General features: G+C 70.8%; 59 protein-coding genes and 1 tRNA gene (1 of these 60 cut by a window edge). 11 read left to right on the top strand and 49 right to left on the bottom strand.

Annotated features, from left to right (window positions below; genetic code table 11):
• The 9 genes from carB to KV097_RS08770 all read right to left on the bottom strand — a co-directional run.
• Window positions 1–1,899, bottom strand: the 5' portion of a protein-coding gene (gene carB, locus KV097_RS08730; RefSeq protein ID WP_220365657.1) for a carbamoyl-phosphate synthase large subunit. The gene continues 1,440 nt to the left of window position 1, outside the view; 1,899 of the gene's 3,339 nt are visible here — the first part of the coding sequence; it begins with the start codon at window positions 1,897–1,899; the stop codon falls past the left edge of the window.
• Entirely contained in the window at window positions 1,900–3,081 is a 1,182-nt protein-coding gene (carA, locus tag KV097_RS08735) for a glutamine-hydrolyzing carbamoyl-phosphate synthase small subunit (RefSeq protein WP_220365658.1), read from the bottom strand.
• On the bottom strand, window positions 3,078–4,379 hold the full coding sequence (locus KV097_RS08740) for a dihydroorotase (RefSeq protein ID WP_220365659.1): 1,302 nt from the start codon (window positions 4,377–4,379) through the stop codon (window positions 3,078–3,080). The genes carA and KV097_RS08740 overlap by 4 nt, the downstream gene beginning before the upstream one ends.
• Window positions 4,376–5,371, bottom strand: coding sequence for an aspartate carbamoyltransferase catalytic subunit (locus KV097_RS08745; RefSeq protein WP_220344639.1), 996 nt, complete (start codon window positions 5,369–5,371; stop codon window positions 4,376–4,378). Before KV097_RS08745 ends, KV097_RS08740 begins: the two co-directional genes overlap by 4 nt.
• Window positions 5,368–5,982, bottom strand: coding sequence for a bifunctional pyr operon transcriptional regulator/uracil phosphoribosyltransferase PyrR (pyrR, locus tag KV097_RS08750; RefSeq protein WP_301021942.1), 615 nt, complete (start codon window positions 5,980–5,982; stop codon window positions 5,368–5,370). The genes KV097_RS08745 and pyrR overlap by 4 nt, the downstream gene beginning before the upstream one ends.
• A gap of 106 nt (window positions 5,983–6,088) precedes the next feature.
• Window positions 6,089–7,087, bottom strand: a complete 999-nt coding sequence (locus tag KV097_RS08755; RefSeq protein WP_220344637.1) for a glycine betaine ABC transporter substrate-binding protein — start codon at window positions 7,085–7,087, stop codon at window positions 6,089–6,091.
• Entirely contained in the window at window positions 7,087–7,878 is a 792-nt protein-coding gene (locus KV097_RS08760) for an ABC transporter permease (protein WP_220365660.1), read from the bottom strand. Before KV097_RS08760 ends, KV097_RS08755 begins: the two co-directional genes overlap by 1 nt.
• Window positions 7,875–9,089 (bottom strand): betaine/proline/choline family ABC transporter ATP-binding protein, encoded by a 1,215-nt coding sequence (locus KV097_RS08765; RefSeq protein ID WP_301022805.1) that lies wholly within the window; start codon window positions 9,087–9,089, stop codon window positions 7,875–7,877. The genes KV097_RS08760 and KV097_RS08765 overlap by 4 nt, the downstream gene beginning before the upstream one ends.
• A complete protein-coding gene (locus tag KV097_RS08770) occupies window positions 9,082–9,729 on the bottom strand; it encodes an ABC transporter permease (RefSeq protein ID WP_301022806.1) in 648 nt (215 codons plus the stop codon). The genes KV097_RS08765 and KV097_RS08770 overlap by 8 nt, the downstream gene beginning before the upstream one ends.
• 195 nt (window positions 9,730–9,924) lie before the next feature.
• Here KV097_RS08770 and KV097_RS08775 point away from each other — a divergent pair, with 195 nt between their 5' ends.
• The gene (locus KV097_RS08775) at window positions 9,925–10,275 is read left to right on the top strand and encodes a helix-turn-helix transcriptional regulator (protein ID WP_220344634.1); all 351 of its coding nucleotides are present in this window, start codon (window positions 9,925–9,927) and stop codon (window positions 10,273–10,275) included.
• Window positions 10,272–10,919 (top strand): SRPBCC family protein, encoded by a 648-nt coding sequence (locus KV097_RS08780; protein ID WP_220365661.1) that lies wholly within the window; start codon window positions 10,272–10,274, stop codon window positions 10,917–10,919. Before KV097_RS08775 ends, KV097_RS08780 begins: the two co-directional genes overlap by 4 nt.
• A gap of 22 nt (window positions 10,920–10,941) precedes the next feature.
• Here KV097_RS08780 and nusB read toward each other — a convergent pair whose 3' ends face one another.
• From nusB to KV097_RS08815, 7 genes are all read right to left on the bottom strand, one after another.
• Window positions 10,942–11,355, bottom strand: a complete 414-nt coding sequence (nusB, locus tag KV097_RS08785) for a transcription antitermination factor NusB (protein WP_220344630.1) — start codon at window positions 11,353–11,355, stop codon at window positions 10,942–10,944.
• Complete coding sequence (gene efp / locus KV097_RS08790) at window positions 11,355–11,921, bottom strand: elongation factor P (protein ID WP_220344753.1); 567 nt, start codon at window positions 11,919–11,921, stop codon at window positions 11,355–11,357. The genes nusB and efp overlap by 1 nt, the downstream gene beginning before the upstream one ends.
• Window positions 11,918–12,994 carry a Xaa-Pro peptidase family protein gene (locus tag KV097_RS08795; RefSeq protein WP_220365662.1) on the bottom strand — a complete coding sequence of 359 codons (1,077 nt, stop codon included), beginning with the start codon at window positions 12,992–12,994 and terminating at the stop codon, window positions 11,918–11,920. The genes efp and KV097_RS08795 overlap by 4 nt, the downstream gene beginning before the upstream one ends.
• A gap of 26 nt (window positions 12,995–13,020) precedes the next feature.
• On the bottom strand, window positions 13,021–14,115 hold the full coding sequence (gene aroB, locus KV097_RS08800; protein WP_220365663.1) for a 3-dehydroquinate synthase: 1,095 nt from the start codon (window positions 14,113–14,115) through the stop codon (window positions 13,021–13,023).
• A 65-nt stretch (window positions 14,116–14,180) separates the two neighbouring features.
• Window positions 14,181–14,708 carry a shikimate kinase gene (locus KV097_RS08805; protein ID WP_220344625.1) on the bottom strand — a complete coding sequence of 176 codons (528 nt, stop codon included), beginning with the start codon at window positions 14,706–14,708 and terminating at the stop codon, window positions 14,181–14,183.
• Window positions 14,705–15,883 (bottom strand): chorismate synthase, encoded by a 1,179-nt coding sequence (aroC, locus tag KV097_RS08810; RefSeq protein ID WP_220344623.1) that lies wholly within the window; start codon window positions 15,881–15,883, stop codon window positions 14,705–14,707. Before aroC ends, KV097_RS08805 begins: the two co-directional genes overlap by 4 nt.
• Window positions 15,884–15,936: 53 nt before the next feature.
• Entirely contained in the window at window positions 15,937–16,650 is a 714-nt protein-coding gene (locus KV097_RS08815) for an A24 family peptidase (RefSeq protein ID WP_220344622.1), read from the bottom strand.
• A gap of 68 nt (window positions 16,651–16,718) precedes the next feature.
• Between KV097_RS08815 and KV097_RS08820 the strand changes: the two genes are divergently transcribed.
• Both KV097_RS08820 and KV097_RS08825 read left to right on the top strand, forming a co-directional pair.
• Window positions 16,719–17,333 carry a nucleotidyltransferase family protein gene (locus tag KV097_RS08820; protein ID WP_220365664.1) on the top strand — a complete coding sequence of 205 codons (615 nt, stop codon included), beginning with the start codon at window positions 16,719–16,721 and terminating at the stop codon, window positions 17,331–17,333.
• A gap of 34 nt (window positions 17,334–17,367) precedes the next feature.
• On the top strand, window positions 17,368–18,771 hold the full coding sequence (locus KV097_RS08825; protein ID WP_220365665.1) for an HNH endonuclease signature motif containing protein: 1,404 nt from the start codon (window positions 17,368–17,370) through the stop codon (window positions 18,769–18,771).
• Between the two features lie 69 nt (window positions 18,772–18,840).
• On the opposite strand, the gene KV097_RS08830 is transcribed toward KV097_RS08825, so the two are convergent.
• The 11 genes from KV097_RS08830 to KV097_RS08880 all read right to left on the bottom strand — a co-directional run bounded on the left by KV097_RS08830 (window position 18,841) and on the right by KV097_RS08880 (window position 32,086).
• Window positions 18,841–19,668: a shikimate dehydrogenase gene (locus KV097_RS08830; RefSeq protein WP_220365666.1), complete on the bottom strand. Its 828-nt coding sequence runs from the start codon at window positions 19,666–19,668 to the stop codon at window positions 18,841–18,843.
• The gene (gene mltG, locus KV097_RS08835) at window positions 19,668–20,804 is read right to left on the bottom strand and encodes an endolytic transglycosylase MltG (protein ID WP_220365667.1); all 1,137 of its coding nucleotides are present in this window, start codon (window positions 20,802–20,804) and stop codon (window positions 19,668–19,670) included. The genes KV097_RS08830 and mltG overlap by 1 nt, the downstream gene beginning before the upstream one ends.
• Window positions 20,801–21,364: a Holliday junction resolvase RuvX gene (gene ruvX, locus KV097_RS08840; RefSeq protein ID WP_308289381.1), complete on the bottom strand. Its 564-nt coding sequence runs from the start codon at window positions 21,362–21,364 to the stop codon at window positions 20,801–20,803. Before ruvX ends, mltG begins: the two co-directional genes overlap by 4 nt.
• Entirely contained in the window at window positions 21,261–23,927 is a 2,667-nt protein-coding gene (gene alaS, locus KV097_RS08845; RefSeq protein WP_220365668.1) for an alanine--tRNA ligase, read from the bottom strand. The genes ruvX and alaS overlap by 104 nt, the downstream gene beginning before the upstream one ends.
• 15 nt (window positions 23,928–23,942) lie before the next feature.
• Window positions 23,943–24,248, bottom strand: a complete 306-nt coding sequence (locus KV097_RS08850; protein WP_220365669.1) for a DUF6167 family protein — start codon at window positions 24,246–24,248, stop codon at window positions 23,943–23,945.
• A complete protein-coding gene (locus KV097_RS08855) occupies window positions 24,245–24,829 on the bottom strand; it encodes a hypothetical protein (RefSeq protein ID WP_220365670.1) in 585 nt (194 codons plus the stop codon). Before KV097_RS08855 ends, KV097_RS08850 begins: the two co-directional genes overlap by 4 nt.
• Before the next feature lie 49 nt (window positions 24,830–24,878).
• On the bottom strand, window positions 24,879–26,258 hold the full coding sequence (locus KV097_RS08860) for a replication-associated recombination protein A (RefSeq protein WP_220365671.1): 1,380 nt from the start codon (window positions 26,256–26,258) through the stop codon (window positions 24,879–24,881).
• Between the two features lie 46 nt (window positions 26,259–26,304).
• The gene (locus KV097_RS08865) at window positions 26,305–28,125 is read right to left on the bottom strand and encodes an ABC transporter substrate-binding protein (protein WP_220365672.1); all 1,821 of its coding nucleotides are present in this window, start codon (window positions 28,123–28,125) and stop codon (window positions 26,305–26,307) included.
• Between the two features lie 99 nt (window positions 28,126–28,224).
• Window positions 28,225–29,991: an aspartate--tRNA ligase gene (gene aspS, locus KV097_RS08870; RefSeq protein WP_220344611.1), complete on the bottom strand. Its 1,767-nt coding sequence runs from the start codon at window positions 29,989–29,991 to the stop codon at window positions 28,225–28,227.
• A complete protein-coding gene (hisS, locus tag KV097_RS08875) occupies window positions 29,988–31,361 on the bottom strand; it encodes a histidine--tRNA ligase (RefSeq protein WP_220365673.1) in 1,374 nt (457 codons plus the stop codon). The genes aspS and hisS overlap by 4 nt, the downstream gene beginning before the upstream one ends.
• Before the next feature lie 2 nt (window positions 31,362–31,363).
• Complete coding sequence (locus KV097_RS08880) at window positions 31,364–32,086, bottom strand: MBL fold metallo-hydrolase (RefSeq protein WP_220344606.1); 723 nt, start codon at window positions 32,084–32,086, stop codon at window positions 31,364–31,366.
• A 143-nt stretch (window positions 32,087–32,229) separates the two neighbouring features.
• Here KV097_RS08880 and KV097_RS08885 point away from each other — a divergent pair, with 143 nt between their 5' ends.
• Complete coding sequence (locus KV097_RS08885) at window positions 32,230–33,474, top strand: DUF349 domain-containing protein (RefSeq protein ID WP_220344604.1); 1,245 nt, start codon at window positions 32,230–32,232, stop codon at window positions 33,472–33,474.
• An 82-nt stretch (window positions 33,475–33,556) separates the two neighbouring features.
• On the opposite strand, the gene KV097_RS08890 is transcribed toward KV097_RS08885, so the two are convergent.
• The 18 genes from KV097_RS08890 to thrS form a co-directional block, all read right to left on the bottom strand.
• Complete coding sequence (locus tag KV097_RS08890) at window positions 33,557–35,869, bottom strand: bifunctional (p)ppGpp synthetase/guanosine-3',5'-bis(diphosphate) 3'-pyrophosphohydrolase (protein WP_374106985.1); 2,313 nt, start codon at window positions 35,867–35,869, stop codon at window positions 33,557–33,559.
• A gap of 214 nt (window positions 35,870–36,083) precedes the next feature.
• Window positions 36,084–36,623: an adenine phosphoribosyltransferase gene (locus KV097_RS08895; RefSeq protein ID WP_220347143.1), complete on the bottom strand. Its 540-nt coding sequence runs from the start codon at window positions 36,621–36,623 to the stop codon at window positions 36,084–36,086.
• Complete coding sequence (gene yajC / locus KV097_RS08900) at window positions 36,623–36,952, bottom strand: preprotein translocase subunit YajC (protein WP_220344597.1); 330 nt, start codon at window positions 36,950–36,952, stop codon at window positions 36,623–36,625. The genes KV097_RS08895 and yajC overlap by 1 nt, the downstream gene beginning before the upstream one ends.
• A gap of 65 nt (window positions 36,953–37,017) precedes the next feature.
• Window positions 37,018–38,094 carry a Holliday junction branch migration DNA helicase RuvB gene (ruvB, locus tag KV097_RS08905; protein WP_220344752.1) on the bottom strand — a complete coding sequence of 359 codons (1,077 nt, stop codon included), beginning with the start codon at window positions 38,092–38,094 and terminating at the stop codon, window positions 37,018–37,020.
• A gap of 14 nt (window positions 38,095–38,108) precedes the next feature.
• Window positions 38,109–38,738 (bottom strand): Holliday junction branch migration protein RuvA, encoded by a 630-nt coding sequence (gene ruvA, locus KV097_RS08910; protein WP_220365674.1) that lies wholly within the window; start codon window positions 38,736–38,738, stop codon window positions 38,109–38,111.
• Window positions 38,735–39,346 carry a crossover junction endodeoxyribonuclease RuvC gene (ruvC, locus tag KV097_RS08915; RefSeq protein ID WP_220366003.1) on the bottom strand — a complete coding sequence of 204 codons (612 nt, stop codon included), beginning with the start codon at window positions 39,344–39,346 and terminating at the stop codon, window positions 38,735–38,737. Before ruvC ends, ruvA begins: the two co-directional genes overlap by 4 nt.
• Before the next feature lie 198 nt (window positions 39,347–39,544).
• Complete coding sequence (locus KV097_RS08920) at window positions 39,545–39,718, bottom strand: CsbD family protein (RefSeq protein WP_220344593.1); 174 nt, start codon at window positions 39,716–39,718, stop codon at window positions 39,545–39,547.
• A gap of 92 nt (window positions 39,719–39,810) precedes the next feature.
• Complete coding sequence (locus tag KV097_RS08925) at window positions 39,811–40,182, bottom strand: hypothetical protein (RefSeq protein ID WP_220365675.1); 372 nt, start codon at window positions 40,180–40,182, stop codon at window positions 39,811–39,813.
• 109 nt (window positions 40,183–40,291) lie between these two features.
• Complete coding sequence (locus KV097_RS08930) at window positions 40,292–41,053, bottom strand: YebC/PmpR family DNA-binding transcriptional regulator (RefSeq protein ID WP_220344590.1); 762 nt, start codon at window positions 41,051–41,053, stop codon at window positions 40,292–40,294.
• Between the two features lie 62 nt (window positions 41,054–41,115).
• On the bottom strand, window positions 41,116–41,733 hold the full coding sequence (gene pdxT, locus KV097_RS08935; RefSeq protein WP_220365676.1) for a pyridoxal 5'-phosphate synthase glutaminase subunit PdxT: 618 nt from the start codon (window positions 41,731–41,733) through the stop codon (window positions 41,116–41,118).
• Window positions 41,730–42,320 carry a hypothetical protein gene (locus tag KV097_RS08940; protein WP_220344586.1) on the bottom strand — a complete coding sequence of 197 codons (591 nt, stop codon included), beginning with the start codon at window positions 42,318–42,320 and terminating at the stop codon, window positions 41,730–41,732. Before KV097_RS08940 ends, pdxT begins: the two co-directional genes overlap by 4 nt.
• Before the next feature lie 3 nt (window positions 42,321–42,323).
• Window positions 42,324–43,247, bottom strand: a complete 924-nt coding sequence (gene pdxS, locus KV097_RS08945; protein WP_220365677.1) for a pyridoxal 5'-phosphate synthase lyase subunit PdxS — start codon at window positions 43,245–43,247, stop codon at window positions 42,324–42,326.
• A 102-nt stretch (window positions 43,248–43,349) separates the two neighbouring features.
• Window positions 43,350–43,943 (bottom strand): hypothetical protein, encoded by a 594-nt coding sequence (locus tag KV097_RS08950; RefSeq protein WP_220344583.1) that lies wholly within the window; start codon window positions 43,941–43,943, stop codon window positions 43,350–43,352.
• Entirely contained in the window at window positions 43,940–45,049 is a 1,110-nt protein-coding gene (locus KV097_RS08955; RefSeq protein ID WP_220365678.1) for a glycosyltransferase family 4 protein, read from the bottom strand. The genes KV097_RS08950 and KV097_RS08955 overlap by 4 nt, the downstream gene beginning before the upstream one ends.
• Entirely contained in the window at window positions 45,046–45,969 is a 924-nt protein-coding gene (locus tag KV097_RS08960; RefSeq protein WP_220365679.1) for a phosphatidylinositol mannoside acyltransferase, read from the bottom strand. The genes KV097_RS08955 and KV097_RS08960 overlap by 4 nt, the downstream gene beginning before the upstream one ends.
• Window positions 45,966–46,574, bottom strand: coding sequence for a phosphatidylinositol phosphate synthase (pgsA, locus tag KV097_RS08965; protein WP_220344578.1), 609 nt, complete (start codon window positions 46,572–46,574; stop codon window positions 45,966–45,968). The genes KV097_RS08960 and pgsA overlap by 4 nt, the downstream gene beginning before the upstream one ends.
• Window positions 46,574–47,122, bottom strand: a complete 549-nt coding sequence (locus KV097_RS08970) for an HIT domain-containing protein (RefSeq protein WP_220344576.1) — start codon at window positions 47,120–47,122, stop codon at window positions 46,574–46,576. Before KV097_RS08970 ends, pgsA begins: the two co-directional genes overlap by 1 nt.
• Window positions 47,119–49,119: a threonine--tRNA ligase gene (thrS, locus tag KV097_RS08975; RefSeq protein WP_220365680.1), complete on the bottom strand. Its 2,001-nt coding sequence runs from the start codon at window positions 49,117–49,119 to the stop codon at window positions 47,119–47,121. The genes KV097_RS08970 and thrS overlap by 4 nt, the downstream gene beginning before the upstream one ends.
• A 160-nt stretch (window positions 49,120–49,279) precedes the next feature.
• On the opposite strand from thrS, the gene KV097_RS08980 reads away from it, so the two are divergent.
• The 5 genes from KV097_RS08980 (at window position 49,280) to KV097_RS09000 (ending at window position 52,256) form a co-directional block, all read left to right on the top strand.
• Window positions 49,280–49,756 (top strand): pyridoxamine 5'-phosphate oxidase family protein, encoded by a 477-nt coding sequence (locus KV097_RS08980; protein WP_220365681.1) that lies wholly within the window; start codon window positions 49,280–49,282, stop codon window positions 49,754–49,756.
• A gap of 62 nt (window positions 49,757–49,818) precedes the next feature.
• On the top strand, window positions 49,819–50,514 hold the full coding sequence (locus tag KV097_RS08985) for an energy-coupling factor ABC transporter permease (protein ID WP_220365682.1): 696 nt from the start codon (window positions 49,819–49,821) through the stop codon (window positions 50,512–50,514).
• Window positions 50,511–50,837 (top strand): PDGLE domain-containing protein, encoded by a 327-nt coding sequence (locus KV097_RS08990; protein ID WP_220365683.1) that lies wholly within the window; start codon window positions 50,511–50,513, stop codon window positions 50,835–50,837. Before KV097_RS08985 ends, KV097_RS08990 begins: the two co-directional genes overlap by 4 nt.
• Before the next feature lie 10 nt (window positions 50,838–50,847).
• Window positions 50,848–51,519 carry a cobalt ECF transporter T component CbiQ gene (gene cbiQ / locus KV097_RS08995; RefSeq protein ID WP_220365684.1) on the top strand — a complete coding sequence of 224 codons (672 nt, stop codon included), beginning with the start codon at window positions 50,848–50,850 and terminating at the stop codon, window positions 51,517–51,519.
• Window positions 51,516–52,256 (top strand): energy-coupling factor ABC transporter ATP-binding protein, encoded by a 741-nt coding sequence (locus KV097_RS09000; RefSeq protein ID WP_220365685.1) that lies wholly within the window; start codon window positions 51,516–51,518, stop codon window positions 52,254–52,256. Before cbiQ ends, KV097_RS09000 begins: the two co-directional genes overlap by 4 nt.
• 9 nt (window positions 52,257–52,265) lie before the next feature.
• On the opposite strand, the gene KV097_RS09005 is transcribed toward KV097_RS09000, so the two are convergent.
• A complete protein-coding gene (locus KV097_RS09005) occupies window positions 52,266–52,907 on the bottom strand; it encodes a helix-turn-helix domain-containing protein (RefSeq protein WP_220365686.1) in 642 nt (213 codons plus the stop codon).
• A 5-nt stretch (window positions 52,908–52,912) separates the two neighbouring features.
• Window positions 52,913–53,347 carry a VOC family protein gene (locus KV097_RS09010; protein ID WP_220365687.1) on the bottom strand — a complete coding sequence of 145 codons (435 nt, stop codon included), beginning with the start codon at window positions 53,345–53,347 and terminating at the stop codon, window positions 52,913–52,915.
• 103 nt (window positions 53,348–53,450) lie between these two features.
• On the opposite strand from KV097_RS09010, the gene KV097_RS09015 reads away from it, so the two are divergent.
• The gene (locus tag KV097_RS09015) at window positions 53,451–54,113 is read left to right on the top strand and encodes a maleylpyruvate isomerase N-terminal domain-containing protein (protein ID WP_220365688.1); all 663 of its coding nucleotides are present in this window, start codon (window positions 53,451–53,453) and stop codon (window positions 54,111–54,113) included.
• Window positions 54,114–54,124: 11 nt separating this feature from the next.
• Here the strand turns inward: KV097_RS09015 and KV097_RS09020 are convergent, their stop codons facing one another.
• Both KV097_RS09020 and KV097_RS09025 read right to left on the bottom strand, forming a co-directional pair.
• Window positions 54,125–54,790: an NAD(P)H-binding protein gene (locus KV097_RS09020; protein ID WP_255559399.1), complete on the bottom strand. Its 666-nt coding sequence runs from the start codon at window positions 54,788–54,790 to the stop codon at window positions 54,125–54,127.
• An 84-nt stretch (window positions 54,791–54,874) separates the two neighbouring features.
• Window positions 54,875–54,949: transfer RNA gene (locus KV097_RS09025), tRNA-Val, on the bottom strand.
• Window positions 54,950–54,957 lie beyond the last annotated feature (8 nt).

Raw genomic sequence — 54,957 nt, forward strand, 5'->3', positions numbered from 1 at the left:
GCGCTCGGCGTGGATGACCTCGAGCACGTCCTCGAGCGACAGCGGCTCGAAGTAGAGCCGGTCGGAGGTGTCGTAGTCGGTCGAGACGGTCTCCGGGTTGCAGTTGACCATCACGGTCTCGTAGCCGATCTCCGACAGCGCGAGCGCCGCATGGACGCACGAGTAGTCGAACTCGATCCCCTGCCCGATGCGGTTGGGGCCGGAGCCGAGGATCAGCACCGCCGGACGCTCGCGCGGCTCCACCTCGGTCTCCTCGTCGTACGACGAGTAGTGGTAGGGCGTCCGGGCGGCGAACTCGGCGGCGCAGGTGTCGACCGTCTTGTAGACGGGGCGGATCCCCAGCGCGTGCCGCACGCCCCGCACGACGTCGGCACTCATGCCGCGGATCTTGCCGATCTGGTCGTCCGAGAACCCGTGCCGCTTGGCCTTGCGCAGCAGACCGGGCGTGAGCTCGTCGGCGGCCGTCACCTCGGCGGCGACCTCGTTGATGAGCGCGAGCTGGTCGAGGAACCAGGGGTCGATCCTGGTCGCCTCGAAGAGCTCGTCGGGCGTCGCGCCGGCACGGATCGCGTCCATCACCTTCTTGAGCCGGCCGTCGTGAGGGACGGCGATCTCGGCGAGCAGCGCGTCCTTGTCCAGGTCGACCCACTCGCGGCGCCAGTCGAAGGCGGCGTTGGGCCGCTCCAGCGAGCGCAGGGCCTTCTGGAGCGCCTCGGTGAAGCTGCGGCCGATCGCCATCGCCTCACCGACCGACTTCATGTGGGTCGTCAGGCGCTCGTCGGCGGACGGGAACTTCTCGAACGCGAATCGCGGCACCTTGACGACCACGTAGTCGAGCGTCGGCTCGAAGCTCGCCGGCGTCTCCCGCGTGATGTCGTTGGGGATCTCGTCGAGCGTGTAGCCGATCGCGAGCTTGGCGGCGATCTTGGCGATGGGGAAGCCGGTCGCCTTCGACGCGAGGGCGCTCGAGCGGGAGACCCGCGGGTTCATCTCGATGACGACGATGCGTCCGTCTGCGGGGTTCACCGCGAACTGGATGTTGCACCCGCCGGTGTCGACGCCGACCTCGCGGATCACGCCGATCGCGATGTCGCGCAGCCGCTGGAACTCGCGGTCGGTCAGTGTCATCGCTGGCGCGACCGTGATCGAGTCGCCGGTGTGGACGCCCATCGGGTCGAGGTTCTCGATCGAGCACACGATGACGACGTTGTCGGCCCTGTCGCGCATCACCTCCAGCTCGTACTCCTTCCAGCCGAGGATCGACTCCTCCAGGAGGACCTCGGTGGTCGGGCTCGCGGCGAGGCCCGCACCGGCGATGCGGTGGAGATCCTCCTCGTCGTGGGCGATGCCCGAGCCGACACCACCCATCGTGTACGACGGCCGGACGACGACGGGATAGCCGAGGGTCGCGACGGCCTCCAGGCACTCGTCCATCGTGTGGCAGATGAGCGAGCGGGCGACCTCTGCGGCCCAGGCCTCCGGCAGTCCCTCGACGATCGCCTTGAACAACTCGCGGTTCTCGCCCTTCTCGATCGCCTCCACCGAGGCCCCGATCAGCTCGACGCCGTACTTCTCGAGCACACCGGCGGCGTCCAGCGCCATCGCGGTGTTGAGCGCGGTCTGGCCACCGAGGGTCGCGAGCAATGCGTCGGGCCGCTCCTGGGCGATCACCCGCTCGACGAACTCCGGGGTGATGGGCTCGACGTAGGTGGCGTCGGCGAACTCGGGGTCGGTCATGATCGTCGCCGGGTTGGAGTTGACCAGCACGACCCGCAGGCCCTCGCTGCGCAGCACCCGGCACGCCTGCGTGCCGGAGTAGTCGAACTCGCAGGCCTGCCCGATCACGATCGGGCCGGACCCGATGACCAGGACGGAGGAGATGTCGTCACGGCGGGGCATTCAGCGCACCGTCCCTTCTGTGCTGCGGGTCCGGCGCGCCGTCATCAGCTCGGTGAACCGGTCGAACAGGTGCTCGGCGTCGTGCGGGCCGGCGGCGGCCTCGGGGTGGTACTGGACGCTGAACGCGACCAGGTCGCCGTCGTCGTCGCGGACCTCGAGGCCTTCGACGACGTCGTCGTTGAGGCACACGTGGCTCACGGCGGCGTCGCCGAAGGGCGTCGCCACGGTGTCGCCCAGGTCGGTCGGCCACGCGACCGCGAACCCGTGGTTGTGCGCGGTGATCTCGACCCTGCCGGTGGTGCGGTCCATCACCGGCTGGTTGATGCCCCGGTGCCCGTAGGTGAGCTTGAACGTCTCCAGCCCGAGTGCTCGGCCCAGCATCTGGTTGCCGAAGCAGATCCCGAAGAACGGCGTGCGCTCGCGCAGCACGTCCTGGAGCAGCGACACGGCGTCGGTGGTCGCGGCGGGGTCGCCCGGCCCGTTTGAGAAGAAGACGCCGTCGGCTCCGGTGGCACGGACCTGCTCCAGCGTTGCGTCGGCCGGCAGGACGTGCACCTCGATCCCGCGCTCGGCCATCCGGTGCGGCGTCATCGCCTTGATGCCGAGGTCGACCGCGGCGACCGTCAGCCGCGTCTCGCCGACCGCAGGCACGACGTACGGCTCCGACGTCGTCACCTCGCCGGCGAGATCGGCGCCGGCCATCGACGGGGACTCCCGCACCACGGCGAGCAGCGCGTCGGCGTCCTCGGAGACCGAGCTGATCCCGACCCGCATGGCGCCCCGCTCGCGGAGGTGACGGGTCAAGGCTCGGGTGTCGACACCGCTGATGCCGACGATCCCCTGCTCGACGAGGTCGTCCTCGAGGGTCGCGGTGGCGCGCCAGCTGCTCGCGACCCGCGCGGGCTCGCGGACGACGTAGCCCGCGACCCAGATCCGGTCCGACTCGGCGTCCTCGGTGTTGACCCCGGTGTTGCCGATGTGCGGCGCCGTCATCACGACGACTTGGCGCCGGTAGGAGGGGTCGGTCAGCGTCTCCTGGTATCCGGTCATCCCGGTGGAGAACACCGCCTCTCCCACGGTCTGGCCGAGCGCACCGTACGACTCCCCGCGGAAGACGCGGCCGTCCTCGAGCACCAGGATCGCCGGCGTGCGGGTGGCACGGGTGGTGGCGGCGGCGTTCATGCGGCCACCTCCTCGACCACGGCGCCGTGGAGGACGGTGGGCCGCCCTCGGAGGAAGGTCGCGACCACGCGGCCCGGCAGCTCCATGCCTCGGTACGGCGTGTTGCGCGAGCGCGACACCGAGTCGGAGGGCTCGACGACGCGGGTGGCACGCGGGTCGTACAGCACGACGTTGGCCGGCTCCCCCGCGGCGATCGGACGACCGTGGGTGGCGACGCGACCGATCCGCGCGGGCGCGGCCGACATGCGCTCGGCGACGCCGGCCCAGTCGAGGAGCCCGGTGTCGACCATCGCGTGCTGGACGACCGACAGCGCGGTCTCGAGGCCGGTCATGCCGAACGCGGCCGCCGCCCACTCGCAGTCCTTGTCCTCGCTCGGGTGCGGCGCGTGGTCGGTGGCGACGATGTCGATCACACCCTCGGCCAGCGCCTCGCGCAGCGCCTCGACGTCGTCGGCCGTGCGCAGCGGCGGGTTGACCTTGTAGATCGGGTCGTACGTCGCCGCCAGCTGGTCGGTCAGCAGCAGGTGGTGCGGGGTCACCTCGGCGGTCACGTCGATCCCGCGGGACTTCGCCCAGCGGACGATCTCGACCGATCCGCGGGTCGAGAGGTGGCAGACGTGCAGACGGGAGCCGACGTGCTCGGCGAGCAGGACGTCACGCGCGATGATCGCCTCCTCGGCGACCGCGGGCCAGCCGGTGAGGCCGAGGACACCCGAGAGCTCGCCCTCGTTCATCTGCGCGCCCTCGGTGAGGCGCGGCTCCTGGGCGTGCTGCGCGATGACGCCGTCGAAGGCCTTGACGTACTCGAGCGCCCGGCGCATCAGCACCGCGTCCGAGACGCACTTGCCGTCGTCGGAGAAGACCCGGACGTGAGCGGCCGAGTCGGCCATCGCGCCGAGCTCGGCGAGCGTGGATCCGCCGAGCCCCACGGTGACCGCACCGACGGGCGCGACGTCGCAGAAGCCGTGCTCACGCCCGAGCCGCCAGACCTGCTCGACGACGCCGGCGGTGTCGGCGACGGGGTCGGTGTTGGCCATGGCGTGGACCAGGGTGAAGCCGCCGACCGCGGCGGCTCGCGTCCCGGTCTCGACGGTCTCGGCGTCCTCGCGGCCTGGCTCGCGCAGGTGGGTGTGGAGATCGACCAGGCCGGGGAGCGCGATCAGGCCGTCGGCGTCGAGGACCTCGGCGTCTCCCGTGTCGAGGTCGCGACCGATCTCGGAGATGACGCCGTCCACGATGCGCAGGTCGGTGACCTCGTCACCGAGGAGGTTCGCGTTGCGGATCACGTAGGCGGTCATGCCTGCCCTTCTGTCTGGTCGGAGAGGACGCCGCCGGCGTCGCCGGGGGTCGGCTCGGGGGTGCGGGCGCCGCTGAGCAGCAGGTAGAGCGCCGCCATGCGGACGGCGACCCCGTTGGTCACCTGCTCCACGATCACCGAGCGCGTGGAGTCGGCGACGTCGGCGCTGATCTCCATGCCGCGGTTCATCGGGCCGGGGTGCATGACGATCGCGTCGTCGGGCATCTTCGCCATCCGCTTGCTGTCGAGTCCGTAGCGCCGGCTGTACTCGCGGGCGCTCGGGAAGTACGCGGCGTTCATGCGCTCGTGCTGGACGCGCAGCATCATGACCGCGTCGGACTTGGCGAGGACCGGGTCGAGGTCGTACGAGGTCTCGACCGGCCACGACGCCACGCCGTACGGCATCAGTGTCGGCGGGGCGACGAGAGTGACCTCGGCGCCGAGCGTGCTGAGCAGGAGGGCGTTGGACCGCGCGACCCGGCTGTGCAGGACGTCACCGACGATCGCCACCCGCCGGCCCTCGAGGGTGCGGTCGCCGGCGGGCGCCAGGTGCCGGCGCATCGTGAACGCGTCGAGGAGCGCCTGCGTCGGGTGCTCGTGCGAGCCGTCTCCGGCGTTGAGGATGGCCGAGTCGATCCAGCCGGCGCGGGCCAGCCGCGCGGGCGCACCGGAGGCGCCGTGGCGGATCACGACCGCGTCCGCGCCCATCGCCTGCAGGGTCAGCGCCGTGTCCTTCAGGCTCTCACCCTTGGACACGCTCGATCCCTTGGCGGCGAAGTTGATCACGTCGGCGGAGAGCCTCTTGGCGGCGGCCTCGAAGGAGATCCGGGTGCGGGTCGAGTCCTCGAAGAAGAGGTTGACGACCGTCCGGCCGCGCAACGTCGGCAGCTTCTTGATGGGTCGCTCGGCGACGCTCAGCATCTCCTCGGCGGTGTCGAGGAGAAGGACGGCCTCGTCGCGGGAGAGGTCACCGGTGGAGAGGAGGTGCCTCATCGGGTGCCTGCCCCGGGTGCGACCTGGCGCGCGGAGACGATCCGGACCTCGTCGCGCTCATCGAGGCCGGACACGGCGACCTTGACCTGCTCGGCGAGGGAGGTGGGGAGGTTCTTGCCGACGAAGTCGGCGCGGATGGGGAGCTCTCGGTGGCCGCGGTCGACCAGGACCGCGAGCTGGACGGCCCGGGGCCGGCCAAGGTCGTTGAGGGCATCGAGGGCGGCGCGGATGGTGCGGCCGGAGAACAGGACGTCGTCGACCAGGACGACGACCCGGTCGTCGAGATCGACGGGGATGTCGGTCTTCTCCAGCGCGCGTGCGGGCTTCATCCGCAGGTCGTCGCGATACATCGTGATGTCGAGCGAGCCGTACGGCACGGGGTGCCCGTCGACCTCGCTCATCCGCTCGGCGACACGGCGGCCGAGCTCGACCCCACGCGTCGGGATGCCCAGGACGACCACGCGGGACGAGCCGCGGTTCTTCTCGATGATCTCGTGGGTGATCCGGGTCAGCGCCCGGGAGATGTCACCGGCGTCGAGGACCACGGTCGAGGTGCCGCCCGCAGGATCCGAGGATGCTGGGGACGTGGAATCAGGGGTGTGCGCAGACACCGGCTGACCTCCTTCTCCGCCTCACGGGACGGTGGTTAAAGGATGTCTTTCGGTTCTCAGCCTACACGTGCGAGGCGGCGCTCCCGGCACCGCGGGGCGGGGGTGGTCACCCCACCAGCCCTTGCTCCCGCAGCCAGTCGCGGGCGACGAGGGCGGGTTCTCCCCCGTCGACGTCCACCTTCGCGTTGAGCTCGAGCATCACCTCGTTGGTGAGCAGGGGGCGCACCTTGGCGAACACGTCGGCGATCTCCGGGTGCGCGTCGAGCAGGTCGGTGTTGACGACCGGTGCCAGGTTGTAGAGCGGGAAGAACCGCTTGTTGTCCTCGAGGACCGTGAGGTCGAGCGCCAGGATGCGACCGTCGGTGGTGAAGACCTCGCCGAAGTTGCACGCGCCGCGCGCCGTCGCGTCGTAGATGACACCGGTGTCCATCCGCAGCACGTTGCGGGCGGGGACGTCCTTGCCGTACTTCATGCCGTACGTCTCCAGCATCGGCTGGAAGCCGTCCTCGCGGCTGAAGAACTCGTCCTCCACGCAGAACGTCCGCTGCGCGACCGGCAGATCCTTGATCTGCGAGAGCTTCGTGATCCCCAGCCGCTTGGTCGCCGCAGGCCCCATCGCGAACGCGTACGTGTTGTTGACCGGGCTGTAGGGCAACCAGGTCAGGCCGTAGCGGAGGTCCGCGTCGTGGACGGCCTGCCACTGCGCCTGCTCGCCCTTGATCGGCTTGGCGTTGCCGAGGTAGCTGATCCAGCCGGTGCCGGTGTACTCGGGCGCGACGTCGACCGAGCCGTTGAGGAGCGCGTTGCGGACGCCCACGCTGCCGGCGATGTTGCTGCGGTTGGTGACGTCGGCGCCGGCGGTCTGCAGCAGCGTGGCGTACATGTTGCCGAGGATGAGCTGCTCGGTGAAGTCCTTGGAGCCCACCGTGATCTCCACGCCCTCGAGCGAGTCCATCCGCTCGACGGCCGCAGGCTCGGCCGGTGCGATGTAGCCGTTGGCGTTCTCGAGCCCGCATCCCGCGACGACCGCGGTCACGGTGGTCAGGGCGACGAGCGCGAGCGTACGGCGCAGCGAGCGGTGCCCGCGAGCGATGGTGGTGCGCATCAGAGTCCCTTCGGCGTCGCCGCCTGCTCGATCAGACGGGCGAGCCAGTCGATGAACAGCGCGAGCGCAGCGATGGCCAGGGCGCCGACGACGAGGACGTTGTCGAGCCCCAGCTTGATCCCCGTGTTGACGAGCGTCCCGAGACCGCCGGCGTTGACGAACCCGCCGAGCGCCGCAGTGCCGGTCATCAGGACGAGGGCGGTCCGGACCCCGGTCATGATCACCGGGACCGCCAGCGCCAGCTCGACCCGCATCAGCGTGTCGAATGCCGACATCCCCATCCCCCTGGCCGCCTCGACGAGACGGCGGTCGACGCCGTCGAGGCCGGTGACGACGTTGGCGAGGACGGGCAGGATCCCGTAGACGGCGAGCGCGCCGATGAACGGGAACCGCCCGGTGCCGAAGTAGAGCGCGGCGATGACGATGAGTCCGATCGCCGGCGCCGCCTGACCGAAGCCCGCGACCGCGATGATGGGCGTGGAGTAGCGCCGCATCGGACCCCGGGTCAGCAGGATCCCGAGCGGTATCGCCACCACGACCACGAGGGCGGCCGCGGCGAAGGCCAGCAGCATGTGCTCCCACGACAGGGTGAGGAGCCGGTCGACGCTGAGGGTACGGGCCTCCACCGACGAGAGGTCGGCGAACGAGACGTAGGCGAGCAGGGCGGCGAAGACGGCGACGCAGGCCAGCAGCTGTCCGACAGCGCGGCCCCGTCGCAGACGCGCAGGGCCGTCCGTCCCGCTCGCCGTGGTCGCGGCCGGGGCGGCGTCGACGGCGGTGGAGGTGGTCACCGGACCACCCGTCCGGCATCGCGGGACGCCGCGGGAATCCGCTGGATCGCGTCCATGACGGTCTCGATCCGCACGACGCCCTCGTAGCGGCCACGCCGGCCGATCACGACGACGACACCGTGCGAGGAGGTGAGCATCGTGTCGAGCGCGTCGTTGAGCGTCGAGGACAGGCTCACGGACTCGAGGTGCTCGTCGGGGGTCACCTGGGAGAGCGCGTCGGCACGCCGAAGGTCGCGCAACGACAGCCAGCGCAGCGGCCGTTCGGAGGAGTCCAGCACGATGACGTGCTCGCGGCCGAGCGCCACCGCGGCTGCGGCCGCCTCAGCCGGGTCGTCACCGACGTGGGCGACGGCCGCCTCGTGCAGCGGCACGTCACGCACCCGGGTCAGGGTCAGCTGCATCAGTGCCGCCCCGTGGCCGATGAACCCCTCCACGAACTCGTTGGCCGGCTCGGCGAGGATCGCCTCGGGCGTGTCGTACTGGGCGATCGTGGAGCCCATGTCGAGGATCGCGATCCGGTCACCGAGCTTGACCGCCTCCTCGAAGTCGTGCGTGACGAAGACGATCGTCTTGTGGAGCTCCTCCTGGAGCCGCAGGAGCTCGTCCTGGAGCCGCTGGCGCGTGATCGGGTCGACGGCGCCGAAGGGCTCGTCCATGAGCAGCACCGGCGGGTCGGCCGCGAGCGCGCGGGCGACGCCGACGCGCTGCTGCTGGCCACCGGAGAGCTCGCGCGGGTAGCGGTCGGCGTAGGTGTCGGCGTCGAGGTTGACGAGCTCGAGCATCTCGCGGACCCGCGCGTCGACGCGGTCCTTGTCCCAGTCGAGGAGCCTGGGGACGAGCGCGATGTTCTTGGCGACGGTGAGGTGCGGGAAGAGGCCCGCTCCCTGGATGACGTAGCCCACGTGGCGGCGAAGCTCGTCGGGGTTCTTGCGGGTCACGTCCTCGTCGCCGATGAGGATACGACCACTCGTCGGCTCGATCAGACGGTTGATCATCTTGAGGGTGGTCGTCTTGCCGCATCCGGACGGGCCGACGAGCATGACGATCTCGCCGGCGGGGATCTCCATCCGGATGTCGTCGACAGCCGCGCTGTCCTGACCGGGGTAGCGCTTGGTGACGCCGTCGAGGAAGATCCGCTGCCCGCGCGCCTCGGTCAGCACGGTGTCGTCGGCCGGGCGGTCGGCAGGCGGGTTCACGTCGGTCTCAGACACGGATACCCCTCGAGGTGGTCAGGCGTCCCAGGACGTTCAGGACGAGGTCGAGCAGGATCGCGAGGCCGACGATGGCCAGCGTCCCTGCCCAGGCGGAGTTGGTCGCGTTGGCGCCGCCGATGCGCGACAACCCGGAGAAGATGAAGGTGCCGAGCCCGGGACCGGAGACGTAGGCGGCGATGGCGGCGATCCCCATCAGCATCTGCGCCGAGATGCGGATGCCGGTGACGATCACCGGCCACGCGAGCGGGATCTCGAGCCGCACGAGGGTAGCCGTCCGGCTCATGCCCATGCCGCGCGCAGACTCGACGAGGGTGGAGTCGACGCCGGCAAGACCGACGATGGCGTTGCGCAGGATGGGGAGTGCTCCGTAGAACGCCAACGCACCGACCGACACGGTGACCCCGTTGGGGATGAAGGCGATGAGAAGGCCGAACAGCGCGAAAGACGGGAAGGTCAGGCCGACCGAGCTCGCCGACAGCGCGACGTTGGTCACGCGCGACGAACGGTAGGAGAGGCACGCGATCACGACGGCCAGCACCGTGGCGATCGCCAGCGACTGCACGACGAGGCTCACGTGCTGGTAGCCCTGGAAGGACAAGAGCGACCAGCGGTCCTGCACGAACTCCCACAGCGTCACCCTGCGCTCCTCAAGCCGTCACCCGTCCATTCCGTCTCACCCGTCGACGTCGCCGAGCGCTCCGGTGACACCGGGGGCGACGCCTACGCATGCCCGAGACGCTGCTGTCGAGTGGCTCGCAGCTCCCGTCACGTCGTCAGCAGCGCCGATGATTAAGCCTTGACTTATATTAGTGACTGCGAAAGTATGCGGCATATGGGGGCTTTCGACATCCTCGGCGAACCGGTCCGACGGCGCATCTTGGAGATCCTCGCCGACGGGGAGAAGGCAGCCGGCGAGGTCGCCGTGATCGTGGGCGAGGAATTCTCGATCAGCCAGCCCGCCGTCTCGCAGCATCTTCGTGTGCTGCGAGAGAGCGGGTTCGCCACCGTACGCACCGAGGGCACCCGCCGCCTCTACGCCCTCGATCCCACGCCTCTCACCGAGGTCGAGGAGTGGACCGCCGGACTCCGGCGGTTCTGGGACCAGCGGCTCGACGCCCTGGGCACCGAGCTGGCCCGAGGCGCCCGCAAACGCCGTACCACCGACGCGAGGAGAACACCATGAAGGACCTCATCGACGAGATCGACGCCGCACACCGTGCCGTACGCGATGGGAAGCTTCCCGCCGGGGACGCCCACGTCGTCGCCCTGTCACGGACCTACCCCGCGCCCGTCGAGGAGGTGTGGGACGCCCTGACCGACGCCGAGCGGATCCCCCGCTGGTTCCTGCCGATCAGCGGGGACCTCCGACTCGGCGGGACCTATCAGCTCGAAGGCAACGCAGGCGGCGAGATCCGCGTCTGCGAGCCGCCCGAGCGCCTGCTGGTCACCTGGGTCATGGGCGAGCCGGCCGGACCCGAGGACGCGTCGATCGTCGAGGTCCGGCTCGAGCCGGCCGGAGACGGCAGCACCCACCTCCGTCTCGACCACACCGCCGTCGTCCCGCCTGAGATGTGGGACCAGTTCGGGCCGGGAGCCGTGGGGGTCGGCTGGGACCTCACCCTTCTCGGGATGTGGGCGCACCTCACCGGGCTCGCGCTCGGATCACCGGAGCAGCTCGACAAGGATCCGACGATCAGAACCTGCATGACCAAGAGCAGCCAGGCTTGGGGCGCGGCACTCGCCGAGACGGGCGCGTCGCCTGACGACGTGGCGGCCAAGGTCACGGCGACGACCGCGTTCTACGTGCCTCCGCTCGACGGCGCGTGACGCGACGCAGCAGGTGGTGCGGTCAGACCGACAGCGTCGGCTTGACCTCCACGATCCGGCTCAGCAGACCCTGCACGAAGCTCGGAGAGTCGTCGGTCGACAGCTCGGCGGCGAGGTTGGTCGCCTCCGACACCGCCACGGCATCGGGGACCTCGTCGCGATAGAGCACCTCGTACACCCCGATGCGCAGCAGGTTGCGGTCGACGGCCGGCATCCGGTCGAGCGTCCACCCCTGCGCGTACTCCTCGAGGAGGGCGTCGATCCGGTCGCGGTGCTCGCGCACACCCTCGACCAGCTCGATCGTGTACGGGTTGACCGGCGGGTCGCCCGCGGCGACGCGACCGTCGAGGGTCGCGCCGACGCCGCGGCTCTGCAGCTCGCTCTCGAACAGGACGTCGAGAGCGCGCTTGCGGGCCTTCGTGCGAGAACCCGCCATCAGGAGCTGACGCGGCCCTGGTAGGAACCGTCGCGGGTGTCCACCTTGACCTTCTCGCCGGTCGTGATGAAGAGCGGCACCTGGATCTCGCGACCGGTCTCCAGCTTGGCCGGCTTGGTGCCGCCGGACGAGCGGTCGCCCTGCAGGCCAGGCTCGGTGTACTCGATGGTGAGCTCGACGGACGCCGGCAGCTCGATGTAGAGCGGGTTGCCGTCGTTCATCGCGACCACGGCCTCCTGATTGTCCAGGAGGAAGCCCGAGGCGTCACCGACGGTGGCCTCGGGCAGCTCGTACTGGTCGAACGTCGAGGTGTCCATGAAGACGTACGAGGTGCCGTCGTGGTACAGGAACTGCATCGTGCGCTTGTCGACGTTGGCCACGTCGACCTTGACGTCGGCGTTGAAGGTGCGGTCCACGATCTTGCCCGAGAGCACGCTCTTGAGCTTGGTGCGGACCACGGCGCCGCCCTTGCCGGGCTTGTGGTGCTGGAACCACACGACGGACCAGAGCTGCCCGTCGAGGTTCAGCACCATGCCGTTCTTCAAGTCGTTCGTCGTTGCCATCAGGCGAGCTCCAGGAGGTCTTTGGTCGCGACCGTGAGCAGCTCTGCTGGTCCGTCGGTCACGACGAGGGTGTCTTCGATCCGCACGCCGCCGCGACCAGGCACATAGATGCCGGGCTCCACGGTCAGGGCAGTGCGACGTTCAAGTCTAGCGGGGGCCGGTCGGCTCAGGAACGGGTCCTCGTGGATCTGCAGTCCCACACCATGACCCAGTCCCGTCGTGAACGCCTCCAGCCACCCCGCGTCCTCGAGGCTGCGGCGGACGACCGCGTCCACGTCGTGCGTCTGGGCACCGGCAGTGACGGCGTCGACACCCGCCTGCTGGGCCGTACGGACCACCTCGTACACCTCGGTCTGCCAGGCGTCGGCCCGGCCGACGACGACCGTACGGGTGCAGTCAGCGTGGTAGCCGTCGACGCGGGCGCCGAAGTCGATCTTGAGGAGCTCGTCGCGACCCACGGGCCGGTCGGTCGGGTCGTGGTGCGGGATCGCGGCGTTCTCCCCGGCGGCGACGATGGTCTCGAACCCGATCGCCTCCGCGCCCATGGCGTACATCGTCCACTCCAGGTCACGGGCGATCTCCCGCTCGGTACGCCCGAGCAGCGGTCCCGCGAGCAGCTCGTCGAGTGCCTGGACCGAGATGTCGCAGGCCCTCCGCAGCGCGTCCAGCTCGTCCTCGTCCTTCACGACGCGCAGCACCTCGACCGCCCGGTCGAGCGAGACCAGCTCGACGCCGGCGAGGACCTCGCGGGCGTGGACGTGGTCGTCGACGGTGAGCACGTGGGTCTCGATGCCCACGCGCGCCGCGCCACGGGCGCCGCCGGCGAGCACACCGAGAAGGTCTCGACCGATCGTCACCGCGACGTCCGGCGCCTCCTCCGCGGCCTGGTCGCGATAACGACCGTCGGTGGCGAGCTCGGCCGACCCGTCCTCCGCGACGCGTACGGCACCGTTGGACCCCGTGAATCCGGTCAGGTAGCGGACGTTCACCAGGTCGGTGACCAGCGCGGCGGCGAGACCGCGCCCGCGCAGCTGCGCGGCAAGGCGTTCGCGGCGGGCGACGTGCGGGGCGGGCATGGCGCCAGCCTACGGGTCGGGGACTCCTAGCCCGAGATCTCCGCGTACGCCGCCGTGAGCAGGCCCTCGTCGGGACCGGGGAAGATCACCGGCTGGGCGAGACCGTCCAGCACCACGAACCGCAGCTGTGACCCGCGCGACTTCTTGTCGAGCCGCATCCCGGCCGCGAGCTCGTCCCACACACCGGGTCGGTAGCCGGTCGGCAGTCCCAGCGAGCCCAGCACGGACCGGTGCCGATGGGCGAGGTCGGCGTCGATGCGTCCGTCGAGCCGGGCCAGCTCGGCGGCGTACACCATGCCGATCGAGATCGCGGCCCCGTGACGGAACGCGTACGACTCGTACCGCTCGATCGCGTGCCCCAGCGTGTGCCCGTAGTTGAGGGCCTCGCGGCCGATCGTCCCGTCTGCCCCCGTCTCGGTCAGGTCGGTCGCGACGACCGACGCCTTGACCCGGATGCCTCGCTCGACGACGTCACGCAGCACCTCGCTGCGGACGTCGAGGACAGCGGCGGGGTCGGCCTCGATGCGGTCGAGGATCTCCGGGTCGGCGATGAACCCGCACTTGACGACCTCGGCAAGGCCGGAGCGCACCTCGTTGACCGGGAGCGTGCTCAGCAGCGAGAGGTCGCACAGCACCCCGACCGGCTCGTGGAAGGCGCCGACGAGGTTCTTGCCCTCGGCGGTGTCGATGGCGGTCTTGCCGCCCACCGCCGCGTCGACCATGCCCAGCACGGTCGTCGGGATCAGCACGTGGCGTACGCCCCGCAGCCACGTCGCGGCGACGAACCCGGCGAGGTCGGTGGCCGCTCCGCCGCCGACCCCGATCACCACGTCGGACCGGGTGAATCCCCCCTTGCCGAGCACCGACCAGCAGAACGCCGCCACGTCGGACGTCTTCGCGGCCTCGCCGTCCGGGATCTCGATGGCGTGCGCCTCGCGTCCCCCGGCGGCGAGCGTCGCGCGGATCGCCTCACCCAAGGCGCGCAGAGAGGCCGGATAGAGCACGGCGGCGCGGACGGCGTCCTCGGGGATCAGCCCTGGGAGCTCACCGCTCAGTCCGGTCCCGAGAAGGACCTCGTACGGGGCGTCGGTGTCGACATTGATCCGGGTGGTCTCTGCCACGACGAAACTCCTCGATGAGCGGCCGGTGGTGCGCGAGCGGCGGACGGACGGGGTCTGGTGCTCGGTCACCCGAGCAGAGTCAGGATCTCCTCGGCGATGTCGGACGGCGTACGGCCGTCGGTGGCGACCACGTGCGTCGCCACCGCCTCGTACGTCGGGCGCCGGGCGTCGAGCAGAGCCTTCATCTGCGAGCGTACGTTGCCGAGCAGAAGTGGCCTCGTGCCCGTGAGGCCGACGCGCGCCGCAGCCTCGGCGAGCCCGACGTCGAGGAAGACCACCGTGTGGCCCGAGAGCGCCGCCCGCGTCTCCTCGCGCATGACCGCACCTCCGCCGAGGGCGACGACCCCGCGGTGCTCAGCGAGCGCCGCGGCGACCGCCTCGACCTCGAGCCGCCGGAAGTGCTCCTCGCCGTGCGTGACGAACAGGTCGCCGATGCTGACGCCCGCGGCCTCCTCGATGTCACGGTCGGTGTCGCGCACGTCGACCCCGAGCGCGTCGGCGAGCAGCGCCGCCACGGTCGACTTGCCGGCGCCGGGCGGACCGACCAGGACGACGAGCGGCCGCTGCGGGGTCCCGGGCGTCGACGCGCTCACGCGGGCGTCATCGCGTCGAGGTAGGACGCGACGTTGCGGGCGGTCTCGGTGACGGAGTCGCCACCGAACTTCTCGAGCAGGACGTCGGCCAGCGTGAGCGCGACCATGGCCTCGGCGACGATGCCCGCAGCGGGCACCGCGGCCACGTCGGAACGCTGGTGGTGAGCCTGCGCGGGCTCGCCGGTCGCCACGTCGATCGTCCGGAGGGCGCGGGGCACGGTCGCGATCGGCTTCATGGCGGCGCGCACCCGGAGCACCTCGCCCGTCGACATGCCGCCCTCCGTCCCACCCGAGCGACCCGACGCACGGCGGATGCCGTCCTCGGTGCCGACGATCTCGTCGTGGGCCAGCGACCCACGGGTACGGGCGAGCTCGAAGCCGTCACCGACCTCCACACCCTTGATCGCCTGGATGCCCATCAGTGCGGAGGCCAGACGTGCGTCGAGGCGGCGGTCCCAGTGGACGTGGCTGCCGAGACCCGGCGGGAGGCCGTGCACGACCACCTCGACGATGCCGCCGAGGGTGTCGCCATCCTTGCGTGCGGCGTCGACCTCCGCGACCATCGCGGCCGAGGTGGCCGGGTCGAGCGTGCGCACCGGGTCGGCGTCGAGTCGCTCGACGTCGTCGATCGTCGGGAGGAGGCCCGCGGGCGCCTTGACCGAGCCGAACTCGACGACGTGGCTGAGCACCGTCGCCCCGCACACCTGGCGCAGGAACGCGGTCGCGACTGCTCCCAGGGCGACGCGCGCGGCTGTCTCGCGAGCGCTCGCCCGTTCGAGGATCGGACGGGCCTCGTCGAAGCCGTACTTCTGCATGCCGACGAGATCGGCGTGACCGGGTCGCGGGCGGGTCAGCGGGGCGTTGCGGGCGACGCCTGCGAGCTCCTCGGGGTCGACCGGGTCGGCCGACATCACCTGCTCCCACTTCGGCCACTCGCTGTTGCCGATCCGCAGGGCGATCGGGCTGCCGAGCGTGAGCCCGTGGCGGATGCCGCCGACGATCTCGAGCTCGTCGGCCTCGAAGTTCATCCGCGCACCGCGGCCGTAGCCGAGCCGACGTCGCGCGAGCGCGTCCGAGATCGTGGCGCTCGTCACCGAGACGCCCGCAGGCATCCCCTCGACGACGGCAACCAGTGCAGGACCGTGCGACTCCCCGGCCGTCAACCAACGCAGCATGGGGCAAGTCTGTCATGCATGCGCGCCGCGCCCGCCGCGGTCTCGCGCCGGGCTCAGCCCCATGTCCCGAGGAGTGCGCCTCCCCACATCGCGCCGGACCACGCGCCGAGCACCATGAACGGACCGAAGGGGAAGGCCAAGCGGTCGACCAGACCCGCGACGGCGAGCGCGACTCCCCCGACGGCGCCGAGCACGAACCCCGCATAGGCACCGACGATCAGCTCGGCCCACCCGAGCGTCGCCAGCGCGATCGCGATCAGGCCCGACAGCCGGACGTCGCCGTAGCCGATGCCGCGCGGGGCGACGAACCAGAGCAGGGCGTACACGCCGGACACCGCGGCCCAACCCACCGCCACGCGGACGAGCACGTCGGCGCTCCCCTCGGCGAGCGCGACGACCCCTGCGAGGAGCAGCGCGACAGGGTAGGCGGGGAGGACGAGGCGTTTGGGCAGGAGGTGCGTGTGCCAGTCGATGGACGAGAGCACGACCCCGAGGACGATGAAGCCGATCCAGAGCGGTAGCGCGGGATCGAGACCCAGACGCCAGCCGAGCGCCGAGGCGAGCACCGCGCAGACGGCGGCGAGCGCCGCGGGAAGGTGCGGCCGCGCCGCCAGCTCGGCGTACGGGATCTTGCGCCGGGCGGAGGGCACGGTGACGGCCGCGTCGGTTGCCGGCTCCGGCAGGCGGGCGATCGACCACGGCGCGACCAGGCCACCGACCGCCGCGGCGACGGCGGCGATCATGGCGGCGACCAGAGGCTCGGGCACGGGGGAACGATAGCCCGGTTGAGGACATGCTCAGCCGCGTTGTCCCCAGGCGCTGCGACGATGCCCCAGTGACCCCGGACCTCCGATCCCAGCTTCCGCTCGACGAGCAGGTCGCCGCACTCCGCGACGCTCTCTCGCAGAACCCCACCCTCGTCACCGTGCTCGAACGCACCGCGGCGCTCGACCTCCCCGGCTGGTACGTCACGGCGGGCGCTGTCTTCCAGACGGTGTGGAACGTCGTGTGCGATCGCCCGGCCGACGCGGGGATCCGCGACTACGACGTCTTCTACCACGACGCGAGCGACCTCTCCTGGGAGGCGGAGGATGTCGTCGTGCGTCGGGCGGCGGAGGTCTTCGACGACCTCGGCGTGGAGGTGGAGGTCCGCAACGAGGCGAGGGTGCACCTCTGGTACGAGGCTCGGTTCGGCGTCGCCTGTCCCCCGTTCCGGTCCTCGGAGGACGCCATCGACCACTTCGCCGCCACCACGTGCTGCGTCGGCCTCCGCCTCGGAGCCGACGGCGGCTGGCAGGTCTACGCGCCGCACGGTCTGGGCGACGTCTTCGGGATGGTCGTGCGACCCAACCCGGTGCTCGCGCCGCGGCACGTCTACGACGAGAAGACCGCCCGCTGGGCACGCGAGTGGCCGCGGCTGCGCGTCCTCCCCTGGCCCGAGCACGCGTGACCGGGTGTCAGTGACACCCGATAGCGTCGTACACATGTTCGATCACGCCCTTCCCGAGACGGCCGCCGCCGACCTCGCGGCCACGCTCGTCGCGGGGGTCCACGCGGTGGTGGCGGCGGTGCGCTCGCGAGCCACGCAGCACGGCGCCGACGCGATCGAGCTGGGCGCTGCCGAGGTCGACCTCGTCACGGCGTGCGAGGAGGTGGTGCGGATCGCCCAGGGCACCCAGCTCGAGGCCGTCCAGATGCTCGACGAGCGCCGGCGGCGGGTGATGGACGACCGGGTCGACGAGACGGTTCTCACGCGGTCGTTGTTCGCCGAGATCGCACTGGCTCGCCGCGTCTCGACTCCGTCCGGCGAGACCACGTACGCGCTGGCCCGAGCGCTCGCAGTCCACCCTCAGACCCACGACCTGCTCCGCGACGGCACGATCTCGCAGGGTGTCGCGGCAGCGGTCTGCCGTGAGACGACGTTCGCGTCGCTCGACGACCGGCGCCTCATCGACGCCCAGCTGGCGCCGGTGCTCCCCGAGCTCTCACCGCGACGCGCCGCCCAGGAGGCGCGCCGTCTCGTCCTCGCCTCCGACCCGCACGCCGCCTACGAGCGCGTGGTCCGTGCTCGCGCCGAGCGTGCCGTGTCGCTGCGACCGGAGCTCGATGCCATGGCCACGATGACGGTGTACGCGCCCGCGGAGCAGCTCGTGAGCGCCTTCGAGCGCCTCGACCGTGACGCGTCTGCCCGCCGCGCGGACGGCGATCCTCGCACCATCCGACAGATCACAGCCGACCTCGCGGTCGAGGCGCTGACCGGGGTCGGCGTGAAGCAGGACGGTTGGGCGCACCTCGGCGTCGAGGTCGGGGTGGTCATGACGGCCGACACGCTGTTCACGTCCGCTGACGCCCCGGCGACGCTCACCGGCTACGGTCCGGTCCCGGCCGAGCTGGCGCGCCGCCTCGCGTCGTCCGAGCATGCCTGGGTCCGTCGGTTCTTCACCGCTCCGGACGGCGAGACGCTCACCGGCTCCGACCCGCGGGCGCGCCGGTTCACCGCGGCGGTGCGGCGACTCGTGCAGGTGATCGACGGTCAGTGCCGCAGACCGTGGTGCGACTGTCGGATCCGCGACATCGACCATGTGGTGCCCTACGCGCGCGGCGGGTCCACGTCCGCCAGCAACGCCCAAGGTGCGTGCCGGTCCGACAACCTCGTCAAGGAGCTCCCCGGCTGGGCGGTCACAGGCAGAGCGTCGCCTGACAGGACCCTGCCCTCGGAGGTGCGGTGGCGGACACCGACCGGCCATCTCCACACGTCGCGGCGGCGCGGCGCCGCGCGTGTCCCACCGCCGGCCTCCCGAGGGGGCGAAGGCGAGCCTGAGTCAGCGATGGAGTCAGCGACAAGGTCGGCGATGGAGTCACGGTTCGCCGCCCTGCTGAGCGCGTGACCGCGACTCTCCGCGTGACCGCAACGAACCACGCGCCCGCGTGACCGCGACGACCCGCGGTGCGGGTCTCTAGCGGCACGCCGACAACGCCGCGAGCGCGGCGTCGCGGAGCAGCACGGCCGACACCTCGTGACCGGTCATGAGCCGGACCTGTTCGGCGCCCTGGTGCGCGAGCAGGTCGAGTCCCGAGACGATGGGGACCGCCTCGGCGTGAGCGGCTCGGGCGAGCGGGGTCGGCCACGGGTCGTAGACGACGTCGAGGACGGCGTCGCACCGCATCGCGAGCATCTGCGCGAACGGCGCGACCGCGTCGGCCGGGACGGTCGAGACCACGACCTCGGCCGAGCGAGCGAGGTCCGCCCCCATGCCGACGACCTCCACCGCGATCGCGTCCTCGCCGCCGGCCGCGCTCGTGATCCGCTCCGCGAGAAGCGCCCCGCGGTCCAGCGAACGGACGGCGAGGGTGACGCGGCGCAGGCCGAGACGCCGCAACGAGGCCACCATCGACTCCGCTGTCGCTCCGGCGCCGATGACGAGCGCGTCCTCGACCTCGTGGACGCCTCGCTCCCGGAGCGCTGCCGTACCCCCTGACACGTCGGTGTTGAACCCGTGCCTGCCTTCGACGTCGATGATGACGGTGTTGACGCCGCCGACCTCGCGGCCCGTCTCGTGAACGGTGTCGAGGTACGGGATGACCGCTCGCTTCAGCGGCATCGTCAGCGACAGCCCACGCCACGCCTCGTCGAGCCCCGAGAGGAACGGGCCGATGCCGTCCTCATCGACCTCCAACGCGTCATAGCTCCAGTCGGACAGTCCCAGCTCGGCGTACGCAGCCCGGTGCATGACCGGTGACAGCGAGTGCGAGATGGGGCTCCCGAGCACGGCACAGCGGGGCATCAGCACTTCTCGGACGTCGTGCAGAACTCCCGCAGCTCGGCGATGTTGCGGTTGTGCTCCTCGAGCGACGGCGCGAACTTCGTCTCGCCGGTGTCGAGGTCGACCGCGACGAAATAGAGCCAGTCGCCGTCAGCCGGGTTCAGGGTGGCCTCCAGCGCCGCCTCACCCGGGTTGCCGATCGGTCCCGGCGGCAGACCGACGACCTTGTACGTGTTGTACGGGGAGTCGGAGTCGCGGTCGGTGCTGTCGGTCCACACCGAGCCGTCCTTGCCGGAGACGAAGTGGACCGTGGAATCCATCTGCAGCGCCATGCCGACGTCCAGGCGGTTGTAGATCACCCGCGCGACCTTCGGCGCATCCTTCGCGCGACCCGACTCCGCCTCGACGATGCTCGCGATGGTGAGTGCCTCGTGCGGCGTGATCCCCAGCGCCGCGGCGCGACCCTCGAGGTCGAGGTCGCTCTCCATCTCGACCGCCTTCTTGACCATCTGCTGGAGCAGCGAGAGCGGCGTCGCGTCGGGCGCGACGGTGTAGGTGGCCGGGAAGAGGTAACCCTGAGGATCACCGTCGGCCGCCGCAGGGAGACCGAGCTTCGGATCCCCCAGGGCGGCCATGACGTCCTTCTTGGAGAACTCTGTCCGCTTGACGATCTGGGCGACGACCTGGTCGACCCGAGCGCCCTCCGGCACCGAGATGGACGCGTCGACGCGACTGTCCGGACTGATCAGCGTCGTGACCGCCGAGCGTGCCGCCATCTCCTTCTTGAGCTGGTAGAAGCCGGGCTGCACCTGGTTCATCTCCGGCGCACCCGAGGCTGCCTCGAGGAACGCATCGACACTCGCGACGACGCCCTTCGCCTTCAGCTCCCGCCCGATGGCCGCCACGGTGTCGCCCTTGCGGACCTCGATGACGACGCTCCCGGTGCCGTCACCGGAGTAGTCCTCGGGTCCACCGAGGAAGTCGCCGGCAGCACCCACGAGCTTGGAGACGCCGAGATAGCCGCCGACGCAGACGGCGGCGACGATGAGCAGGAGGAAGAAGCAGCCGGGTCCGCGGCGTTGCTTCTTCTGCGCGCGGGCGGCCCGGTGGCCGGCGGGGCGGCGCTCACGGTCGGGCAGGATACCGAGGTCGCTCACGAGCCCACCTCGATCAGCTCACCGGGAAGGTTGCCGCTCGTCCGCTCGATGTCGAGCGCGGACTGGAGGATCACGACCGCAGCGGCCTGATCCACGACAGAGCGTTGCTGCTTCGCCTTCCGGCCGGCCTGGCGCAGGCCCTGCTGTGCAGTCACCGTCGACATCCTCTCGTCCACGAGCCTGACCGGGGTTGGAGCCGACGCTGCCGCCAGCTCCTCGGCGTAGGCCCTCACCTTGCGTGCTGCGGGCCCCATGTCTCCCGAGAGCGACCGTGGCAAGCCAACCACAATTTCGATGGCTTGACGATCATCCGCGATGGCCAGGATGTCGCGGACCGACTCAGGACCGGCCGCCACCGTCTCGACGGGGGTCGCCAGGATCCCGGAAGGATCACAGGTGCTCACACCGATCCGTACGTCGCCGACGTCGACCCCGATTCGGGTCCCGCGGCGCACGTCAGACCGCGTCCTGGATCGCGCGGCGAACCGCCTCGAGCGCAGCCGGTGCCGCACCGACCTCGGTGCCGCCACCTTGCGCCACGTCGGCCTTGCCGCCGCCACGTCCGCCGAGCGCGTCCATCGCCGGCTTGATGAGGGTGCCGGCAGCGAGACCCGCAGCGCGCCCGGCGTCGTTGACCGCGACGACGCAGGCCGCCTTGCCGTCCGCCGTGCCGATCACCGTGACCACCGACGGCCGCGCGGGGTCGAGACGCCCACGAACGTCGAGCGCGAGTGTCCGTGCGTCCTTGGCGGCGAGCCCGTCGGCGACGTGGCCGACGTACGCGACGCCATCGACGTCCGCCGCGCCCGCGGCGAGGTCGGAGACCGACGACAGAAGCTGCGCCGAGCGGAGCTTCTCGACCTCCTTCTCGACCGCGCGGAGCCGCCCGACGAGGTCGGCGACCCGTCCCGGCACGTCCGCGCGCTGCACCTTGAGCAGGTCGCTGACCTGGGCGACGAGATCGCGCTCACGGGCCAGGTACGAGAAGCCCTCGAGCCCGACGACAGCCTCGACGCGTCGGTTTCCCGCGCCGACCGACGAGTCCGACGTGAGCACGATCGTCCCGATCTGCGACGACCGTGAGACGTGGGTGCCACCGCACAGCTCGCGCGACCACGGCCCGCCGATCTCGACGACCCGCACGTCCTCGCCGTAGGTCTCGCCGAACAGCGCCAGCGCGCCGATCTCCTTCGCCCGCGCGAGCGACATGGTCGCGGCGCTCACGGGCAGGTCCTCGCGGAGCGCGACGTTGGCGGCCTGCTCGACGTCGTGCAGCTGCTCCGGCGACAGCGCGCTGGACCAGCCGAAGTCGAGCCGGAGGTAGCCCGGCCGGTTGTACGAGCCGCTCTGGAGCGCGGTGGGGCCGAGCACCTCGCGCAGAGCGGCGTGGACCACATGGGTGCCCGAGTGTGCCTGGCACGCACCGACACGCCACTGCGGGTCCACGTCGGCCTGCAACGACGTGCCCTCGGTCAGCTCTCCCTCGAGGACCCGCACCTGGTGGACGACCAGACCGCGCACCGGGCGCTGAACGTCGAGGACCTCCGCTCGACCGCCGTCCCACACGAGCACGCCCGCATCCGCGCTCTGCCCGCCGGACTCGGCATAGAAGGGGGTCCGGTCGAGCACGACCTCGGCGACCTGGGACTCCCCCACGGCCTGTGTGCGTCCGGCCTCCTGGATCAGCGAGCGCACCGACGACTCGGTGCTCAGCGTCTCGTACGCCAGCCACTCCGTCGGACCGGACGCACTGAGGGCGTCACGGTAGATCGTGGTGTCGGCGTGCTGGCCCTTCTTGGACTTCGCGTCCGCCTTCGCACGTGCTCGCTGCTCGGACATCAGGGCCCGGAAGCCGGCCTCGTCGACCGCCAGCCCTTGCTCGGCGGCCATCTCGAGCGTGAGATCGATCGGGAAGCCGTACGTGTCGTGCAGCTGGAACGCCTTGTCGCCGCCGAGGGTGGAGGCACCCTCCTGCTTGACGGTGTCCGCCGCGAGGTCGAAGATCTGCGTGCCCTTGGCCAGGGTCTGGCGGAACGCGTCCTCCTCCGCGTACGCGATCTGCGAGATGCGCGCGAAGTCGGAGGCGATCTCCGGGTACGCCCGAGACATCTGGTCGCGGCTGACCGGCAGCAGCTCGGGCAGCGCCGGGTCGTCGTAGCCGAGGAGCCGCATCGAGCGCACCGCGCGACGGAGCAGACGGCGCAGAACGTAGCCGCGCCCTTCGTTGCCCGGCGTGACGCCGTCGCCGATGAGCATGAGCCCGCTGCGGACGTGGTCGGCGATCACGCGGAAGCGGACGTCGTCACCAGCGTCAGCGCCGTAGCGACGACCGGAGAGGGCCGAGGCCCGCTCGATCACCGGGAAGACCTGATCGATCTCGTACATGTTCTGCTTGCCCTGCAGCAGGTACGCCACCCGCTCGAGACCCATGCCGGTGTCGATGTTCTTGCGGGGCAACGGCCCGACCACGTCGAAGTCGGCCTTGCTCCGGACCTGGCTGAGCTCCTCCTGCATGAACACGAGGTTCCAGATCTCGAGGAAGCGGTCCTCGTCGACGACCGGGCCACCGTCCGGACCGTACTCGGGCCCACGGTCGATGTAGATCTCCGAGCACGGACCGCCCGGCCCGGGGACGCCCATGTGCCAGTAGTTGTCCTCCAGCCCGCGGTCCTGGATGCGCTCGTCCGGCAGCCCGGCGACCCGCCGCCACGCGTCGCGCGCCTCGGTGTCGCTCGGCAGGACCGTCACCCAGACCTTCTCGGGGTCGAACCCGAGGCCACCCTCGTCGACGGACCCGGTGACCAGGGTCCAGGCCAGCTCGATGGCGCCTTCTTTGAAGTAGTCACCGAACGAGAAGTTGCCGTTCATCTGGAAGAACGTCCCGTGCCGCGTGGTCTTGCCGACCTCCTCGATGTCCTGCGTGCGGACGCACTTCTGGACGCTCGTGGCGCGGGCGAACGGCGGGGTCTCCTGACCGAGGAAGTACGGCTTGAACGGCACCATGCCCGCGTTGACGAACAGCAGGTTGGGGTCGTCCAGGATCAGGGACGCCGACGGCACCACCGTGTGCCCGGACTTCTCGAAGTGTTCGAGGAACCGGCGGCGGATCTCGGCTGTTTCCATGGAGGGTGGCTGTCCTTACTCGTCGTACGGGGAGAGCGGAAGTGGAGCGTGCGGGGCCGCAGGCGGGGCGGCACCGAGGCTACGCCGGTCGTCCGCGGCCGGGGACAGGGCCGGGAGCCCGAGCTGGGCGGCGATCTCGGCCTCGCGGTGGGCCATGCCGGTGCGGAGCTCCTCGGCGAACGCCTGGGCGCCGAGCTGCCAGGCGGCGATCTGGTCGGTGACGCCTGCGGGGGTGAGCCGGTAGGCCAGGCGTCGAGCCTTGACGCTCCCGTACACGCCCGCGGTCGTGCCCGCGACGAACCACAGCACGCGGCCCTTCATCGTGTGCCCTCCTGCTCGGTCGTCGGGGGTGAGCCACCGATCCACGACGTCGTGCCCGTGTCGTCGTGGGAGACCGGGACCGACCGTGCCGCCATCCGTGCGGCACGCCGCCTGAGCTTGCGGCGACGGCGGAACTCGCGACGGACGATCCCTCGGATCCGGTCCCTGCTCTCGGGCCGCAACGCGTACATCAGTCCGTGGCTGAGCACGGCGCCGCGGACCAACGGACGTCCCATGGTAGCCGCCACCAGCTGCTCTCCCGAAGGAAGGACGATGACAGTCCCGTCCTGGGTGACCACGGCGTGCTCGTGCGGGAGGACCTGACGCGCACGTCCGTCGGTGCGTTCGAGCGGAACCGGGGCGTAGACGACCTCCCCCGTCCCGTGCTGCGTCGTCGTCGCGTGCGGCGTCTCTGCCGGCAGACGCCGATCGACGTCGTGCGGCAGGTCACCGGCGCGCTCCTGGAGGCCCCGTACCTCTCGTCGTAGCCGCCGCAGCGCGCGGAAGGCCATCAGCGCGGCAGCGAGAGCGAGGATCGCGACGCCGCACGCGAGCACGGTGACCCAGGACTCGTTCGGCATGAGCCGACCCTACCGATCGACGCCGAGCCCCTACCGATCGACGGCGCTCTCAGCCGCCACCGCGGGCACGGGGGTCGCGCAGGATCTCTCGGAGCCGGGCCACGCGCTCGGCGTACGCCGCCTCCTGCCCGCGCCCGGTCGGGCGGTAGTAGTCCTGCCCGTCGATCTCGTCCGGGGCGTACTGCTGGGCCGATACGCCGCGCGGGTCGTCGTGCGCGTACTTGTAGTCGTGGCCGTGCCCCAGCTTCTTGGCGCCGGCGTAGTGGGCGTCGCGCAGCGCCGGGGGGACCGAACCAGCCTTGCCCGCGCGTACGTCGGCGGTCGCGGCCGCGATCGCCTTGTAGGCGGCGTTGGACTTGGGGGCGAGGGCGAGCGTGATCACGACCTGCGACAACGTCAGGGCGGCCTCGGGGAAGCCGATCATCGCGACGGCCTGCGCTCCCGCGACCGCGGTCTGGAGGGCGACCGGGTCGGCGAGGCCGATGTCCTCGCTGGCAAGGATCATCAGCCGGCGAGCGAGGAACTTCGGGTCCTCCCCCGCCTCGACCATCCGCGCCAGGTAGTGCAGCGACGCGTCGACGTCGGACCCACGGATCGACTTGATGAGCGCGCTCGTCACGTCGTAGTGCTGGTCGCCCTGGCGGTCGTAGCGCACCGCCGCCCGGTCGACCGCGCTCGCGGCGTCCTCGACGGTGATGTGCTCCCGCTCCTGAGACGCCGCAGCGCCGGCCGCCGCCTCGAGATAGGTGAGGGCACGGCGCGCGTCGCCGCCTGCCAGCCGGACGATGTGGTCACGCGCCTCGTCGTCGAGGCTGACCGTGCCGCCGAGCCCTCGCTCGTCGAGCACTGCCCGCTCGACGAGGGTCGCGACGTCGTCGTCGGTGAGCGGCTCGAGCGTCAGGAGCAGCGACCGCGACAGCAGCGGCGAGATCACGGAGAAGTGCGGGTTCTCCGTGGTCGCGGCGATCAGCGACACCCAGCGGTTCTCGACCCCGGGCAGCAGGGCGTCCTGCTGAGCCTTGGAGAAGCGGTGGACCTCGTCGACGAACAGGACCGTCTCCCGACCGCCCTGGGAGAGCTGTCGCCGCGCCGACGCGAGCGTCTCACGGACCTCCTTGACCCCGGCGGAGACCGCTGACACCTCGACGAAGCGCCGGTTGGTCTGATGACTCACCAGCGAGGCGAGCGTCGTCTTGCCGGTGCCCGGAGGTCCCCACAGGATCAGCGACATCGACTGGTCGCCGTGGATCATGCGCCGAAGCGGCGACCCAGGGCCGAGCAGCGACTCCTGGCCGACCAGCTCGTCGAGGGTGCGCGGGCGCATCCGCACCGCGAGCGGCGCGGCGCGGTGCTGCGCATCGCTCAGGCTGCCGCCACCCGACGCAGGCGGAGCGACGTCGGGGACGTCGAACAGGGCGTCGGAGTCCATCGCACCAGCGTACGCGGCGCCTCAGGTGCCCTGGTCGACGTACGACTCAGTTGCCCTGGTCCACGTACAGGTCCGCGAAGATCGGCATGCCGAGCATCTCGTTGACCGACATGCCCCCGACCCTGCTCCCCCGCGCGAGAGCCACTCCGCGGTGGCCGAGCACCACCGCCGGGTAGTAGCGCGTGCCGATCCGCTCGTCGAGCGCACCCCACGCCCTGGCCGCGGCCGCGGCGGTGAGGGTGCCGAGGATCCGGTCGATCTCGCGCTGGACGCCTGGCTCAGTCAGCATCGACGGATTGGGCCGACCAGGGCCGTCAACCGGGGCGGTCTCCCACTGCGCAGGGAACCACGACGAACCCGTCGGCCAGTCGGAGCACCGAGCCGCATCGACCACGTCGTGCGGGCCGTCGGGGTCGAGCTGAACGGTGCGGAGACGATCGGCGGTGGTCGCGATCGGTCGTGGATCGAAGCCTGCACGGCGCAGCGACGTGACCACGACGTCCTTGACGGCGACCTTCTCCGGGACGTCGCTGGCGTAGTACCACCGGACCCGCGACCCGAGGGCATCGGCACGCGTCAGGAGACGCCGTGCCTCGGCGACGTCCGTACGACGCCCGCCGTTGCCCAGCGGGTCGTACGAGCGGTGTCCTGTGGTCCCCGGCGGGAGGATCGTCGTGCCCGGGAGCCGGGTCGTCCCGACGGTCTCTCGGCCGGCCCGCCACGCCGCCTCGTACGGGTAGGCCCAGCCGAGTGCACGTCGCACGCGCGGGTCGGGGATCCGGCGGGTGTCGACGTGCCACAGGTAGGTGCAGGGCGACGCCGCCACAGCGACCCGCGAGGGGGCGCGTTCGCGCATCGCGACCAGGCCCTCGGGGCCGAGGGAGTCGTAGCTCAACGCGCGCTGGGCGTCACCGTCGTTCTCGAGCAGCAACTCGTCGATGCGTTCGGGGGCCTGTCCCCAGAGGAACGTCCAGCCGTCGGCGTACTGGTGGCGTCCCGGATCGGTCGCCGGGTCCCACTGCGCGTTGCGGACGAGGACGAGGGTGGTGCCGCGACGCAGGCTCGCCACCCGATAGGGGCCGGTGGAGACCAGCCGGTCGCCGTACGCCGCCGGGCGGGCGTCGGCGGCGCGGGGCACCGGCGAGAACTGTGGCAGGGCGACGACGTAGGGCATCTCGGCGACCGGCCGCCGGAGGCGGAAGGTGATCGTCCGTCCGCGCACCTCGACGCCGCGGAAGGCTGCGCCGGCGTACCACCCGCGGGCGTACCCGGGACGGCGACGCAGCTCGGCCGCGGACGCGTACGGCCCTTGATAGCGGTCCCCGTCACGGAAGAACGCACGGAGGTACGACGGGGCGCCGGGCAGCACGTCGGCGGCGAAGGCACGCTGGAGGCCGTAGGCGATGTCCTGCGCGGTCACGGCGGTGCCGTTCTCGAAACGGACGCCCGACCGCAGCGTGAACGTCCAAGCGGTGCGGTCGTCGTTGGCCACGCCGAGGTCGGTCGCGAGATCGGGGACGAGCTCCATCCGGCCCGTGACGGGGTTGCGGCGGAGCTGCGTCAGCGAGCGGGTCAGCAGCCCCGACAGGATGCCCCGGGTGTCGACGAACGACGATCGCGCTGGATCGAGCGACTCGGGCACCGTGGAGCTGAGGACCGTCAGCAGTCCGCCGCGCGTCGCCCCCGGGACCTCGGCGGCGGGCGCGGCGGCGTCCGGGGCCGTGGCGCTGCCCGCACGGCCCGCTGCCACCTGGTCCGGCGTCTCTGTGGTCGCCGCGGGACCCGCCGGCCGGTCAGGCGAGGTGCAGGCGCCGATCAGCACGCCGACGCAGAGCACCGCGAGAACCTGCCTCAGCCCGCGTCTCACGAGCACTCCTCCGTCCCGGGGCCCCGTGGGCGGGACACGCTCCCACGACCCTAGGGGAGCCCACCGACACGCGGCGACCACACCGCGGTCACGGTTTCGTCAGCCGTCGGTACCCGGCGGTGGCGCGTCGATGCCGGCCTCCTTGCGCTGCTGCGCCGTGATCGGCGCGGGCGCGCCGGTCAGCGGATCGCCGCCGGAGGCCGTCTTCGGGAAGGCGATCACGTCGCGGATGGTCTCCGCGCCGGTCAGCAGCGCGACCACGCGGTCGATCCCGAGGGCGATGCCGCCGTGCGGCGGCGGGCCGTACTGGAAGGCCTCGAGGAGGAAGCCGAACTGGCCCTGCGCCTGCTCCTCGGTCAGTCCGAGCACGTCGAAGACACGCTTCTGCATCTCCGAGCGGTGGATACGGATCGACCCGCCACCGAGCTCGCTGCCGTTGAGCGTGATGTCGTACGCCTGGCTCAGCGCCGAGTCCGGATCGGTGTCGAAGGTGTCGGCGAACTCCGGCGCCGGGGCGGTGAACGGGTGGTGGATCGACGTCCACGCGTCGTGGCCGTCCTCCCCCACGTACTCGAACATCGGGGCCTGGTTGACCCAGAGGAACTCCCACCGGTCGTGGTCGATGAGGCCGCAACGCTCACCGATCTCCACGCGCACCGCCGCCAGCAGCGCCTTGGCGGCGTTGTACTGGTCGGCGGCGAAGAAGATGCAGTCACCCGGCTTGGCTCCGGCGTGCGCGACCAGACCCTCGCGCTCGGACTCCGAGAGGTTCTTGGCGACCGGACCGCCGAGGGTCCCGTCCTCCTGGACGAGCACGTACGCAAGCCCCTTCGCGCCGCGCGCCTTCGCGAACTCCTGCCAGGCGTCGAGCGTGCGTCGGGGCTGGTCGGCGCCGCCGGGCATCACGACCGCGCCGACGTGCCAGTGACGGCCCTTCGGAGCGAAGACGCGGAACGGTGTGTCCTTGAAGTAGTCGGTGAAGTCGACCAGCTCGCACCCGAACCGCATGTCGGGGCGGTCGATGCCGAACCGTGCCACCGCCTCGCGGAAGGACATCCGCGGGATCGGCAGCGGGATCTCGTAGCCGAGGATCTCGCGCCAGATGCGCACGAGGATCTCCTCGGTGAGCGCGTAGACGTCCTCCTCCTCGAGGAAGCTCATCTCGACGTCGAGCTGGGTGAACTCGGGCTGCCGGTCGGCGCGGCTGTCCTCGTCGCGGAAGCACCGTGCGATCTGGTAGTACCGCTCCATGCCGGCGACCATCAGCAGCTGCTTGAACAGCTGCGGCGACTGCGGCAGGGCGTACCAGGTGCCCGGACGCGTCCGGGCCGGCACCAGGAAGTCGCGAGCGCCCTCCGGCGTCGACGCCGTGAGGTTGGGCGTCTCGAACTCGAGGAAGCCCTGCTCGGCCATCACCTCGCGGATGATCCGGGTGACGGCGGCGCGGGTGCGCAGGTTCTTGGCCATCTCGGCACGGCGCAGGTCGAGGTAGCGGTACTTGAGGCGCACCTCCTCGCCGACGGGGCTGGCGTGGAACTCCTCGACCGGGAACGGCAGCGGCGCCGACTCGCTGAGGATCTCCACGGAGTCCGCGATGACCTCGATCTGACCTGTCGGGAGGTTCGGGTTGTCGTTGCCCTCGGGCCGGCGCTCAACGGTGCCCACGACCTTGAGGCAGAACTCGCTGCGCAGGGGCCGGGCCACCTCCTCGTCCCTGATCACGACCTGCGCCACACCCGAGGCGTCGCGCAGATCGATGAACGCCACGCCTCCGTGGTCACGGCGGCGGGCCACCCAGCCGGCCAGCGTGACGCGGGTCCCTGCGTCGGTGGCGCGGAGGCTGCCTGCCTCGTGGGTGCGGATCACGATGTTGCTCCTCGGGTGTCGTTCGTGGGGGTCGGGGCGTTCGGGGTGACGACGGCGGGCCGCAGGTCGTCGGCGGGTGGGGTCCAGACGTCCGGATCGGCGTCGGCCTGGTCTCCGCTACGGATGTCCTTGACCTGGTCGGCACCGTCGCCAGTCGCCGGGAACCAGACGTACGGGATGCCCCGACGCTCGGCGTACCGGATCTGCTTGCCGAACTTCTGCGGAGCGGCGGCGACCTCCGTCGGGACACCGCGTGCCCGCAGGCGCTGCGCGATCGCGTTGCTCCGCGGACGCGACTCCTCGTCGACGAGCGCGACGAGGACAGCGGAGGGGACGACACGCGACGTCGTCAGGTGTCCTCGGGAGATCAGCGGGACGAGCAGGCGGGTCACGCCCAGCGAGATGCCGACGCCCGGATAGACGTTGCGGCCGTCGTCGGCCAGCTTCTCGTAGCGTCCGCCGGAACAGATCGACCCGAGGCTCTCGAAGCCTTCGAGCACCGTCTCGAACACCGAGCCCGTGTAGTAGTCGAGGCCGCGCGCGATGCGGAGGTCGGCAGTCACCGTGACACCGTCGAGCTCGACGGCTGCGAGTGCCTCGACCAGCTGGGCGAGCTCCTGCAGGCCCTCGTCGAGCAGCGGGTCGTCGACCCCGAGCGCGCGGACCTGGTCCACGAACGACGCGTCGGAGGTCCGGATGCCGGCGAGCGCCAGGCACTTGCCGGCCTGCTCCTCGTCGAGGTCCTCCTTGGCGAGGAGGTCACGCACGCCGTCCGCCGGGAGCTTGTCGATCTTGTCCATGACCCGCATGACGGCAGCCGGGTCGGCCGCGCCGAGCCCGCGGTAGAAGCCCTCGAGGAGCTTGCGGTTGTTGACCTGGATCCGCAGCGGCGGGACCGGCAGACCAGACAGCGCCTCGGCCATCACGGTCGCGATCTCGACGTCGAAGTGGAACGGGAGCTCGTCCTTGGCCACCACGTCGATGTCGGCCTGGGTGAACTCCCGGAACCGCCCTTCCTGGGGCCGCTCGCCTCGCCAGACCTTCTGGATCTGGTAGCGCCGGAACGGGAACTCCAACTTGCCCGCATGCTCGAGGACGTACCGCGCGAACGGCACGGTGAGGTCGAAGTGCAGGCCGATCCCGGCGTCGCCCTCCCCCTCGGCCGCCTGGAGGCGCCGCAGGACGTAGACCTCCTTGTCGATCTCACCCTTGCGGAGCAGCTGGTCCATCGGCTCGACGGCGCGAGTCTCCACGGGCGCGAAGCCGTGGAGCTCGAACGTGCGGCGCAGGTGGTCGAGGACGTGCTGCTCGGCGAAGCGGTCGGCAGGCAGCAGCTCGGGGAACCCCGACAGGGGTGTGGGACGTGCCATCGTCAGGCGTCCTCTCGTCCGGACGCAGACGGCGAGCCGACGTACTGCTGCACGAACGGGTTGGTCGCGCGCTCGCGGCCCACCGAGCTCTGGGTGCCGTGCCCGGGCAGGACCGCCACGTCGTCGGGCAGCTCCATGAAGCGCCGCAGGCTGGCCACCATCTCGTCCATGTCGCCGCCGACGAGGTCCGTGCGTCCGATCGAGCCGGCGAAGAGGAAGTCGCCGGTGAACGCGACCTGGGAGACGGGCTCGTCGCCGGTGTGGTCGACCCGGTAGACGACCGTGCCCGGAGTGTGACCGGGGAGGTGGTCGACGGTGAAGCTCAGGCCTGCGGCCTCGATCACCGCGCCGTCGGTCGCGTCACGCACGTCGGCGGGCTCGCGGAACTCCGGAGCGTCGTCGAGGCCGAACTGCGTACGGAGCATCGCCGCGGACTCCCCGGAGATCGCGGCCATCGGGTCGGCCAGGAGGTGCCGGTCGGCCGGGTGGACGTAGACCGGCACACCGTACTCCTCCGCGACATCGGCGACCTGCCACATGTGGTCGAAGTGGCCGTGCGTGACGAGGACGGCGACGGGCGTGAGGTTCTGCTCGGAGACGACCGTACGGATGCCCGTGAGGGACTCCATCCCGGGGTCGACGATCACGCACTCCGTACCGGGTCCGCGACCCACGAAGTAGCAGTTGGCCGCCAGCGGGCCGGCGGGAAAAGCGGCGATCAGCACACGGAACAGCGTACGCGAGCGCCCGTGGCGGCGGCGACTCGCTTCGTCGCGACGAGCGCCGCGCTCGCCAAACGGACGGACAGGAGCACCATCGGCCCGTCATCCTTCTAGACTGTGCCCGACACAACGGACAAGGTGGATACGTGAGCGAGAACCTCTCGAACCCTTCTGAGGCCTGGGGCCGCATCGACGACCAGGGGACGGTGTACGTCCGGACCCGGGACGGCGAGCGCGTCGTCGGGCAGTGGCCGGACGGCGACCCGGCCGAGGCCATGGCCCTCTTCACCCGCCGCTACGAAGGGCTCGCGGTCGAGGTGGAGCTCCTCGAGAAGCGGATCGCCTCCGACAGCCTGTCGCCGGAGGACGCCAAGCGTGCCGTCGACCAGGTCCGTACGGCCGTCGACAACGCGGCCGCCGTCGGAGACCTCGACGCCCTGAAGGACCGACTCGACGCGCTCGGCCCGCTGATCGAGGCCCAGCGTGAGCGCCGAAAGGCCGCCCGCGCGGAGCGAGCCGCCGAAGCGCAGGTCCAGAAGGAGGAGATCGCGCGCACCGCCGAGGAGATCGCCGTCAGCGACGACTGGCGACGGGGCGCCGACCGTCTGCGCGAGATGCTCGAGCAGTGGAAGTCGCTCCCCCGGCTCGACAAGGCCGTCGACGACGAGCTGTGGCACCGGTTCTCCACCGCCCGTACGGCCTACACCCGCCGCCGCAAGGCGCACTTCGCGGAACAGAACGAGCGGCGTGGTCAGGCCCAGCAGATCAAGGAGCGCCTCACCCTGGAGGCCGAGGCGCTCGCCGACTCCACCGACTGGGGACCGACCGCCGGCAAGTTCCGTGACCTCATGGCGCAGTGGAAGGCCGCCGGCCCGGCGCCGCGCGGGATCGACGACCGCTTGTGGAAGAGGTTCCGCGGCGCTCAGGACACGTTCTTCGGCGCGCGCGACGAGGCCAACTCGCGCCTCGACGAGGAGTACGCCGCCAACGCCGAGGTCAAGCTGGAGATCCTCGCCGAGGCCGAGGCGCTCCTACCCATCGAGGACCTGGACGCTGCTCGTGCCGCATGGCGCGGCATCGCCGACCGCTGGGAGGCCGCCGGCAAGGTGCCGCGTGGGCAGATGAAGGAGCTCGAAGGCCGTCTGCGCGCGGTCGAGAAGGCGATCGCCTCCGCCGCCGACGAGGAGTGGCGCCGGAGCAACCCGGAGACGCGTGCCCGTGTCGACGACACGGTGAGCAAGCTCGAGAAGTCCGTGGCCGACATCGAGGCCCAGCTGGAGTCGGCCAAGACATCGGGCAACGACCGCAAGATCCGCGAGCTGCAGGATGCGCTCGAGGCCCGGCAGGCGTGGCTGGACCAGGCACGCAAGTCCGCGGCCGAGCTCACCTGACCCGTCCGTGCTCGCGGGTCGCCGACGGTGACCCGCGAGCGCCAGACAGTGACCCGCGAGCGCCAGACAGTGACCCGCGAGGCTACTGGTTGACGCGGTAGACGTCGAAGACGCCCTCGACCGTGCGTACGGCCTTGAGGACGTGACCGAGGTGCGCCGGGTCCCCCATCTCGAAGGTGAAGGTCGACTTCGCCACGCGATCGCGCCCGGTCGACAGCGACGCCGACAGGATGTTGACGTGCTGGTCGGAGAGCACACGCGTGAGGTCCGACAGCAGCCGCGCCCGGTCGAGCGCCTCCACCTGGATCGCGACCAGGAACATGCTCGACGCGCTGGGCGCCCACTCGACGTCGACGAGCCGCTCCTGCTCCTTGAGCAGGCTCGTGGCGTTGGTGCACGACCGCCGGTGGACCGAGACCCCCTGGGTGCGGGTCACGAAGCCGATGATGTCGTCGCCGGGCACCGGGGTGCAGCAGCGCGCCAGCTTGATCGCCACCGAGCCGTCCATGCCCTTGACGAGGACACCCGGGTCGCCACGGCGCACACGGCGACGGCGCGTGGACTCGTCGGGGACCAGCACCGCCTCGGCGAGATCCTCGGTCGCACCCTCCTCGCCGCCGAGGAACGCGAGCACCCGCTCGACGACGTTCTGCGGGCTCACGCGTCCCTCGCCCAGCGCCGCGTAGAGCGAGGTCACGTCCGACAGGTGCAGATCCTTGGCCACCGTCGCCAACGTCTCGTGCTTCAGGAGACGCTGCAGCGGCAGGCCCTCCTTGCGCATCTGCCGCGTCAGGGCGTCCTTGCCGCGTTCGACCGCCTCGTCGCGCCGTTCCTTGGTGAACCACTGCTTGATCTTGTTGCGCGCCCGCGGGCTCTTGACGAAGTCCAGCCAGTCTCGGCTGGGTCCGGCGCCGGGTGCCTTGGACGTGAAGACCTCGACGACGTCGCCGTTCTCGAGCTTGGACTCGAGCGACACCAGGCGCCCGTTGACACGCGCACCGATGGTGGCGTGCCCGACCTCGGTGTGGACCGAGTAGGCGAAGTCGATCGGTGTGGCGCCGGCGGGCAGCCCGATCACGTCACCGGCAGGCGTATAGACGTAGACCTGGTCGGACAGGTCGAAGCGAAGGCTCTCGAGGAAGTCCTGCGACTCCTCGTTCTCCTGCTGCCACTCGAGGAGCTGGCGGATCCACCCGAGGTCGTCGGTCCCGTCGGCCTTGCCCGCGGGCGCGCCGGCGGCACCCTTGACCGCGCCGTCCTCCTTGTACTTCCAGTGGGCCGCGACGCCGTACTCGGCGCGCCGGTGCATCTGCCTGGTCCGGATCTGGAGCTCGACCGCGTTGCCCTGCGGACCGATGACGGTCGTGTGCAGCGACTGGTACATGTTGAACTTCGGCATCGCGATGTAGTCCTTGAACCGGCCAGGCACAGGGTTCCAGCGCGAGTGGACGACGCCGAGCACCGCGTAGCAGTCGGTCAGCGAGTCGACGAGCACGCGGATGCCGACCAGGTCGTAGATGTCGGCGAAGTCGCGGCCGCGGACGATCATCTTCTGGTAGATCGAGTAGTAGTGCTTGGGTCGCCCCGTCACCGTCGCCTTGATCTTGGACCGCTTGAGGTCCTCGTTGACCTGGCTGATGACCGTCGACATGAAGTCCTCGCGCGACGGCGCGCGGTCGGCGACGAGGCGGACGATCTCGTCGTACACCTTCGGGTGGAGGGTCGCGAACGACAGGTCCTCGAGCTCCCACTTGATGGTGTTCATGCCGAGACGGTGCGCGAGCGGCGCATAGATCTCGATCGTCTCGCGGGCCTTGCGCTCCTGCTTGTCCTGCCGCAGGTAGCGCAGCGTACGCATGTTGTGGAGGCGGTCGGCCAGCTTGATGATGAGCACTCTGATGTCACGGCTCATCGCGACGATCATCTTGCGGATCGTCTCGGCCTCGGCGTTCTCGCCGTAGCGGACCTTGTCGAGCTTGGTCACACCGTCGACGAGCTGTCCGACCTCCTCACCGAAGTCCTTGGTGAGCTGGTCGAGCGTGTAGGGCGTGTCCTCGACGGTGTCGTGAAGGAGCGCGGCGACGATCGTCGGCGGGGTCATGCCCAGCTCGGCGAGGATCGTGGAGACCGCTAGCGGGTGCGTGATGTAGGGGTCGCCGCTCTTGCGCTTCTGACCGCGGTGCATCTTGGCTGCGATCCGGTAGGCACGGACGATCGCCGCGGTGTCGGCCTTGGGGTGGTTGGTGCGGACGATGCGCAGCAACGGGTCGAGAACGACCGGGTTGTCCGAGGACGACCGTCCACCACCGAGCCGGGCCAGACGGGAGCGAACCCGCGCGGGAGTCGGGACGGACTCCTTGCGGGGCTCAGACTCGGTACGAGCGCGATCGGCCACGTGCACCTCCCCTTCCATCGTAGGCCCGCCATCTTAGGGTGCCGGGACCAACGACATGGAAGGCGGTGACGCGAGCTGGGGATCAGCCGAAGAGGACACCGAACGCGGTGGCGCCGCCCGCGAGGACGAGGGCGATCACGACAACGATGGCGACCAGCTTGGTGCTCTCAGGGCTCACGCTGGCAATCCTAACCGGCGGCTCGGCAGTGCCGGGTCAGTACGTCCGCAGGGCACCGAACCGCTCCGGGTCGAGCCGCGCCCGTCCGCCGAGCGCGCTGAGCTCCAGGACGACGACGTTGGCGGCGGCCTTGGCCCCGGCCTGCGCGATCACCGCGTCGACCGCGGCCATGGTGCCCCCGGTCGCGAGCACGTCGTCGACGACGAGCACGCGATCTCCGGGGGCGATGGCGTCGGTGTGGATCTCGACCGTCGCCGACCCGTACTCGAGGTCGTAGTCCTCGGCGTACGTCGTCGACGGCAGCTTGCCGGCCTTGCGTGCCGGGACGAACCCGGCGCCGAGGGCCACCGCGACCGGCGCCCCGAAGATGAAGCCGCGCGCCTCGATCCCGACGACCTTGTCGATGTCGGTCCCGGCGAGGTCTCTCCCCAGCGATGCCAGGGAGTCGACGGTGGTCCGGAAGCCCTCGGCGTCGGCCAGCAACGGCGTGACGTCACGAAACGTGATCCCCGTCTCCGGCCAGTCGAGGATGTCGCGGACCAGCGAGTCGAGCATCTCGTCGAGCCCGAGCGGCATCAGACCTTGCCGTCCTCATCCTCGATCGGACGGGTCTCGACGACCTCGTGGGTCGCGGTGCCGGCGTCGGTGCCGTCGATGATCTTGGCGACGACGTTGCGGTGGACCTCGATGTCGACACCGGGGGCGATCTCGAGCGTCATCGTCTCGTCGTCAAGAGCCTTCACCGTCCCGAAGACGCCGCTGGTGAGCATGACGCGAGAGCCGACGACCACGCGATCCTGCATGCTCAGGAACTCGCGGCGACGCTTGCCCTGCGGGCGGATGATGAAGAGATAGAAGATGGCGACGAGCAGGATGATCGGCAGCAGTGCTGCGAGGTCGTTCACGGGTGGCTCCAGCCAGGTCGGTGTCAGGGGGCTTCGTGGTGCGGGACGAGTCTAGCCGGAGCCCGTCAGTCCAACGGCAACGTGGGATCGGCGGTCGTCGTCGGTGGAGTCAGCCCGAGATGCCTCCACGCGGCCGCCGTCGCGACGCGTCCCCGGGGCGTGCGGGCCAGGAACCCCTGGCGTACGAGGAAGGGCTCGGCGACCTCCTCGACGGTCTCCCGCTCCTCGGCGACCGCGACGGCGAGGGTCGAGACACCGACCGGCCCGCCCCCGAAGCTGCGGCACAGCGCGTCCAGCACCGCACGGTCGAGACGGTCCAGGCCGATCTGGTCCACCTCGTAGAGGTCCAGCGCGCGGTGGGCGATGTCGAGGTCGACGACCCCGCTCCCCCGGACCTCGGCGTAGTCGCGGACCCGGCGAAGGAGCCGGTTGGCGATCCGGGGCGTGCCGCGCGACCGCGACGCGATCTCGAAGCCCCCCTTGGGCGTCGTCTGGACGCCGAGCAACGCCGCGGAACGGTCGACGATCCGGTGGAGCTCGGTGGCCTCGTAGTACTCCAGCTGCGCGGTGAACCCGAACCGGTCGCGCAGCGGTCCCGGCAGCAGACCGGCTCGCGTCGTCGCGCCGACGAGCGTGAACTGCGGGATCTGCAGCGGGATGGCCGTCGCTCCTGGACCCTTGCCGATCACGACGTCGACCCGGAAGTCCTCCATCGCCATGTAGAGGAGCTCCTCGGCGGGACGTGACATCCGGTGGATCTCGTCGACGAACAGCACGTCGCCCTCGTTGATCCCCGACAGGATCGCGGCGAGGTCTCCGGCGTGCTGGATCGCGGGCCCGCTCGTGAGCCGCAGCGCCGTGCCCAGCTCGGCGGCGATGATCATCGCCAGGGTGGTCTTGCCGAGCCCGGGAGGACCCGAGAGCAGGACGTGGTCGGGCGTACGACCGCGCGCCCGCGCCGCGGTCAGCATCAGCGCGAGCTGCTCGCGGACACGCTCCTGCCCGATGAGCTCGTCCAGCGACCGAGGGCGCAGAGCCGCCTCGTACGCCTGCTCGTCGGAGACGACGTCCGGGCCGACGAGCCGCGCTTCGAGCTCGGCCCGCTCGGCCGCCTCGAGCCGGCTGGTGTCCTGCTCCTCCATGCCGATCTCCTCCCTCATGCCTTCGAGAGCGTACGGAGGGCCGCGCGCAGCAGGACGGACACGTCGACCGCGCCGGTCCCCTCGATCTGCTCGGTGGCGACAGTGACCACGGCGGCGACCGCGGACTCCGCCTCGCGGGTGCTCCATCCGAGCCCGACCAGGGCGGCGTGCACCTGAGGACGCCAGTCCGCGTCGGCGGGCGTCGAGGCAGGTGCGGTCGCGGTCGCCTGGGAGACAGCCGCCGCAGCACCGAGACGGTCCTTGAGCTCGAGCACGATCCGCTGGGCTCCCTTGCGCCCGATGCCGGGGACCTTCGTGAGCGCGACGAGGTTCTCCTCGGCGACCGCACGGCGCAGACCCTCGGGGCCGAGGACCGCGATGATCGCCTGCGCGACCTTGGGGCCCACGCCGCTGGCGGTCTGAGCGAGCTCGAAGGTGTCACGCTCGTCGTCGTCGGCGAAGCCGTACAGCGTCATCGAGTCCTCGCGCACCACGAGGCTCGTCGACACCTGCGCCTGGTCGCCGTGCCGGAGGTCGGCCAGGGTGCCCGGCGTGCACTGCACGAGCATCCCGACCCCGCCGACGTCGAGGACGGCGGAGTCGAGGGCGGTCGAGGCGACGGTGCCGCGGACGAAGGCGATCATCGGGGCTTCCTCTCGGGGAATCTGGGGTTGGTGCGCGCAGCGCCTGGGATGCGGGAACGGATGGGCTCGGCGGCCGTCCGCATCGGACCTGACGGGCGTGCCGCGGCGGCGAGGGCGTCGTCGAGCCGGCTGACCGACGTGCCGCGCCAGACGTGGCAGATCGCGAGGGCGAGCGCGTCGGCGGCGTCGGCGGGGCGCGGCGCCTCGACCAGTCCGAGGATCCGCGTGACCATCGCCGTGACCTGCGCCTTGTCGGCGCGACCGTTGCCGGTGACCGCCGCCTTGACCTCGCTCGGGGTGTGGAGGACGACGGGGAGGCCGTGGCGGGCTGCGACGACCATCGCGACCCCGCTGGCCTGGGCGGTGCCCATGACGGTCGAGACGTTGTTCTGGCTGAAGACCCGCTCGATCGCGACCACGTCCGGCCGGTGCGTGGCGATGGCTTCGGCCAGGCCGCGTTCGATCGCGAGGAGCCGGTGGGCGACGTCGTCGGCGGCCGGCGTACGGATCACCCCCACCGAGACCGCCCGCAGCGCGCCCCCCACGCGTCCGTCGACCACGCCGACCCCGCACCGCGTCAGGCCGGGGTCGACTCCGAGAACACGCATCGCGCCGGCGGTCATGCCACCTCGCGGAGGACCCGCAGCGAACACATGTTCGACACCCTAGTCGCACGACGGACGAGTGTGGCGGCGACGCGCCGAGGACCCGTACGAACGACGAGGCCCCTCCACGGCGTACGTGGAGGGGCCTCGTGTCGTAACCTCTACGGCGTACGTGGAGGAGACTCGCGCCGAGCGCGGCGGCTACTTCTTGAAGGCGTCCTTGACGTTGTCGCCGGCCTTCTTGAAGTCGGCCTTGCTCTGGTCGGCCTTGCCCTCGGACTCCTGCGACGTGTCGCCGCGGAGCTTGCCGGAGGCCTCCTTGGCCTTGCCCTCGACGTCCTCGGCCAGGTGCTTCAGCTTGTCATCCAGACCCATAGCACTCACTCCTCGAGATCGGGTTCGGGTGGTGCCCCGACCTTAGGACGGATCGAGCGCGGGCGCAGATCGCCGTGGCGGGCGCAGACCTATCACGACGACGAGCCCTCCCCCATCCCGGGCGCCTGCCCTGGGTGCCCCCACCCTCCGGTGGTGCCAGGGCCAGGCGGCGGCGCGTACGGAGCCTGCGACACGTCGTCGCTGGTGCTCACCGTCAGGGGTAGCGCGTACACCGCGTCGCCCAGCTCTCTGATCCGGGCCTTCGATGTCGCGCGTCCCGGGGCCGGCTCGACGTGCACGACGACCCCACCGCGGGTGACCACGAGAGGGCGCCGGCCCACCTCGTCCGTCGGAGCGACTCCCTCGCCCGCCAGCTCGGGCATCCACGGGAGCGGATCGGGGGCCGCGCCTCGCCGACGTCGTGCGATCCGCCACATGATCCCGCCGGGCCTCAGGATGTCCATGGCCCATCCTGGCACGTCGGCAGCTCGGGCAGGCGGGTTCGCCGCGAGCCTTCCGCCCGGCACGGGAGAATCCCTCCGCCCCGAGCCGGGCAGAAGGTGGAGCGGCGTGTCAGCCGACCTGCGCCATGACCTCGTCGGAGGCGTCGAAGTTGGCGAACACGTTCTGGACGTCGTCGCAGTCCTCGAGGGCGTCGATGAGCCGGAGGACCTTGCCGGCCACGTCGGCGTCGACCTCGACGGTCATGGACGGCACGAACGACGACTCGGCGGAGTCGTAGTCGATCCCGGCGTCCTGGAGAGCCGTGCGCACCGCGACCACGTCGCCGGCCTCGCTGATCACCTCGAACGAGCCGTCGTGGTCGTTGACGTCCTCGGCGCCCGCGTCGAGCACCACCTCGAGGACGTCGTCCTCCGCGAGCGTCTTGCCGTCCTGCTCGGCCGGGACGATGACGACGCCCTTGCGGGAGAACATGTAGGACACCGAGCCGGGGTCTGCCATGTTGCCGCCGTTGCGGGTCATCGCCGTCCGGACCTCCATGGCCGCACGGTTCTTGTTGTCGGTGAGGCACTCGACGAGCAACGCGACACCGCCGGGGGCGTAGCCCTCGTACATGATCGTCGTGTAGTCGACGCCCGCGCCGTCGAGACCGCCGCCGCGCTTCACGGCGCGGTCGATGTTGTCGTTGGGGACCGACGACTTCTTGGCCTTCTGGATCGCGTCGTAGAGCGTCGGGTTGCCCGCGGGGTCAGGCCCGCCGGTGCGTGCGGCAACCTCGATGTTCTTGATCAGCTTGGCGAACATCTTGCCGCGCTTGGCGTCGATGACCGCCTTCTTGTGCTTGGTGGTCGCCCACTTGGAGTGGCCAGACACGGCACTCACCTGCTCTCGCTGTTACGACGGCGTACGGCCGCGGCTCGCGACCGCCCTCGATCCTAGCGGCTGGCCACGCCGCCGTTCGCGTGCACCGACCGGACGAACATCTGGTGGAGGCGGTGGTCCGACCCGAGCTCGGGGTGGAAGGACGCGGCGAGCAACGCCCCCTGCCGCACCACGACCGGGCGGCGCCCCTCGTCGCCGCGGTCGACCGCCGCGAGGACCTCGACACCGGGACCGTGGCTCTCGACCCAGGGACCGCGGATGAACACCGCGTGCAGCGGGTCGTCGAGGCCCTGGACCCGGAGATCGGTCTCGAAGGAGTCGACCTGCCGGCCGAACGCGTTCCTCCGCACGGTCATGTCCATCCCGCCGAAGGTCTGCTGGTCATCGGTGCCGCCGTCGATGCGGTCGGCGAGCAGGATCATGCCGGCACAGGTCCCCAGCACCGGCATGCCCGACCCGATGCGCTCACGGATCGGATCGCGGAGCTCGAAGGCCCGCGACAGCTTGTCGATGGTGGTCGACTCCCCGCCCGGCACGACGAGGGCGTCGACCACGTCGAGCTCGCTCGGCCGCCGCACGGTGGTCGCCTCCGCGCCGCTCGCCGCGAGCATCCGGAGATGCTCCCGGACGTCGCCCTGAAGGGCGAGGACACCGACCCGGGGCGCACTCACGCGTCGGTGAGGCGACGGTGCCAGAACGCCCGGACCTCGATCCGTCCTTCGTCGAAGTGCGCCGCGAGACCGGCAGCGTCCAGCGTCGCGACGACCGCGGAGCACAAAGGGTCGCCGTCGGCGATGTTGGCGGAGTCGGGGTGCCACACGTTGACCTCGAGCATCCCGTGATCGACGGCGTGCCAGACATCGGACGGCGTGAACCACACGATGCCTCGGAGCGCGCTCCCCGTGGCTCCCCCGGCCGCCTCGCGCACGACGCCGGCCGCCGCCCAGTGGTCGTCGACGCCCTGGAGCACGACGAAGCCAGCGGCCTCCAGTGCCTGGAAGGCCTCCTGCAGCGCGTCGTAGTCGGTGCGCGCCGGCCAGCCCGACTGCTCCTCCGCGAGCGCCGCGCGCTCGTCGTCGACGAGTCGCTGGGCCTCGGTCCGGGCCTTCGTGTCAACCAGCCCGGCATCCTCGCGTGCCGCGATCTCGACCTCGGTGACGCAGGCAGCGCGCTCGGTGAGGCCGGCGCGTACGAGGACCCGGGCGTAGCTCCGCAGCGCGTCGGCGTCGGTCAGGCGCGGTGCTGAGAAGAAAGGCACCGTTCACCAGCCCCGCTCGGCCAGCCGGTGCGGCTCGGGGAGGTCGGCGACGTTGATGCCGACCATCGCCTCGCCGAGCCCGCGCGAGACCTTGGCGATGACGTCGGGGTCGTCGTAGAAGGTGGTGGCCTTCACGACCGCGGACGCGCGCTCGGCCGGGTTGCCCGACTTGAAGATGCCCGAGCCGACGAACACGCCCTCGGCACCGAGCTGCATCATCATGGCGGCGTCCGCGGGCGTCGCGATGCCTCCCGCGGTGAAGAGCACTACGGGCAGCGCGCCCTTCTCGGCGACCTCGCGGACCAGCTCGTATGGCGCCTGAAGCTCCTTGGCCGCCACGTAGAGCTCGTCGGCCGGAAGCGTCTGGAGACGGCGGATCTCATCACGCATCGCCCGCATGTGGGTCGTCGCGTTGGAGACGTCGCCCGTGCCGGCCTCGCCCTTGGACCGGATCATCGCCGCACCCTCGGTGATGCGACGAAGCGCCTCGCCCAGGTTGGTCGCGCCGCACACGAACGGCACCGTGAAGGTCCACTTGTCGATGTGGTGGGCGTAGTCGGCGGGTGTGAGGACCTCGGACTCGTCGATGTAGTCGACGCCGAGGGACTGCAGCACCTGCGCCTCGACGAAGTGGCCGATGCGCGCCTTGGCCATCACCGGGATGGAGACGGCCTCGATGATGCCGTCGATCAGGTCGGGGTCGCTCATGCGGGCCACGCCGCCCTGGGAGCGGATGTCGGCGGGCACGCGCTCGAGGGCCATGACCGCGACGGCACCGGCATCCTCGGCGATCTTGGCCTGCTCGGCGTTGACGACGTCCATGATGACGCCGCCCTTGAGCATCTCCGCCATGCCGCGCTTCACGCGTGCGGTGCCCGTGCCCTCCCGGGACACGGCCGGTGTCGGGGCAGTCGGGTTCTCGGACATCGTTCACCTCGGGGCCTGGGACGCGGTGCGCCCGCTCGGACATTGGCCTCATCGTACGACCGTGCACCGACGCCGGAGCGGTCCCGCCACGAGGTGAGCCGATCAGCCCTGCTGCTGCCCCATCTCGGAGGAGGCCACGGGGCGCTCGTGCGCGACGAGGTGCGGCGGCGGCGTGTCGTCGAAGTCCATCCGATTCGGCCACGGCGCGTAGCCGGCGAGCCTCGCCCACCGTACGATCCGCTTGCGCCGCATCCGCTGGGTGCGGGCGACGAGGTCGTCGTGGAAACGGTGCGCCAGCTGGACGCGTTCGCACGCGTCGCCGAGGTCGGCCAGCAGCTCGGCCTGCGGCTCGTCGGCGGCCGCCCACAGCGCGTCGACGTCCTCGGCGTCACCGAAGACGGTGCGCATGACCTCGCTCAGCGCCGTCTCCCGCTCGGCCTGGTCGCTCTTGCCGATCGCCGCGCGCGAGGCATCGGCGGCTTCGACCGCGACCAGGGCGCTGGCAGGGTCCAGGACTCCGCCCACCGCGACGTTGCGCAGGCACGTCGACCGGTCGAGGAGCTGACGGTCCAACGAGGCCTGGGCGGTCGCCAGACGGATGTGCAGCCGGTCGAGCCGGCCGGCCGTCGTCGACAGCGCGACCGTGATCGCCGCGACCACGGCACCGACGACGAGGATCCACTCGAGCGTGCTCATCCGACGCTGCCTCCTCCGAGGACTGTCTCGTACACACGGACCACCTGCGGCGCGACCACACTCCAGTCGTACCGCCGGACCTCGCGTCGCGCCAGGTCCGCACGTGCCTGACGAGCCCGGTCCTCGAGCGTCGAAATGAGGGTCTTGGCCAAAGCCCCGGGGTCCTCGTTGGCGAAGAGGGCACCGAGGCGGCCGTTCTCGAGCACGTCCGCGAACGCGCGGATGTCGCTGGCCACCACTGGTGCGCCCGCCGCCATCGCCTCGATGAGGACGATGCCGAAGCTCTCGCCACCGGTGTTCGGCGCGACGTAGACGTCGGCCCGGGCGAGCAGCTGGGCGCGCTCGGCGTCCGAGACCCGCCCGACGACCTCGACGTGGTGGCGCAGCCCCTCGGGGACCATCGCCGACCCGACCTTGGGGTCCCCCGCCCCGGCGACGACGAGACGGAGGTCAGGGAACCGGTCGACCACCGGCGGCAGGGCGCCCAGCAGGACGGGAAGACCCTTGCGTGCCTCCTCGAACCGCCCCAGGAACAGCAGCTCCGTGCGGCCGGTGGTCCCCGCACTCCGCGGTACGGCGTCGAAGTCGTCGACGTAGAGGCCGTTCGGGATGATCACCGAGTCGCCGCCCTGGTACTGCTCGACCACGCGGTGCGCCTCCCGCGAGACCGTGATCCGCGCGCTGAGCTTCTCCATCGCCGGGCGCAGCAGCGACTCCGTCGCCGCGAGAGCGCGCGAGCGGCCGATGGAGGTGTGGATCGTCGCGATCGAGACCCCGGAAGACAGGCTCAGCGCCACCAGCGATACGCTCGGCGTGGCCGGGTCGTGGACGTGCAGCACGTCGAAGCGGCCGTCGCGCAGCCAGCGTCGGGTGCGGGCCATCGCCATCGGCCCGAACGACACGCGCGCGACGGCACCGTTGTAGCGGACGGGCACGGCGCGGCCGGCCGGTGTCACGTAGTCGGGCAGGTCGTCGTCGTCGGCGGCCGGCGCGAGCACCGACACCTCCACGCCCAGCCCTCCGAGCGTCCGGGAGAGGTCCAGGACGTGGTTCTGGACGCCGCCGGGGACGTCGAACGAGTACGGGCAGACCATCCCGATCCTCATCGCACGCCTCCGTCCGGAAGCCGGTCGACCTCGAAGACGCGCTGGAGCATGTGCCAGTCGGCGGGGCTGCGGCGGATCTCTGCGCTGAAGACGTCGGCGAGGTCCTGCGCCATCGCCACCAGTCCGTCCGGGCCTTCCCGGGTCGGCACGACCTCGTGCACGGTCATGCGCAGCCGGTCCTGCTCGTACCGCGAGGTCGCCGCGAAGAGCGCCGCCCCGGTCTGCTGCGCGAGGAGCGCCGGTCCGACGGGCATCCGCGCCTTCTCGCCCAAGAGGTCGACGACAAGTCCGCTGCGGGACATGTCGCGGTCGGCGAGCAGACACACGAAGCCCCCCGCCCGCAGGTGCGCGGCGAGCCGCGGCATCGTCGGCTCTCCACCGGTCAGCGGGAGCACCGTCATGCCGAGTCCCTCGCGGAACGCGACGAACTCGTCGTACAGGCGCTCGGGCCTGAGACGCTCCATCACCGTCATCAACGGGAGGCCGTGGCTCAGCGCCCAGGCGCCCATGAGGTCCCAGTTGCCCATGTGCGGCAGTGCGGCGATCATCCCCCGCCCCTGCGCCTTCAACGCGAACACGCGCTCGGGATGGTCGACCGTGATCCAGTCGTCGACGGTGTCGGCGGTGAAGCGCGGGAGACGGAACGCCTCCCCCCAGTAGCGCAGGTAGGAGCGCATGGCGTCTCGCCCGAGCTCGTCGAGCTCTCCGGCAGTCGCGTCCGGCGCCGCCCGCGACAGGTTCGAGCGCAAGCGGTCGATGCTGCTCCCGCCGCGCGCGTACAGACGGTCGGCGGTCGTCCGCATGGCCCGGTCGACGAGGGGCTGCGGCAGCCGGACCGCGAGGTCCCAGCCGATCGTGTACGCCGCAGCCTCCGCGTGCGTACGCGCCACGTCCAGGACGCGACCGATGGGGGAGCTCATACGTCCGCCAACGACTGCTTCCGCACCATCAGGATGCGCTGCACGACCGTGATCGTGCTCGCGACCGCCAGCGTCCAGAGCACGATCGTGCGGAGGATCGGCAGGTCGAAGATGCCCGACAGGCCGGTCATCATGAGGATCGCGACGAGCCGGTCCGAGCGCTCGGCGATGCCGCCCTTGGCCTCCATGCCGAGCGACTCCGCCCGGGCACGGGCGTACGAGGTCAGCTGCCCGCCGACCAGGCACCACAGTGCGACGGACGTGAGCACGAGGTCGTCCCCCGTGCCCGCGTACCAGAGGACGAGCCCGCCGAAGACCGCCGCGTCGCCGATCCGGTCGAGGGTGGAGTCGAGGAAGGCACCCCAGGCGCTCGACCGTCCCGACTTGCGGGCCATGAGGCCGTCGATCATGTCCGAGAACACGAAGAGGGTGATCACGGCGGCACCGAGGAAGAACTGTCCCCGCGGGAAGAACCAGAGGGCGGCGGAGGTGACCCCCAGCGTCCCGACGAACGTGACCGCGTCGGGGCTGACACCGAGTCGGAGCAGCAGATCGGCGATCGGCGACATGATCCGAGCCCAGGTCGCGCGGAACCTCTCGAGCATCAGGCGTTCCACGCTTTCGCGAGCAGGTCACGCGTCTGCGACAGCAGCTGCGGCATCACCTTGGTGTGCCCCGTGACGGTGATGTAGTTGGAGTCGCCCATCCAGCGCGGGACGACGTGCTGGTGGAGGTGCTGCGACAACGACCCGCCCGCCACCGCCCCGAGGTTGAGGCCGACGTTGAACGCGGCCGGCGCGCTGACGTGCTTGAGCACCCGCAACGCCTGCTGCGTGGTTGCCGTGAGCTCCCACGCCTCGTCGTCGGTCAGCTCCTCGAGCTCTCCCACGTGGCGGTTGGGCACGACCATCAGGTGACCCGGGTTGTACGGGTGCAGGTTGAGCACCGTGTAGACGTGGTCACCGCGAGCGACGATCAACGTCTCCTCGTCGGGCCGCTGCTGCATCACGCAGAACGGGCAGCCCCCCTCGCGTGGGCCGGTATCGGTGATGTAGGCCATCCGGTGCGGGGTCCAGAGCCGGTCGAAGTCCTCGAATCCGGTCTCGGGGCGTCCCCACGGGCCGGAGTCGCCGGCGTCGTGTCCAGACGTCATACCTGGGCCCGGTCGGCGATGGCCTGCGCGATGCGGGCGACCGCATCGTCGAGGGCGACGCCGTTGTCCTGGCTGCCGTTGCGGTAGCGGAACGACACCGCGCCGGCCTCGACGTCGTCGTCACCCGCGATCAGCATGAAGGGGATCTTCTGCGTCTGCGCGTTGCGGATCTTCTTCTGCATGCGGTCGTCGGCCTCGTCCACCTCGACCCGGATGCCCTGCGCCTGCAGCGTCGCCGCTACCTCGCGCAGGTAGTCGACGTGCCGCTCGGCGACTGGGATCGCGACGGCCTGGACGGGCGCGAGCCAGGGAGGAAAGGCGCCGGCGTAGTGCTCGACGAGCACCCCGAGGAACCGCTCGATCGAGCCGAACTTGGCCGAGTGGATCATCACCGGCTGCTGCCGTGAGCCGTCGGCGGCGACGTACTCCAGGTTGAACCGGTCGGCGGACGGCTGGTTGAAGTCGTACTGGACGGTGCCCATCTGCCAGGTCCGGCCAATGGCGTCGCGCGCCTGGACGGAGATCTTGGGACCGTAGTAGGCAGCTCCGCCCGGGTCGGGCACGAGCTCGAGCCCGGTGCGGAGGGCGACGTCGGCGAGGACCTTGGTCGCGGTCGTCCAGTCCTCCTCCGACCCGATGAACTTGTCCTTGGCCGCGTCGCGGGTGGACAGCTCGAGGTAGAAGTCGTCGAGACCGAAGTCGCGCAGCACGCTGAGCATGAAGCCCAGCAGGTGCTCGACCTCGTCGGGGGCCTGCTCGGGAGTGCAGTAGGAGTGCGAGTCGTCCTGCGCGAATCCGCGCACGCGAGTCAGGCCGTGCACGACGCCCGACTTCTCGTGCCGGTAGACGCTGCCGAACTCGAACAGCCGCAGCGGCAGCTCGCGGTAGGACCGCTGCCGGGACCGGTAGATCAGGTTGTGCATCGGGCAGTTCATCGCCTTGAGGCGGTAGTCCATGCCGTCGACGTCGAGGGGCGGGAACATCCCCTCTCCGTAGTACGGGAGGTGCCCGGAGGTGTAGAACAGCTCCTCCTTGGCGATGTGCGGGGTGCCGACGTACTGGAACCCCTCCTCGATGTGCCGGCGACGGACGTAGTCCTCCATCTCCCGCTTGATCACCCCGCCCTTGGGGTGGAAGACGGGGAGCCCGGAGCCGATCTCGTCAGGGAAGCTGAAGAGGTCGAGCTCGCGGCCGAGCTTGCGGTGGTCGCGGCGCTCGGCCTCCTCGATCCGGTGCAGGTAGGCCTCCAACGCCTCCTTCGACTCCCAGGCGGTGCCGTAGATGCGCTGGAGCTGCTTGTTCTTCTCGTCGCCTCGCCAGTACGCCGCCGCGCTCCGCATGAGCGTGAAGGCGGGGATGCGCTTGGTGGTGGGCAGGTGGGGTCCGCGGCACAGGTCGGTCCACACCCGCTCGCCGCGACGGTCGAGGTTGTCGTACATCGTGAGGCCACCGGAGCCGACCTCGACGCTCGCGCCCTCGGCGGCGTGGTCCAGGTCGTCGCTGCCCGCAGTGCTCTTGAGCCCGATCAGCTCGAGCTTGTAGGGCTCGTCGGCGAGCTCGACCCGCGCCTCCGCGTCGTCGATCGCGCGGCGAGAGAAACGCTGGTTCTCCTTGATGATCTTGCGCATCCGGGACTCGATCTTGGCCAGGTCCTCGGGCACGAAGGGGGTCTCGACGTCGAAGTCGTAGTAGAAGCCGTTCTCCACCGGGGGCCCGATGCCCAGCTTGGCCTCCGGGAACAGCTGCTGGACCGCCTGCGCCATCACGTGGGCGGTGGAGTGCCGCAGGATGTCGCGGCCGTCCTTGCTGGTGATCGCGACCGGCTCGACGGCGTCGCCGCCCACCAGCTCGTACGCCAGGTCCTTGAGGTCACCGTTGACCCGGGCCGCGACGACGTCGGGGTTCTCGGCGAACAGCTCCCACGCCTTCGTGCCGGACGTCACCGTGCGCTCGGCCTTGGAGTCAGGGCCGACGACGAGGACTACGAGCTCGGACACGGGTGCTCCTCAGGTGGTGCGGACAGACGCCTCGATGCTATCTGCAAGGCCGCCGTGGCCGCGCACCCCTTTGGTCGTGGTCTGTTCTGGCGCACGAAAGGCACGCGGCATGGCGACGCCCCGGCTGGGTACCTCGTCGGCACGCCACGGAGGGAGAGTCATGACCGACGAGCAGAGCACGCTCCTCGAGCTGCTGGACGATCTCAGGATCGCGATGTTCACGACCGTGGACATCGACGGGACGATCACGAGTCGGCCGATGGCCCGCCAGCAGGTCGAGCCGAGCGCCGACATGTGGTTCATCACCGCACGGGACTCTCGGCAGGTCGCCCACATCACCGCCCGTCCGCACGTGGGCATCACGTTCTCCTCGCCGAGCACCTGGGTGTCGTTGAACGGGACGGCGACGGTCGTCGACGACCGCGCGAAGCTCGAGGAGCTCTGGAACACGTTCGCGGAGGCATGGATGCCCGAGGGACCCGACGACCCCAACGTCGTCCTGATCCGGGTCGACCTCCAGGGCGGCGAGTACTGGGACACGCCCGGCGGGCGCGTCGCGTCTCTGATCAGCCTGGCCAAGGCAAAGATCACCGGCAACGCCTACGACGGCGCAGACAACGAGCGCGTCGACCTCTAGGGCCGAGGGGTCGGCCATGAGACCCCATGGCCGACCCCTCGCCTTCGACTTACAGTCGTCAGGTGCACGTACCCGACGGCTTCCTCGACGCATCCACCTCGGTCGCGACCGGCGCCGCCGCCGTCGCCGGCCTCGCGCTCGCCCTCCGCGGCGCGCGACGTGAGCTAGACGACCGGACCGCCCCGATGGCCGGACTGGTGGCCGCCTTCGTCTTCGCCACCCAGATGATCAACTTCCCCGTCGGGGCCGGCACGAGCGGGCACCTCCTCGGAGGCGTGCTCGCCGCGGTCCTGGTCGGACCGTGGACGGCGGTGCTGTGCATCAGCACCGTTCTCCTGGTCCAGTGCCTCCTCTTCGCCGACGGTGGCATCACAGCGCTCGGCACCAACATCACGCTCATGGGGCTCGTCGGCGTCGGGGTGGGCTGGCTGGTCCTCCGTCTGATCAAGGCCGTGCTGCCGGACCGGCTGGCGTCTGTCACGCCCGCCGCGGCGCTCGCCGCGCTGGTGTCCGTGCCGGCTGCCGCGCTCGCCTTCACCGGCCTGTACGCCGTCGGTGGCGAGGCGCCGATCCCGCTGGGGTCTCTCGCCACCGCGATGGTCGGCTGGCACACCGTCATCGGGCTCGGCGAGGCCGTGATCACCGGACTCGTGGTCAGCGCCGTGCTCGCCGTGCGTCCGGACCTCGTCTACGGGGCACGGTCGGCACTGACGGCGCGGACCTTGGAGCTCCGCCCCTCCAAGAGGGCGGCAGCGTGAGCGCGCGCCGGACGCGGGTGTCGACCCGAGCCCTCGTCCTCGCCGGCGTCCTCGTCGCGCTCGTGCTGGCGGGGTTCGTCAGCCACTACGCCTCGAGCCACCCCGATGGGTTGGAGTTCGTCGCCGGTGACAAGGGGTTCCTCGGCACCGCGGAGGAACACCGCTCCTCGGCCGACAGCCCGATGTCGGACTACTCGACCAAGGGCATCGACAACCCTCGGCTCTCCGGCGCGGTCGCCGGCGTCACCGGTACGGTCCTGGTCCTCGTGATCGCCGGAGGTGTCGCACTCGTCGTGCGCCGCCGCGGGCGTCACACCGTCTGAGCACCTCGCGATGGGACCAGCGCACCGGCGCAGGACGCACGTCCCGGGACGTACGCCGGTGCACCGTGCGCCCGCACACCTCAAGCTGCTCGCACTGCTCGGGTTCATGCTCGTCGTCGTCGCCACACCTCGGACGGCGTACCCAGCGTTCGCCGCCTACGCGGCTGTGCTCGTCGCCCTGATCGTCGTGGCGCGGGTGCCGCTCGGCTTCCTGCTGCCGCGGATGCTCGTCGAGGTCCCGTTCGTCGTCTTCGCCGTCCTGCTGCCGTTCATCGCCACCGGGCCCACGACGACGTTCCTCGGCCTCACGGTCAGCGAGCCCGGTCTCGAGGCAGCCGCGGCACTGCTCATCAAGGCCACGATCGGCGTCGCGGCGAGCCTGACGCTGGCCGCCACCACCGAGCCGCACGAGCTGCTGGCCGGCCTCGGCCGGTTGAGGCTCCCCCATGAGATGGTCCAGATCATGGCGTTCATGATCCGTTACGTCGACGTCGTCGCCGACGAGATGCACCGCATGCGCATCGCCCGCGAGTCTCGCGGCTTCCGCGGCTCCTCGATCCGCCAGTGGGGCGTCCTCGGCCGTACAGCCTCAGCACTGTTCATCCGGTCCTACGAGCGTGGCGAGCGGGTGCACCTGGCGATGATGTCGCGGGGTCACGACCCGTCGGGCGGTCGATCGTGAGCGTCCCCGTCATCGACGTCCGCGGGCTGGCGTACGCCTATCCGGACGGCAGCCAGGTCCTGTACGGCGTCGACCTGCACATCCACGCCGGCGAGCGCGTCGCCCTCCTCGGACCCAACGGCGCGGGCAAGACCACGCTCGTGCTCCACCTCAACGGGATCCTGCTGCCCGGTGCGGGGACGGTGGCGGTCTCAGGGCTGCCCGTGGAGAAGAAGAACTTCCGGGAGATCCGGCGCCGGGTCGGCATCGTGTTCCAGGACCCCGACGACCAGCTGTTCTCCGCGACGGTCCGCGCCGACGTCGCGTTCGGCCCGGCCAACCTCGGCCTGCGCGGCGACGCACTCGAGCAGCGGGTGATGCACGCACTGGACCAGGTGGGCATGGCCGACTACGCCGACCGCCCGCCCCACCACCTCTCCTTCGGCCAGCGACGGCGCGTGGCGGTGGCCACCGTGCTGGCGATGGAGCCGCAGATCCTCGTGCTCGACGAGCCGTCGTCGAACCTCGACCCGATGGCGCGCCGCGAGCTTGCCGACATCGTGCGCTCGCTGTCGGTCACGGTGCTGATGGTCACCCACGACCTCCCGTACGCGCTCGAGCTCTGCCCGCGGTCGGTGGTGCTCGCCGACGGGGTCGTGGCCGCCGACAGCGACACCCGCAAGCTGCTCTCCGACGAGGACTTCATGCGCGCTCACCGGCTCGAGCTGCCGTTCGGGTTCGACCCGCGGACGGTGTGAGGCCGTGGGTCACGCGGCGAGGTGGAACGTGCTCGCGAAGCGGGCGAGGAGATCACCGCGGCCACGGAGGACCTCGATCTCACCCGTGGCGAGCGCTCGGTCGGGAGCGAGCTCGCCGGAGATGAGCCGACGGAGGCCGGGTCCCGCCGCGAACGCCAGGTCGACCGGACCGTCTCCACGTGTGACGTGGAGCGTGGGGCCATCCACCCGAACGAGCAGCTCGGCGGGACCGAGGCGTGCCGCGTAGGCGGTCGCCGGCAGCTCCAGGGCCACCTGCGGGCGGAAGGCGGTCCGCAGGGTCATGGTCAACGAGTCGGGCGTGACGACCTGCTCCTCTCGTGGCTCGTCCATCGCTTTGAAGCCCCACGCGCCGAGGGCCAGCACGACGGGCTCCAACTCGCGTCCGAAGGGCGTCAGCTCGTAGACGATGACCCGCGAGCGCGGGGCCCGGCGGAGGATGCCGGCCGCCTGGAGCTCCTTGAGCCGTGCCGCCAGGACGTTGCTCGGGATCCGGGGAAGTCCCGCGGCAAGCTCTCCGTAGCGGCGCGGCCCGACGAGCAGGTCGCGGACGATGAGGAGGGCCCAGCGCTCACCTACCAGCTCCAGGGCTCGCGTGATGCCGCACCACTGCCCGTAGTCGCGTGGCGCCATCGACCTCAGGCCTGCTGCTCCATGAAGGCCTCGGGACCTTGCTCGGCGGCGGCTTTGTCCATGTAGCCGAACTCGATGATGTTGCCGTCGGGGTCGGCGAGCCCACGCTGGTACATGAAGCCGTAGTCCGCAGGGGGACGAGGCTCGGAGCCGCCGGCACCGATGCCGTTGGCGACGGCCGCGTCGACCCCCTCCCGCGTGTCGACGAAGATCGCGGTGGACGAGGCTGGGCTCGCGGCCGGGTCACCGAGCGGGAGATCGGTGAAGGTCTGGAAGTAGTCGCGCACCAGGATCATGACGTAGCTGTGGTCCTCCTCGACCACGACGCAGGCAGCGTTGTGATCGGAGAAGGCTGGGTTGATAGTGAACCCGAGCGCTGTGTAGAACGCCTTCGCGCGCTCCAGCTCGGTCACCGGCAGGTTGACGAACATCGCGGTCATCGTGGGGTCTCCCTCATGGGTAGGTCGTGCGTCTTGCGGTTCCGTCACACTTGCAAAAAACAAGTGCCGAGGTCAAGACCTTGTCGACGGCTACATTTCCTGCATGACGCTCACCGTCCCGCTCGACGACGGCCGCGCTGCGTGCCTGGACACGATCGACGCGTTCGTGCGTGCCGTCGACGCTCTGAGCGAGTACGAGCTGCTCGGCGCCTCTCGCTGCCACGGCTGGAGTCGCCTCGACGTCGTGGTCCACGTCATCGGCGGGTGGCAGTCGATGCTCGGGGGCCTGGTGTCCTCGGTCGACTCAGAGCCCACAGTGGATGCGGCCAGCTACTGGTCGGCGTTCGTCGTCGAGTACGCGACCGACGACCCTGTCCCGGAGCTGATGTCGCAGCGCCGCCGCTCGATGGCGTACGCGCGACCGGCCTCGGCGACAGCCCAGCTCCGCGACGTCGCCGCAGCGCTGCGCCGCGGGGTCCTCGCACTCGGCGAGAGCCCGCGTGCGCGGCAAGGGCACGTCTTCGCTCCAGGCGACTACCTCGCTGTCTGGGCCGTCGAGGTCGTGGTGCACCACCTCGACCTGCTGTCCGACGAGCCGCCACCGCCCGGCGCCCTCGCGCTCGCGCGAGCGACGGTCGAGGCCCTCGTCGACGAGCCCCTCCCGTCGTCGTGGACGGACCTGGACGTCACGCTCATCGGCACCGGTCGACAGCCCGCACCGGCGTGGCCGGGAAGCGCGACCGTCCGGTTCCCGGTCTTCGATTGACGGGCAGCCCGCTAGCGGACGTTCGCAGCTATGGCGGCAGCGACCGGCGTGGTCCCCTGGTTGAGCTCGAGGACCTGTCGGCCGATGCGGTGTTCGTACAGAAGTCCAGCCAGGACGCTCGCGACGTCGGCGCGAGCGATCTCCTCGTGCCTCTCGGCCGGGCCGAGTGACACACGACCGAGACCATCGCGGTCGTGCAGCATCGCGGGCCGAAGGATCACCCAGTCCAGATCGCTGTGGCTGAGGAAGATGTCGGCTTCCTTCTTCACGGCGAAGTAGTACTCGGTCTCAGCATCGAGACCGCGCTCTCGCCATGCCTCGGGCATCACGGACACGTGCAGCAGACGGTCGATGCCCGCCAGGCGCATGGCGCCCACGGTCTTTCGGAGCCCGTCGGCGTCGAGCGCATCGGTGACCGCTCGAGAACCGCCGTTCGAGCCCGTCGCGAAGACGACCGCGTCGACAGAGCCGAACGCAGGCGCCAGGTCTTCCTGGGACAACGTCGTCAGGTCACCGACGACGGCGTCGACACCCGACGCCGCGAGATCGGCCCGTTGTCCAGGTCGGCGTACGAGCCCGCGCACCGAGGCGCCCCGACCACGGAGCTCCTGGGTCAGCAACCGTCCGACTCCCCCGGTCACCCCGATGATGAAGACGTCCACATCGAGTCCCTTCATCAGCGTTCGACCGATCGGGTCGGCCCCTGGAACGGCACGAGGCCGGCTCCGCTTCGGGAACCGACCTCTGACCTGCGGTGCTGCTGGTGGGCGATACTGGGTTCGAACCAGTGACCTCTTCGGTGTGAACGAAGCGCGCTACCACTGCGCCAATCGCCCGCTCGGAC

The organism is Mumia sp. zg.B17 (assembly GCF_019550915.1).
Classification (GTDB): Bacteria; Actinomycetota; Actinomycetes; order Propionibacteriales; family Nocardioidaceae; genus Mumia.

What these genes read in the sequence shown, in the direction of transcription:
- KV097_RS08970 (WP_220344576.1), bottom strand. Translation starts at nt 47,122, where the DNA reads ATGACGTCTGGACACGACGCCGGCGACTCCGGCCCGTGGGGACGCCCC.
- KV097_RS09015 (WP_220365688.1), top strand. Translation starts at nt 53,451, where the DNA reads ATGACGCTCACCGTCCCGCTCGACGACGGCCGCGCTGCGTGCCTGGAC.
- KV097_RS08860 (WP_220365671.1), bottom strand. Translation starts at nt 26,258, where the DNA reads ATGGACTCCGACGCCCTGTTCGACGTCCCCGACGTCGCTCCGCCTGCG.
- KV097_RS08755 (WP_220344637.1), bottom strand. Translation starts at nt 7,087, where the DNA reads ATGCGCACCACCATCGCTCGCGGGCACCGCTCGCTGCGCCGTACGCTC.
- ruvB (WP_220344752.1), bottom strand. Translation starts at nt 38,094, where the DNA reads ATGGAGGAGCAGGACACCAGCCGGCTCGAGGCGGCCGAGCGGGCCGAG.
- alaS (WP_220365668.1), bottom strand. Translation starts at nt 23,927, where the DNA reads ATGGAAACAGCCGAGATCCGCCGCCGGTTCCTCGAACACTTCGAGAAG.
- pgsA (WP_220344578.1), bottom strand. Translation starts at nt 46,574, where the DNA reads ATGCTCGAGAGGTTCCGCGCGACCTGGGCTCGGATCATGTCGCCGATC.
- KV097_RS08830 (WP_220365666.1), bottom strand. Translation starts at nt 19,668, where the DNA reads ATGCCCCGCTGTGCCGTGCTCGGGAGCCCCATCTCGCACTCGCTGTCA.
- hisS (WP_220365673.1), bottom strand. Translation starts at nt 31,361, where the DNA reads ATGGCACGTCCCACACCCCTGTCGGGGTTCCCCGAGCTGCTGCCTGCC.
- carA (WP_220365658.1), bottom strand. Translation starts at nt 3,081, where the DNA reads ATGAACGCCGCCGCCACCACCCGTGCCACCCGCACGCCGGCGATCCTG.
- KV097_RS08925 (WP_220365675.1), bottom strand. Translation starts at nt 40,182, where the DNA reads ATGGACATCCTGAGGCCCGGCGGGATCATGTGGCGGATCGCACGACGT.
- KV097_RS08745 (WP_220344639.1), bottom strand. Translation starts at nt 5,371, where the DNA reads ATGAGGCACCTCCTCTCCACCGGTGACCTCTCCCGCGACGAGGCCGTC.
- aroC (WP_220344623.1), bottom strand. Translation starts at nt 15,883, where the DNA reads ATGCTGCGTTGGTTGACGGCCGGGGAGTCGCACGGTCCTGCACTGGTT.
- KV097_RS09010 (WP_220365687.1), bottom strand. Translation starts at nt 53,347, where the DNA reads ATGACCGCGATGTTCGTCAACCTGCCGGTGACCGAGCTGGAGCGCGCG.
- KV097_RS08980 (WP_220365681.1), top strand. Translation starts at nt 49,280, where the DNA reads ATGACCGACGAGCAGAGCACGCTCCTCGAGCTGCTGGACGATCTCAGG.
- KV097_RS08895 (WP_220347143.1), bottom strand. Translation starts at nt 36,623, where the DNA reads ATGCCGCTCGGGCTCGACGAGATGCTCGACTCGCTGGTCCGCGACATC.
- KV097_RS08955 (WP_220365678.1), bottom strand. Translation starts at nt 45,049, where the DNA reads ATGAGGATCGGGATGGTCTGCCCGTACTCGTTCGACGTCCCCGGCGGC.
- cbiQ (WP_220365684.1), top strand. Translation starts at nt 50,848, where the DNA reads ATGGGACCAGCGCACCGGCGCAGGACGCACGTCCCGGGACGTACGCCG.
- KV097_RS08740 (WP_220365659.1), bottom strand. Translation starts at nt 4,379, where the DNA reads ATGACCGCCTACGTGATCCGCAACGCGAACCTCCTCGGTGACGAGGTC.
- ruvC (WP_220366003.1), bottom strand. Translation starts at nt 39,346, where the DNA reads ATGCGTGTTCTCGGAGTCGACCCCGGCCTGACGCGGTGCGGGGTCGGC.
- KV097_RS08855 (WP_220365670.1), bottom strand. Translation starts at nt 24,829, where the DNA reads ATGCCGAACGAGTCCTGGGTCACCGTGCTCGCGTGCGGCGTCGCGATC.
- KV097_RS08780 (WP_220365661.1), top strand. Translation starts at nt 10,272, where the DNA reads ATGAAGGACCTCATCGACGAGATCGACGCCGCACACCGTGCCGTACGC.
- KV097_RS08920 (WP_220344593.1), bottom strand. Translation starts at nt 39,718, where the DNA reads ATGGGTCTGGATGACAAGCTGAAGCACCTGGCCGAGGACGTCGAGGGC.
- KV097_RS09005 (WP_220365686.1), bottom strand. Translation starts at nt 52,907, where the DNA reads ATGGCGCCACGCGACTACGGGCAGTGGTGCGGCATCACGCGAGCCCTG.
- ruvA (WP_220365674.1), bottom strand. Translation starts at nt 38,738, where the DNA reads ATGATCGCCTTCGTCCGCGGCACCGTCGCCTCGACCGCCCTCGACTCC.
- KV097_RS08795 (WP_220365662.1), bottom strand. Translation starts at nt 12,994, where the DNA reads ATGCCCGCCCCGCACGTCGCCCGCCGCGAACGCCTTGCCGCGCAGCTG.
- KV097_RS08850 (WP_220365669.1), bottom strand. Translation starts at nt 24,248, where the DNA reads ATGAAGGGCCGCGTGCTGTGGTTCGTCGCGGGCACGACCGCGGGCGTG.
- nusB (WP_220344630.1), bottom strand. Translation starts at nt 11,355, where the DNA reads ATGGCGGGTTCTCGCACGAAGGCCCGCAAGCGCGCTCTCGACGTCCTG.
- KV097_RS08950 (WP_220344583.1), bottom strand. Translation starts at nt 43,943, where the DNA reads ATGAGCACGCTCGAGTGGATCCTCGTCGTCGGTGCCGTGGTCGCGGCG.
- KV097_RS08960 (WP_220365679.1), bottom strand. Translation starts at nt 45,969, where the DNA reads ATGAGCTCCCCCATCGGTCGCGTCCTGGACGTGGCGCGTACGCACGCG.
- KV097_RS08775 (WP_220344634.1), top strand. Translation starts at nt 9,925, where the DNA reads ATGGGGGCTTTCGACATCCTCGGCGAACCGGTCCGACGGCGCATCTTG.
- KV097_RS08825 (WP_220365665.1), top strand. Translation starts at nt 17,368, where the DNA reads ATGTTCGATCACGCCCTTCCCGAGACGGCCGCCGCCGACCTCGCGGCC.
- KV097_RS09020 (WP_255559399.1), bottom strand. Translation starts at nt 54,790, where the DNA reads ATGAAGGGACTCGATGTGGACGTCTTCATCATCGGGGTGACCGGGGGA.
- pdxS (WP_220365677.1), bottom strand. Translation starts at nt 43,247, where the DNA reads ATGTCCGAGAACCCGACTGCCCCGACACCGGCCGTGTCCCGGGAGGGC.